Origin of the sequence: Acinetobacter terrae (genome assembly GCF_013004375.1) — a bacterium.
GTDB classification, from domain to species: Bacteria; Pseudomonadota; Gammaproteobacteria; order Pseudomonadales; family Moraxellaceae; genus Acinetobacter; species Acinetobacter terrae.
On the sequence record NZ_JABERI010000001.1, the window covers coordinates 173015 to 230685 of the forward strand.

Genomic DNA, 57671 nt, shown 5'->3' on the forward strand with positions numbered 1-57671 from the left:
CATCTCGTTAATCTACAACTTTCGCAATGCGATACAAAATTGAGCTAAAAATTAAGATGACCGCATATAACAAATTAAAGATTGCCATTTTAGCCATTATTACTTCACAGAATATTCATGCGATTACTATTGATCCTATTCAAATTCAATCTGCACCGGGTGAATTACTCTATGCTGAAATGAATTTCCGCCAAGCTGATCCTAATTCACAAATACAAGCCAGCTTGGCAAGTGCAGAAGACATCACTACTTTAGGCGTTGCCCATCAGCCACCTGGACATCTTAATTTTTTTACCCGTCGTGATGGCTCTGGTAATGGCGTGATTACCATTACCTCTTCACGTCCACTGACTGAAGCTGAACTGAATATTATTATTAAAATTCAGGAAGGCAATGCAACACGCTTACAGCATATTAAAACACCGCTACAACGTGGCAGCACCAATACTCAGGCAAGTATTGCAAACAATGAAAAACATTTAGCTCCCATTACCATTGTCAGTGAAAAAGATATTGCCTTGCACTTGCCTGAAAGCACTCAATATCAGCTTGCAAAAACACAACCAGCGGCTTATAAATCATTTGAAGCCCCATTAATGGTACAAAAAGCAGCGCCCCCGAGTTTAAATGCCATGACTCCCGCGCCTGTGGTCATCTCATCAATGAGTATGCCGTCAGCACAAACGAATGAAACTGGTGCTGAAATAAAAACATCAGCACCAGAAAAAATCACGACAAAAGATCAGATCAACGACAATCCTCTTGCGTCGAACAAAATAACGTCCAATACAAGTTTTTCTGCAGACCCATTAGTGAAAAAATATGCAGAATCACCGACTCAAAAAGTAGCAGAAAATAAAATAGCCGAAAAACCAGCTGAACAAGCTGCTGCAAAAACCAAGCCAGAGACGCCTACGCCTACTCATAAGCAACCAAAACAACAAACTGAGCGTGTGGTGGCTACAGCACAGACCACAAAGCATGTGGTGCAATCCAATGAGTCTCTTTGGGCGATCGCTTCACGTGTGGCAACTGAGCAAAATCGACCGATCGGTGAGGTCATGAAACAGATCAAGGCGAATAATGAACATGCCTTTATTCAGGGTGATGTGAATCGCTTACGTCGTGGTGCGGCATTGAATTTAAACACCAGCAATAGCCAAAAAGAAGACAAAAAAGTAAGTGTTTCGAATGTAGCAAAAACACCGTCTAACCAATCAGGTAAAGCCAAATACCGTCTAAATCAAGCGGAGATGAGCCTGGTTGCAGAGAAAGAACAAGATTCAGCCAGCGGTTCTGCTAAAAAGAACACAGAAAAAAATCAAACATCGAACGAGTTATCATTAAAAGTTATGACATCGCGTAAAAAAACCGTTAAATTACAGAGAAACGTAACACAGTTAGAATTGGCATTGCGTCACAAGGATCACAGAATTCAATTATTAAATACTCGTCTTGCTCAATTGCAACAACAATTGAAAGCACAACAAGTAGAGAAAAAGCCAACACACTAAGGTGTTATACAATTTGATTTTTTGGGATGAGTTTTATTGCTAACAACTCAATCCTGTAAGGGGTAACAACATGCTGCTTTATGTGATTCCGTTTATATTATTATTAGTGATCGCAATTGTATTAAAAAAGCGTGACACAAATAAACAAGCAGAGCAAACGTCCACATCCAAGACGAAAGCTAAAAAAGCAAGCTCAACAAAAAAGACCCCGCAAAAAACTCAAATTGCGGAAAATCCTGCTGTTGAGAAGAAAAAAACCACCCCTTTATCTGCTGATATTCGCAATAAAATTGAAGCGCTCATCCGTGAGCGTAACTTTTTCTCTGCTGAAGCACAGATTAATCAGGCATTAAATAAAGACAATTCTCAGCATGAACTGTATTTACTGTTGCTCGAAATTCATATCTTGCAAAAAGATGAATTCGCAACAAAGCAGCTGATTAACCATCTTCGTTCATTAGAGCTTGATGATATTTTAGAACAAGCGCTTGCTAAAAAAGCAGCATATCAACAAGAAGACAGCAAAGTTGAAAGCCCCAAAGATACTAATACTGTAAATTTCCAACCTGAATCTTCAGTTACCCCCCCGACTAAACAAAAAAACATCGCTGATTTTGATGCATTAATGAATACTGCTGCACCCTCTGCGACAGTACCTCATCAATCTTTCGATCAATTACAGCAAGAATCGCTTTCAACCAAAACCGATGCGGTTGAAGAAATTAAACCCTTAGACTTCAATACCATTTCTTTTGATCAATCTCCAGTTGAAACACCTAAAGTAAAAGTAGAAGTACCCACCTCTACTGTTGAAGAAATCAAACCTTTAGACTTCAGCACATTCTCTTTAGAGTCGAGTCCTGTAGCAGTCGCTCCTAAGCAAGAAGTGACTCCAGTAACAGAAGAAATCAAACCTTTAGATTTCTCTTTTAGTTTAGATATTCCTGCAGCAGAGCAAACAACGACGATAGCTGATGCAGCTATAACTGCTGAACCTGTTCTTGATGAGAAACCTGAATTTAATTTTGATTTTTCAGCTACAGAAACTGTTGCACCGACTGAAGCAAAAATTGCAGTTGAAGAAACTAAGCCAAGTTTAGATTTAGACTTTAATTTAGAGCCTGTAACGACAACTGAGCAACAGCCTGTAGAACCCGCTCCAGCGAAAGCTGCAGGTGTGAGTTTTGATATTAGCAATATCAGCTCATCTGCATCTAAAGCAGATCAAAATGATCCGTTAGTTCAATCTTTCCCTGAACTGATTGAAGTCAATGAAATCAGCCTGAATTTAGATCTTGCACAGCAATATATTCAACTCGGTGCTTTTGAATCGGCACTTGAATTATTGGCAGAGCAAGAAACTGAATATACTGCTGAACAACGCCAACAAGCCGATCAGTTACGCAATCAGATAGCTTCTTAAGTTATTTCGCTCTACTATGAAGCAGTCATCATTGACTGCTTTTTTATTATGAAAAAAATAGCTTTAATTTATATGGGTGGAACGTTTGGTTGCATTGGCGAGCCACTGAGTCCCATGCCTGCTGAAAATTTTATCCCCCAGTTACAACGCGTTCTTCCTTTGCATCTTAATATCGAATGTTTTGTTGCACCCAGTATAAAAGACAGCAGTGCCAGTACTGCAACTGACTGGCTTCAACTCATTCAGTTGATTCAGAATTTACAACTAAAAAATTATCAACATTTTGTCGTGATTCACGGCACTGATACTCTCAGCTATGCCAGTGCAACACTTGCACGGTTTCTGGGACAATCCGCACATGTGGTACTGACCGGTAGCCAATATCCACTACTAAATATAAGCGGGACCAATACCCGTGAATTTACCGATGCTATCGATAATCTTAATTTTGCCCTCGATGCAGTAGCAACAAGCGCTGTCGGTGTATATTTAGCTTTTCATCATCAGCTTATTCACGCCCAAACAGCATTGAAACGACATACGACTGAATTAGATGCATTCGCTGGATTAAATGCTAAAGAGAACCTCATCACACATCAGCAAAGCTATCTAGTCCATGAATATGATATTGAGAAGGCACAATCATTTAACTGCCTAAGTTTAATGGCACAGCCCATAGCCATAGAACAACAGATTAAAAACTTAAAAAATTTACAACAGCATCCACCTCACGTTCTGATTTTACAGGGCTTTGGCACAGGTAATTTGGTGGTCAATGAGGAATTGATTGCTACGCTTCATGATATACAAGCTCAAGGCTGTGCCATTATTCTCACCACCCAAGTACCTTTTGGCACGATTGATCAACGCTATGCAGTAAGCGAATGGACTCAGCATGCCAATATCATCATCAGTGATTGCTTGGGACATGCAGATCTTTATGCAAAAGCACTGAAAATGTATTTACAATACGATAGCGTAGACCAGTGGCATGCTCACTGGCATGATTCAGTGTAAATAGAGGTAAATATGCAACGTTTTGCGGTCGGTATTGAGTTTTCTGGGGTTGAGTATCGAGGATGGCAAACTCAGCAAACTGGCGTGCGTAGCGTACAGGAAACCATTGAAAAAGTACTGTCCAAAGTCGCAAATGAACCGATCATGTTACATGGCGCAGGTCGTACCGATGCTGGCGTGCATGCCACCAATATGGTGGCGCATTTTGATACTCATGCCATCCGCAGTATTGATGGCTGGCTGATGGGCTCAAACAGCCAACTCCCTAAAGACATTTCAATACAATGGATTAAAGAAATGGATATGGCATTCCATGCCCGTTTCAAAGCACAAGCACGACGTTATCGTTACGTAGTGTATAACAATCCGGTGCGTCCCGCGTTACTCTATAAACAAGTCACCCACGTATATTATCCGCTTGATGCAGACAAGATGATTGAGGCTGCGAAAAAATTTGAAGGCACACATAACTTCGAAAGTTTTCGTGCATCCTCTTGTCAATCGAATCAACCGGTCCGTCATGTCAGCCATTGCCGTTTAATTCGTCACGGTTGTTATTTGGTTCTCGATATTCAGGCAGATGGTTTTTTACATCATATGGTGCGCAACATCATGGGCTGCTTACTTGAAATCGGTCAGAGTATGTATGAAATTGACCATATTGACAAAATTTTTGCTGCGGAAGACCGTAAAGCAGCGGGGATCACAGCCCCACCTGATGGTTTATATTTCATTCAAGCACATTATCCAGAACAGTTTGATTTACCCAAAACACCTTTAGGTCCACATTGGTTAAATATGCCGGAATAATTTACTTTTATAATCCTCCCCTCTTGCGAAGCTGTGCTTCTCACCTTTTTCAAAGGAGGGGGATTTTACTATCACGTAAAATGGATGAGAAAAAACCCCTCCTTTCAGGAGGGATTTAGGGAGGTGCTTTTATAAAACTTAACGCTGCTTACGCTTTCTATATTCCACAGGTGTTTCATTGGTCCAGCGTTTAAAAGCACGATAGAAAGTACTTGGCTCGGAAAATCCGGTTAAATACACAATTCGTTCCACACTTTCAGCAGTATTGGCCAACAATTTTTTTGCCAAACGACAGCGATAATCGGAAAGAATTTGCTGAAAACTGGTATTGGCTTCACTCAGCTGTGTACGTAAACGGCGCGGTGTAATATTTAAATGCGTCGCAACTGTTTCTAAAGTCGTTTCACCACTTTCTAAAGTTGAACCGATCGCACGGCGAACCTCTCCCACCAAATCATAGCGTGCAAGTTCTTGCAGCTTTTCAAGCGCCAGTTGCTCATGTAACTGCAATAACTCGGGTTCTGCTTGCCATAATTGATAATCCAGAATGGCAGGATCAAAATACAAACGTGTTTCCTTTTGACCTAAACTGACCGGACATTCGTAAACCCGAAAATATTCCTCGTCAAAAGCGCCCTGGCTAAAATTAAAGTCGATATAAATGGGCTGAAAACGACCTTCGGTAATAAATTTAAAGAAGCGTAATACCCCTGACATCGCACATTCAGAAAAATGACGATTGACCAAATTGTCCGACCAAGCACCCTGCTCACCATTGGTGAGATAGCAACGATCATCTTCAATAATAAGTTTTGCATGAAATGCATCACTGATGAGACGTTGATAGGCCAAGGCCCGTTTTAGTCCTTCACCAAAATTTTCACTAGAAATAAACAGATGCTCAATCACCTGTCCGCGATATAAAGGCAGGTGTTCACCTAAATGCAAACCAATGTCAGGATCTTTACTCACCTCCTCTGCAGCCACCCAAAAAGCATATTGAGCACTGAGCGGAGTACGATCATTTGTTTCGACCTGATTTAAGGCCACACCGGCTTTCGTTAAAATTTCTTCAGTTGGCAAACCTGCACGACGAATGGCTTGGTAACCCAATCGCAAAACAACCGATGCATCAGTTAGCTGACCCACGCAATGACCTTCCTTATATGTTATTCATTTATACTTAAAAAGATTAATTTTAGATTAACTGTGATTGACCAAACTGACAACAGAACAATGCGCTTTTTTGTAGAAAAAATTTAAACTGATGGTTCGCTTATTTAACTGACAGATGATCGGGCAAAGCCGCATTGCGCCTTGTTTTATGCAAAAAAATTGACTATAATTTGCGCCTTTCCAATTTATTCATTCAGGTAGGCTATGGCCAATAAAGAGGAACTCATCGAGTTCGAAGGCGTTGTCACCGAGACGCTTCCTAATACTATGTTCCGTGTACGTTTAGAAAACGGTCATGAAGTGATTGCTCACATCTCTGGTAAAATGCGTAAACACTATATTCGTATTTTAACTGGCGACAGTGTTAAAGTAGAAATGACTCCTTATGATTTGACCAAGGGTCGTATTACTTATCGTGCACGCTAAGTTTTAGCGAAAGCAAAAGCCACTTTACAGTGGCTTTTTTATTATCTGTATAACCACATATTGACCGTGTATCGAACAACAACGTTCATTGCCAGTTTATCCATTTAAAATAAAGTTTTATTCAATGGAGAAAGCAATGTCATTTCTTCACTCCGTTGGTCTGTTTACCACGGTTTGCGTATTGTATGGCTGTGCCACTTCCCCAACGACCACCGCACAACAACGTGATGCCTATTTACAGCAATTCATTGGGCAGACCAGCCAAAGTATTCAAGCCAAGCTGGATTTGAGCAGTATCGGTTATCAGCAAGTCTTATCGCCTGCGGTAGATGCCCACACGCTCACTTATACAGTGATTCGTCCCATTACCATTCCGATGCCCATGACACAAAATCCTGCTGACATCGATTCTGGTGCAATCCCCATACAAATCACGCCTAGAGCGCAAAGCTATGACGTGAACTTGCAATGTAAAATTGTCTACCGTTTAGAAAATAACATTGCCAAGTCTGTTTATTACACTGGCCGAACTTGCTAAATCAGGTCTAAATATCCATAAAAAAACGCAGCACTTTGGCTGCGTTTTTTAAACCGGATGACTTAGTTCAAGGCTGTCACTACAGCTTGACCCATTTCAACAGTACCGACTTTGTTCATGCCTTCAGACATAATGTCTGCTGTACGCAAACCTTGGTCAAGAACGTTCCCTACTGCAGCTTCAATGGCTTGTGCTGCAGTTTCTTCACGGAAAGTGTAACGAAGCATCATCGCAACCGAAAGAATCGTTGCAAGTGGATTTGCCAAGTTTTGACCTGCGATATCTGGTGCTGAACCATGACAAGGTTCATACATGCCTTTACCATTTTCATCTAAAGATGCAGATGGCAACATACCGATTGAACCAGTCAACATTGCCGCTTCATCAGACAAGATATCACCGAACAAGTTAGAGGTTACAATCACATCAAACTGTTTAGGTGCACGTACCAACTGCATTGCTGCGTTATCAACATACATGTGTGACAAGTTGATATTTGGGTATTCTGCTTCTTTCATTGCAGTCACTGTTTGTTTCCACAGCTCGGTTACTTCAAGTACATTGGCTTTATCGACAGAACATACTTTGCCGCCACGAAGACCTGCAAGTTCAAACGCCACTTTCGCAATACGCTTGATTTCAGACTCTGAATAAACGTCAGTGTTAAAGCCTTGTTTCTCACCATTCTCTAACTCACGAATACCACGGGGTTGGCCGAAGTAGATACCGCCAGTCAATTCGCGCACGATCAGAATATCCAAACCAGATACGATTTCCGGTTTTAAGCTCGAAGCATCTGCCAATTGCGGATATAGAATCGCAGGACGCAAGTTAGCAAAAAGATTGAGTTCACTACGTAATTTTAATAGACCACGTTCCGGGCGAATTGAGCGCTCAATCGTGTCCCATTTAGGACCACCGACCGCACCGAGTAAAATCGCGTCTGCTTTTTTTGCCTGTTCAGATGTTTGTTCAGGATATGGTGCACCATGCGCATCAATCGCGGCACCACCCAATAAACCTTGTTCCCAAGTCAAACCTAAATTGAATTTTTTATTTACTCGTGTGAGTACTTGCTCTGCGGCTTTCACAATTTCAGGACCGATGCCGTCACCAGCTAAAATCAAAATATGTTTAGACATGAGGTTTTCCATTTTTCAATTCAGTCATTTGACTGATGGGGATATTAAATTTTTTTGTTCTACAAACTCACCTAAGCCATTCAGGACATTATATGGTTTGCAGAAACGCCGAATGGTTTTTTGTTCTTGTTGAAGCTCAACACAGAGTGGATCAGGTGCAGATGCATTCAACAAATTACCTTTATGATGGGTTCGGTCACGATACATCTTAAAGGTATAGTTTTTTTGCGAATTAAAATTGTGAAATACATGCAAAGTTTCAGCGCGATCTTTCGATATTGGATAGAAACGGATGACCAATTCATGCTGCCCTGTCGGTACAGACAAAAACAAAGGATTAGCGTCATTTAACGACTTGGCTTTTAAACGCACAATCCCTTGTTGAATGGCTTCACGACTTAAGCGATGACTTTGAGCATCGACAATGTTAATTTGATCCAAACGCTCAAATTCACATTGTTCTGTCCCCGCACAGAAAATCAACGCATTTGATTCTGTCGATTGTGTTTCCTTCACATGTTTAACACGTACTGTATCAATGCTTTGGCATGCACTTAAGGATGCGACCATAAGACCAAGTACAGCAAGCTGACCATAAACTTTTGCCACTGTTCGAGCCCCCCTCTCACCAATTAAAACCAACGAGATATTTTTATGGACTCGATATTAGCAAGAGTTAGCCGCCGATACTACTAGCGCTGAAAATTCAAATAATTAACCGCGAATTTCCTGAAATACCCAAGGGCGAGATTGCTTGGTTTTTTCTTCATAGGCACGAATATCATCTGCTGCTTGAAGGGTTAAACCAATATCATCCAAACCATTTAACAAGCAGTGCTTACGGAATGGATCGACCTCAAATTTAAATGCTTCACCACTTGGGGTACGTACTTCTTGAGCTTCCAAGTCGATAGTAAGTTGATAACCTTCAGTTGCAGCACATTCTTTGAAAAGCTGGTCAACGATTTCTTCAGGCAAAATCACTGGCAACATGCCGTTTTTAAAACTGTTATTAAAGAAGATGTCTGCGTAGCTTGGGGCTATCACGGTACGGAAGCCATACTCTTCCAATGCCCATGGCGCATGCTCACGGCTTGAACCACAACCAAAGTTGGCACGTGAAATCAACACAGTCGCACCTTGATAACGCGGTTGATTTAAGGCGAAATCAGGATTCTTTGGACGTTTAGAATTATCTAAACCTAAATAGCCTTCATCCAAATAACGCAATTCATCAAATAAGTTTTCACCAAAACCGGTACGTTTGATCGATTTTAAAAACTGTTTTGGAATAATTAAATCTGTATCGACATTGGCACGGTCTAATGGTGCAACGATACCTTGTTCAACGGTATAAGCTTTCATGTCTTTGCTCCTATTAGCCGAAATTAGAATGAACGTACATCAACAAAGTGACCGGCAATGGCTGCTGCGGCTGCCATGGCTGGACTCACCAAATGCGTACGACCGCCATTACCCTGACGACCTTCGAAGTTACGGTTAGAGGTTGATGCACAATGCTCACCCGGTTGTAATTTGTCAGCATTCATGGCCAAACACATTGAGCAACCTGGTTCACGCCATTCAAAGCCGGCTTCCAAAAAGACTTGATCCAAGCCTTCAGCTTCAGCCTGCTGTTTCACCAAACCGGAACCTGGAACCACCATCGCCTGTTTAATTGAAGCAGCCACTTTACGGCCTTTAATTACTTCAGCAGCAGCGCGAATATCTTCAATACGAGAGTTAGTGCATGAACCAATAAATACGCGGTCTAACTGAATATCTGCCAATGCCTGACCGGCATTTAAACCCATATATTGATAAGCACGTGTCCAGTCGTTGCGTTGCACGTCGTCTTTGGCTTGTTCCAAAGTCGGAACCGATTCAGAAACAGGAATCACCATTTCAGGAGATGTGCCCCAAGATACTTGCGGTTCGATCTCTTCACCTTGCAACACCACTACAGTGTCAAAGTGTGCGCCTTCATCAGAATGCAAGGTATTCCAGTACTCAACTGCTTTATCCCAGTCTTGCCCTTTTGGTGCGTAGTTACGACCTTTTACATATTCAATCGTTTTGTCATCGACCGCCACCATACCCACGCGCGCGCCGGCTTCAATCGCCATGTTGCACACGGTCATACGACCTTCAATCGACATATCACGGAACACTTGACCACCGAATTCAATCGCGTGACCTGTACCGCCAGCAGTACCAATTTTACCAATGATCGCTAATACGACATCTTTTGAAGTCACGCCTTGACCTAATTTCCCGTCAACACGCACCAACATGTTCTTCATTTTCTTTTGAACCAAGCATTGGGTTGCCAATACATGTTCAACTTCTGAAGTGCCAATTCCGTGTGCCAAGCAACCAAAGGCACCATGCGTCGCCGTATGTGAGTCACCACACACCACGGTCATACCCGGCAAAGTCAAACCTTGCTCAGGCCCCACCACGTGCGCAATACCTTGGCGAATATCATTGATTTTAAATTCAACGATATTGAAAGCTTCACAGTTGTCATCCAAAGTTTGTACCTGAATACGTGAAGTTTCATCTTCAATACCCGCAATACCTTGATCACGTTCAGCTTTTGATGTCGGCACGTTATGGTCTGGCGTTGCAACATTGGCACTTAAACGCCAAGGTTTACGACCTGCAAGCTGTAAACCCTCAAAAGCTTGTGGCGACGTTACTTCATGTAATAAATGACGATCGATATAAAGTAAGGCTGAACCATCATCTCGTTGTTTTACTAAATGGTCATCCCACAATTTGTCATACAAAGTCTTTGCTTTTTTGGTATTGCCTGCCATGTCGACGCGCTCCATAGAACTGGGTAATGCTTTCATTAACTTCGATTATAACCACGTATTCGCATAAATCTAATTTATCATTTTTATTAGTTTGAAAACTTTTTGGAATTAGTTTTTAGAATCTAAAACCCTTGATTGTTCCAAAATTTCATATCCAATTTTTCAAACCAACAGCCTATTTCCGCACAATTTTATTGAATAACTCAAGATCAATCATTGCGGTATGGGAAACTCAGCTTTCTATAAAACGAGTGAATCTATACCGCATACCCAACTTTAATTTAGATACACATTGAGTGATTTGCAAAGTTGTAGAGGTCTAATAAGCTTCTATTTAGAGGAATGCTCTTTAGTATCTACCAGTTGCTCAATAGCCTTAATTAATTCAGCCTTGGCCTGGCTACACTCAGCAGCAGCTCTGTTTTCATCGCCTTCATCATCTGCAACCTCGTAGACACCCATCCGTTTTTCGACCGCTTCCTCGAAAATATCAAGCAGATATTTAATATGTTTAATGTCCATTATTTACATCCTTTTAGTCAGGTATCAGTAGCTGATACTATTTGTTTTCTCTTGAAATTGATTAGTCATTAAATTCGAAAAACCGATTAAAAATAACCAAATATTCGTTTTTACAGATTGAATAAGATTAATTATCATTTAGCCATACTCCGCGAGAAAGATTGAGGAATACCCCATGGCTCATATTCAAAAGTTTGTTGATTACAACCAGAAAACCTTAAAAAAGACCTTCAGCTATTACATCATGCACATCACCATTGCCATGTTGGTGGGCTATTTCGTAACAGGAAATATCTGGATGGCATTAACCCTCAGCTTGCTTGAACCGACGATTCAAGCCATCGCCTTCTTCTTTCACGAAAAAATTTGGGAAAGAAAATCATCAACGGTACAAAATAGAAAGAACATTGCTACCTAAGATACTTAAGAGATCACGGGTTCCGGCTTTCCCCTTTTTCAACAGATCACTCTACTTATATAGGGTGATTTTTTATTTATACGACTCAAATTCACATCTTTATACATTTTTATGTATAGATTTTTATGATTAGATTCACTTTTAATATAAAAATATTTTATAATTACCTCAATATTGTATAACCAGACTATCACTATGAATCTTGCTGCCTTTGAAGCGTTTGTTAAAGTCATGGAAACCGGTTCTATTTCTATGGCTGCCGATCTGTTGTTTATTACCCAGCCGGCTGTTACCAAACGCATTCATAGTTTAGAAGAATATTTTGGTGTGAAACTTTTTGAATCTGCCGGTCGTGGCGTTCAAGCGACCCATGCCGCGCATTCCTTACTTCCCAAAGTTAAAAACTGGTTGAATGAACTGGGTGATATTCACCACACCCTCAGTCATGAACAAGGGCAAGTTCAGGGCAAACTCAAAATTGGCACCAGTCATCATATTGGTTTGCATCATTTACCCAGTCACCTGCGTCATTACGTGCAAGAATTTCCAAATGTAACCTTGGATGTGCATTTTGTCGATTCTGAACAGGCGCATGAAAAAGTGCTTGCCGGTGACTTGGAACTGGCATTTTTGACGCTTCCTCCTCAGGGCGATGCTCGTCTCAGTTATGTCACCATCTGGAATGATCCTCTGGTTTTTGTGGCAGCACCTTTTCACCCCTTAGCCAATGAAAAAGATTTGCAACTGCAAGATCTGATTCAATATCCGAGCCTGTTGCCGGCGGCACAAACCTATACCACGCAAATCACCCTGGCAGAGTTTGAAAAGCAAGGCGTTAAACCGAAAATCACCATGAGCAACAATCCGCTTGAATCGATTCGGATGCTGGTTTCAATTGGTCTGGGCTGGTCGGTATTACCTAAAACTTTGGTCAATCATGATTTAAAGCAACTGGATATTAACCTGCAGATGAACCGTCAATTGGGCATGGTCTGGCATCCTGGACGCACCCAGTCACGTGCAGTACAGGAACTGGTTACCATGATGCAAAACCCTCAGCTCAGCTAAAATTTGCTTTAGGGCTGCATCTGCCTGGATGCAGCATCTTGTTACCTAAATCCTCAGCACAATGACACAGCTTTCGAGTACTTTTAAATAAAACACATAAAACCTGATGTTTTAAATGTGAAAAGAATTCGACGGAGTATGAACACATGCTGAGGGATTCATCATCGTTAATATCTAAAAAAAATCCATCTACATCCCATTCTGATGCTCCCCATTTGTGGCAAGACGCTAAAATTTCTTTACTGCCCACCCCCAATCTAAACTTTGCTGATGAATCCACTGCACGGCATAGCTTGCGTGATTATTTTCTGAATACTTTTGACAGCTATGAACTGCTGTTTGACTGTCTAAAAAATCCGGAAGGCTATTACCTCAAACCCATCTCCTTACGTCATCCACTGATTTTTTATTTGGGTCATACTGCCACTTTTTTTATTAATAAATTGCTTCTGAGCAAACTGATTAGTGCACGTTTGAACCCGCAGCTTGAAAGTATTTTTGCTGTGGGAGTCGATGAAATGAGCTGGGATGACTTGAATGACCAGCATTATGAATGGCCGAGCGTCGCGGAAGTACGGGCTTATCGTCATCAGGTACGGGCACTGATCCTCAATCTGATTGAGCATGCACCACTCACTTTACCATTGAACTGGCACAATCCGTGGTGGTCCATCCTCATGGGGATTGAACATGAACGGATTCATCTTGAAACCTCATCGGTACTGATTCGCCAGCAGCAGCTGAGCTATGTACAAAATCATCCGCAGTGGCGTGCCCGGATCATGACCGGGATAGCACCTGAAAATAAGCTGATTGCTGTTCCTCAAGGCAAAGTCATACTGCATAAAACCTTCAATGCCGTTTTTTATGGCTGGGACAATGAGTTTGGTCAGCATCATGCTGATGTTCCCGCTTTTGAAGCGTCGCAATATTTAGTCTCCAATCAGGAGTTCTTAAATTTTGTTGAAGATAACGGTTATTCAACTGATTGTTATTGGACAGCAGAAGGACTGGACTGGCTGAAATTTTCTCAAGCAGCGCATCCCTGCTTTTGGCGAAAAACACATTCAGGCTGGTCACTGCGTCTAATGCTGGAAGAAATCCCCATGCCTTGGGACTGGCCGGTAGAAGTAAATTACCTTGAAGCCAAAGCTTTTTGTAACTGGAAAGCCCAGAAAACCGGTCAAAGTATTCGCTTGCCCACAGAAGACGAGTGGTATCGGCTCTATGATGTGGCAGGTTTAGATCCGGATCTGCCCAGTCCTGAACATGCTACCATCGAACTGAAATATGCAACAAGTCCCTGCCCGGTCAATCATTTTCAGCAAGGTGATTTTTTTGATATTCAGGGCAATGTCTGGCAATGGACTGAAACATCGATTTACCCTTTTGACGACTTTCAGGTGCATCCGATCTATGATGATTTCAGCACGCCCACTTTTGACGGCCAACATAATTTAATCAAAGGTGGTTCCTGGATTTCTTCCGGCAATGAGGCCTTGCATAGCTCACGTTATGCCTTCCGCCGGCATTTCTTCCAGCATGCCGGATTCCGCTATGTTGCGGCCTCACAAGCGCTGAAGCAGTTTCAATCCCAGTACGAAACTGACCAGATGATCTCTCAATATTTAGAATTTCAGTACGGCGCGGAATATTTTAATGTACCCAATTTTGCCCAAAGCCTGATTAACATTGCACAACCCTATTTTCAGGAGCTTGCTGCAGATAAGGCACTGGATCTCGGTTGTGCCACAGGTCGGGTCAGCTTTGAACTGGCGGCTTATTTTGATCAGGTCACGGGACTGGACTTTTCCGCGCGGTTTATTCAGCAAGCAGTACAATTAGCACAAGGCAAAACGCTACGTTATACCCTGCCCATCGAAGGTGAACTGGTCGAATATAAAGCCTGTAACTTAAAAGAACTGGGGTTGGATGCCCATACAGACCGAGTCGATTTTCTTCAGGCTGATGCCTGCAATTTAAAGCCTCATTTTACCGATTACAATTTTATTCTGGCGGCGAATTTAATTGACCGCCTGCATCATCCAAAAGATTTTTTAGCCGAAATTCACCGGCGATTAACCCTGGGTGGAATTTTAATGCTGGCCTCACCCTATACCTGGCTGGAGCAACATACTGCACGTACTGAATGGGTCGGTGGTTTTAAACAATCAGGGGAAAACTTTAGCACGCTAGATGGTATGACTGAACTGTTACAAGGGCATTTTGAAATGCTTGCAGAGCCGCAGGATGTGAGATTTGTCATTCGTGAAACAGCACGTAAATATCAGCATACGCTGTCGCAAGTCACGCTGTGGAAACGGATCAAATAAACCATTTGCCAAAAAAAGCCAATCTGTGGATTGGCTTTTTGACTTTGACCTTTATTGAATCAATGAATCTTCATGCAAGGATTCATTCAACTGATCGACAATAATGGCCCATGAGCCGTCGGACTTAATCTTTTCTGCTAAAAACTGACGTTGCGCTTCAGTCCAATAACTCGCTTCGGTAATTTTGGTATGGGCACTGAGTTGATGGGTGGCAATGAACTGTGCAATGGCCTCATCACTTGAGTCTAATCCGAGTTGCTCAAAAAGGTTGGTCATTCGTGGTCTTACGTTACTCATTATCGCCCCTCTACTGATCATTAATTATCTACATCAGCATAGCATCATTAAAAAACTTTGAAAGTATCCTGGACGATTTAAAAATGCATAACAGAGCAGTAGGTATCATAAAAAAAGCCTGACTTATCATTTAATCAGTCAGGCTATAAGTAATTATTTTAAAAAGATTTAAAGTCCTGTTAAATCGACCAATCCTGAATTTCCCAATCTTGTTCTTTGGCAAGTGCAGCTAAACGCTCATCAGGATTGACCGCAATCGCATGATCAGCATGTTCCAGCAAGAAACGGTCATTGATTGAATCCGAATACGCCCATGATTCTTCGACATTTCGTCCTGAAAGCCACTGTTCCAAACGAATCAATTTACCTTTTTGGTAACATGCGGTATTGATGACTTTACCGGTATATTTACCATCGATGACTTCTGCATTGGTGGCAATAATTTCGGTAATGCCAAACTCATGAAAAATCGGTGCAGTAATAAAATCAGAAGTTGCAGTAATGCCGACCAATTCATGTCCTGCATCGCGATGTTTTTGAATCGCGGCAAAACCTTCGGGACGCATTTGTGGACGAATCACTTTTTTCATGAATAATTCATGTAATTCAGCCAAATAATCATTGTCGTGCTGGGTTAAAAATTCAAATACAAATTCGTTATAAGCAATCGGGTCAAGTTGCCCTGCTTTATAGTCTTCATAAAACTTGTCATTCATTTGGCGATGTCGGATTGGATCGACTAAACCTTCGTTTACTAAAAACTCACCCCATGAATAATCCGAATCGGTATTTAATAAGGTATGGTCGAGGTCAAATAAAGCCAATTTCATGAAAATACTCGTAAAAACTGAAATTTAAGAAAAAAAATGTAAATCTATCTCCGCTAGTCGATAGAAATTCGTTAAGATCATAGCAATTTTTAACATTTAAGCTGTGCTTTTTTTCGAGATGGATATAGAAATAACAATCCCCGAATGAAAAGCCACACATTACACATGATTTAGGTAGCCAAATGATCGACTCAGAAGGTTTCCGACCGAATGTCGGGATCATTTTGGCAAACGACGTTGGACAAGTTTTATGGGCAAAACGCATTGGACACAATGCTTGGCAATTTCCACAAGGAGGTATCCAGTATGGAGAAACCCCTGAACAGGCACTTTATCGTGAGCTGAGAGAAGAAATTGGCTTATTGCCCGAACATGTTCAAATGGTAGCGCAAACAAAAGGTTGGCTACGTTATCGTTTGCCGCAAAGGTATATACGCTCGGATTCAGACCCGGTGTGTATTGGTCAAAAACAAAAGTGGTTTTTACTCAAACTGACAGCGCCAGTCAAAAATATTCAGCTGGATTTGTCGGACCCACCCGAGTTTGACCAGTGGCAATGGGTAAGTTACTGGTATCCATTAGGACAGGTCGTGAATTTTAAACGCGATGTATACCGAAAAGCGATGGTGGAACTGTGTAGTCAGTTACCGTCTATATAAGCATAAAAAAATCGTATGAAAATGCAGATTTTTTAGTAGCATATTGTTATAAATAAAAACGGATTTAAACTTTTTTTGGAGCAGATTTTATGTCGAATATGCAACTGGACACCTTAAGACGCATTGTACAAGAAATCAATGCGTCCACCAGTTTGCATGAATCACTCGACATTATGGTCAATCAGGTGGCAAATGCCATGCAGGTTGATGTCTGCTCCATTTACTTGCTTGACGAACGCAACCAGCGTTACTTGCTGATGGCCTCTAAAGGTTTAAAAGCAGAAGCTGTAGGGCACGTTTCACTGCATACAGGTGAAGGTCTGGTGGGTCTGGTTGGGCAACGTGAAGAAATCGTCAATTTAGACAATGCACCCAAGCACGAACGCTTCATGTATTTACCCGAAACAGGTGAAGAGATTTACAACTCTTTTCTAGGCGTTCCGGTGATGTACCGCCGTAAGGTGATGGGTGTACTGGTCGTTCAAAATAAAGAATCCCAAGACTTTAGTGAAGCAGCAGAATCTTTTCTGGTCACCTTATGTGCACAGCTTTCCGGGGTGATTGCCCACGCACATGCGGTCGGAAATATTGATGTTTTCCGTAAACCGAACAACCTGCCAGCGTATAAAACCTTCCAAGGCGTGTCTGGTTCTGGGGGGATTGCCTTAGGTCGTGCTGTCATTCTGTATCCACCTGCCGATTTGGCTTCTGTACCAGACCGTGAAGCAGATGACATCAGTGAAGAACTGGAACTGCTCGATCATGCCATCGATTCTGTTCGTGAAGAAATTAAATCTCTTGATGACAAAATGCAAGATGCTTTAATGGCTGATGAACGTGCTTTATTTAGTGTGTTCTTACGCATGCTGGATGAAAATGCTCTTCCTGCTGAAATTAAAGCTGAAATTCGCGATGGCAACTGGGCACAAGGTGCGGTTCGTATTGTGATCGACAAGCATATTGCCCTGTTTGCACAAATGGAAGATGGCTATTTACGCGAACGTGTTTCGGACCTGAAAGATCTCGGGCGCCGTATTTTAGCCTTCTTGCAAGAAGCTGATGCCAGTCATCGGGAACTGACTGATGAAAGCATTCTGATTGGTGAAGAAATTTCCACGGCGGCATTAGTGGAATTACCAGTGGATAAAATTGCTGCCATTGTCACCACTGAAGGTGCGATGAACTCGCATATGGTAATTGTGGCACGCGCACTCGGCATTCCAACCGTGGTCGGTGTCACTGAACTGCCCATCAATACCCTGGATGATGTCGAGATGATTGTCGATGCGCATCAGGGTCGGATTTTTATTAATCCACCGCGTCGCTTACGTAGCCGCTATAAAGAAATTCAAAAAGAAGAAGAACAACTGGCCAAAGATTTAAAACAGTATGAAACCAAAGATGCGATTACCCCGGATGGGGTTGCGGTTAAACTATTCGTTAATACCGGTTTAATGATTGATGTGGTTCGTGGCGTACAACGGGGTGCCAAAGGTGTCGGGCTGTACCGCTCTGAAATTCCATTTATGCTGCGTGACCGTTTCCCCGGCGAAGAAGAACAACGCGCCATTTACCGTCAGCAGCTGAGTCACTTTGCCAATAAACCGGTGGTGATGCGAACTTTAGATATTGGCGCAGATAAGGATCTGCCTTATTTCTCTATTGAAGAGGAAAACTCGGCACTCGGCTGGCGCGGTATCCGATTTACACTGGATCATCCTGAAATTTTCTCATCGCAAATTCGTGCCATGTTAAAAGCCAGTATCGGCTTAAATAACCTGCACATTTTGTTGCCAATGGTGACCAGTGTCAGCGAAGTTGAAGAAGCTTTGTACTTGCTGGAGCGCGATTGGACAGCAGTTCAGGAAGAAGAACAGGTTAAAATCACCAAACCGAAAATTGGTATTATGGTCGAAGTACCGAGTGTACTTTTACAAATTGAAGAGTTTTCCGAGTTAGTCGATTTCTTCTCGGTCGGCTCCAACGACTTGACCCAATATTTACTGGCGGTTGACCGTAACAATCCACGTGTTGCCAACGTCTATTCACACTTCCATCCGGCGGTATTACGTGCTTTAACACGCTTGGTTAAAGAATGTCATAAGTACGATAAACCAGTCAGCATTTGTGGTGAGATGGCCGGTGATCCATTAGCTGCAGTGTTATTGATGGCGATGGGCTTTAATACCCTGTCGATGAGTTCGAGTAATATTTTGCGGGTACGTAAAGCGATTTGTCATGTCCCGATGACCGAGGCACAGCAACAACTGGAACATGTCTTGAAAATGGATAACCCATTGATCGTGAAAAGCTGGATGGAGTATTACTTTAAGACCCATGGTCTGGCGGATATGGTGAAATCTGCAACACGCATTGTCGGTACTTAAATTCACATTCAAATAAAATTTAAGACATAGAAACTAAAAGGGCGATAATCATCAGAATATCGCCCTTGCTTATGCTTCGTATAACCACGTTTTACATTTTTCTTTCGATCTACAAACACCTGGCTTTTGTTGACCTCATGCATGTATTTTGCCACAAAGTTATTGATCACAACCTCTGGCTGCTTCTTTTGTTTCGCCATCTCATTTCACCTGTTTTTACATTTTCACATCGAGTCGATGTGAAGCATATATTGCGCTAATTTGTACAAATTTCAAGTCGTTTTAAGCGTGCAAAAAATTTAAACATCAAACCCAAATTTATAATTTTTAAACCCTCCCTCTTTTGCAGAATATATTTCTCATCCCCCAAGGGAGGGAGAGCTTTCATGGCCTAATTAATATTCTTTAGCCAATGCCCTCTCCAACAACCGCTCCACATCTACATCTTTAGGGTTCAGCATCCCCACCACTTGTCCGTGAAAATCACGATAACGAGATTGGATAAATCCATTTGCGACAAAATCAGGTGCATGGCGTTTCAATAAAACTGCTTGTGCCAAAATCACCAGACGGCTGACCAGGCTACGTCCCATAAATTGCAAGTCATCAGGTGATTGATGGAATAACTTAAACAGGCTTTGCAATTCATTTTGCAAGGTTACATCTTGCATGGTGGTAGGGGCCAAATCTTGAAACAACACTTCAATGGATTCAGGTTCGCGCTGAATGGCACGTAATACATCCAGGCACATCACATTGCCTGAACCTTCCCAAATGGTATTGACCGGTGCTTCTTTAAAAATACGTCCCATGATGCCGTTATCGACATAGCCATTGCCCCCGAAGATTTCCATCATCTCACCACTTAGTTCAACAGCTCGTTTGCAAATCCAGAACTTGGAGGCCGGTGTCATGATCCGTTTCCATGCTTGCGACAATGCATCATCAGATTCATAACAATTCGCCAGATGAAAACTTAAGTGCATTGCTGCTTCGGTTTCCAAAGCTAAATCTGCCAACACAGCACGCATCAAAGGCTGTTCGGCCAAGCGTTTGCCAAAAGCCTTACGCTGACGGGTATAAGCAATGCACTGTACCAATGCCTGACGTAACATGGCGGTACTACCAACGGAACAGGTCAGGCGGGTGTAATTTGCCATTTCAATAATGGTCGGAATGCCGCGCCCTGCTTCACCCATCATCATGCCCCACGCTTCCTGAAATTCCACTTCAGAACTGGAGTTGCTGCGGTTACCGACTTTTTCCTTCAGTCGCTGAATGTAAATCTTATTTTTGCTGCCATCATCTAACCAGCGCGGTACAAAGAAACAGGCCAAGCCATCCTGCTCGGTTTTGGCAACGACCAAATGTGCATCGCACATCGGAGCCGAAAAAAACCATTTATGTCCTGTCAGCAAATAGGCCTTGCCACGACCTGACTCGGCGACAGGGACGGCAATGGTTTCATTGGCACGTACGTCTGAGCCGCCCTGCTTTTCCGTCATACCCATACCCAGCCAGATCGATTTCTTCTGACTAATCGGCAGGTCACGTTCATCGTATTCGGTAGACAGAAGTTTTGCGCCAATTTTTGCCCACAATTCAGGTTCACGCTGAATTAGGGGAATACTGCCCAACGTCATCGACGTTGGACATAAACTGCCACATTCAACCTGTCCGCTTAAGTAAAAACGCGCTGCCCATTCCACCCATTTTGAAGATGATTCTGCATGATTAAATGGATGGGCATGACTGTCAAATTGGCGGTTTAATGCCATCCACTTGTGCCAGGCCGGATGAAATTCCACAACGTCTTTACGGCGACCTCTAGCATCAAAGGCATGCAAAATGGGCGTGTGTTTATTGGCTAAATCTGCATATTCATAGTATTCAGATGATCCCACGACTTTGCCCATCTGTGACAAGATTGCCTGATCCTGACTGCCATAATGAGTCAAGATTTCCTGCAAGACCTGATCGGTTTCAAATAGATTGTAATCTTGCAGTTCGTCAAACTGGTTGCTGATCTGATGGGTCATCCATGAATTCATCGTTTATCTTTCCTGCTTGTTGTTCTGGGCTTTTCACTCCAGTATAGAGAAAAAATAGCCGCAGGATGTTCGGCTTTCTTTGATAAAGAGTTTTATGAAAAATCCAGAGATTCAAGTACGGCGCAAGCCGCGTCAATCACGTGCCAAGCTGACTCAGGAAGCCTTGCAGGAAAGTTTTGTTCGGCTTTTGCATGAGCGTGCTGCACATGACCTTACCATTCGGGAAATCACCGAGTTGGCCGGTGTAGGCTTGGGCACGTTTTATGAATATTTTTCCAAAAAGGAAGATTTGATCGCGCTAACCATTCATAGACACGTAAAAAACAATGCCGAGGACTTAAAAACTTATGCACACAGTCTGATCAAGTTATCCCCCAATTTGGCTCTGGATGATTACTTACAGCAGGTGATTCACTTTCAGCTTGAGCAGATTCAGGCACATCAGTTTTTATGGGCGCAGACTTTTTTACTGGAACGGCAGATTTCAAATATTGAGAGCTATCGTAAAAGTTATAAAATGATGGTGCAGATGTGGCAAAGCATTCTTGCACCTTTTGTTCAGGATGCTGAACAGCTCAAACGGATGGGTCTAAATGTGCAACGGGTCTGCTATGGCTTTGTGTCACAAACTCTGTTGGTGGAACCAGAGTTTGGGGAATGGGATGAGTTCGAGAGGGATATTATTCAGACTTTGGTCAACTTAATTTTTAATAAAAATGTTCTTTTTTGAAGTTAAAAATCCATTTTTAATTGGCAAAACACATCAAAATCGCTCACAAAAAAAACCGACTTGTTTCCAAGCCGGGATTCTGCTGATCTTTCAACGTTTTTTTTATATTAAATTATTGATATTACAATATTATTTCAATTACATTTCGTATAAGCACCATTAGGTTAAATAGAAATTAAATTGAGCTAAGATTGTTTTTTTAAAACGTAGAAAAAATAATGTCTCAAATAAAAATTTACGCTTTAAAGGCTTTGTTGCGCAAAGCTTTTCCTATGAATCAGTCTCAGGAATAAATTTTGATAGGCATGAATTGCAAACTGAAAGAATTTTAAATAATGTAGCTACGTTCGGTTCTAGACCTCTTTTGAACAAAAATAATTACTAGGATATATTTATGAAAATATGGTTGGGCTGTGAGTTAAGTAAAGAGGTTATAACTGAAGAGCAACTTAACTTGGTATTTACAGCACGCAATTACATTGAGGATACCTTAAATCTGAGACTAAATGATAAATCCTATAATATTCCGTTAAATAGTTGGGATTGTATAATCATTATAATGGGTGAAGATAGTTTTGAAGAACGTATCTATTATTCTATTAAACGCCAAAATATGGATTTTCGATTAAGAGTTGATCCAACAAGTTTTAAGACAACAGATGACTTGGGCCGAAAAAAACTTATTTTTTCTATGCTTTTAAGGAGTTTAGATTTATTAAAAATTAAGTTTGAAAAAGTTCGTCCAAAACTTGATTCAAAAGTTTTTGAAGAGCTAAAAAAGCTCAAAGATGATGTATTAAATATTGGAAAAGAGGAAAACTGGATTTAGACAGTTAATCTGAATAAAAATATAATTTTTAATATTTAAAACCTTCCTGTTTGTATGTTTTTTTAAAATTAACATAATACACGTTATACGAAATATAATGAATAAGTTAAATAATTTCAATATTTTATAATCTATAAAAAAGCTAAGTGTGTAAGATTTAGCTTTTATATGAGATATCCTTGTTTCACATAAAAACCGCCTCTAAAGGCGGTTTTTTACATGTCAGTGAAATTATTTCTTCACATCAAAACGGTCTGCATTCATCACTTTTGTCCAAGCGGCAACAAAGTCTTTGACGAATTTTTCTTTGTTGTCATCTTGTGCATACACTTCTGCATATGAACGAAGCACTGAGTTTGAGCCGAAAACCAGGTCCGCACGTGTGGCAGTCCACTTCGGTGCACCCGTCGCACGGTCTACAATTTGATAACGGTTCTTGCCCACTGGCTTCCAGTTGTATTTCATGTCAGTCAGGTTCACGAAGAAGTCGTTAGTTAATACGCCTTCTCGGTCTGTGAATACGCCTTCTTTCGCACCCGCGTAGTTGGTACCAAGTACACGCATACCACCGATCAATACAGTCATTTCAGGTGCAGTTAAACCCAGTAACTGAGCACGGTCTAACAACATTTCTTCAGGCTGTACCACATAGTCGTCTTTCAACCAGTTACGGAAACCATCTGCTTTAGGTTCGAAATCTTCAAATGAATAGGCATCAGTTTGCTCTTGAGTTGCGTCGCCTCGTCCTGGAAGGAATGGAACTTTAATGTCTACACCCGCAGCTTGAGCCGCTTTTTCCACCGCAGCCGTACCACCGAGTACGATCAAGTCTGCAATGCTGACTTTCTTCTCAAGACCTGCCTGAATTTCTTCAAGTTTTGCCAATACTTTTGCCAGACGTTCAGGTTCGTTACCAACCCAGTCTTTTTGCGGCGCCAAGCGGATACGTGCACCGTTTGCACCACCGCGATAGTCTGAACCACGGAAAGTACGCGCACTGTCCCAAGCGGTATTAATGAGCTCAGCAGACGTTAAACCGCTGTTTAATAACTTGGCTTTGAGTTCATCAATTTCAGCTTCAGACAGAACGTAGTTCACCGATGGAATCGGATCCTGCCAGATTAAATCTTCGTTCGGCACATCAGCACCCAAGTAACGGGATTTTGGCCCCATATCACGGTGAGTCAGCTTGTACCATGCACGCGCAAACACTTCCGCGAAGTAAGCAGGATCATTATAGAAACGCTCAGAAATTTTACGGTACTCAGGATCCACTTTCAGTGCCATATCGGCATCTGTCATCATCGGGTTGCGTCGTACATTCGGGTTGTGCGCATCAACCGGTTTGTCTTCCTCTTTGATGTTGGTCGGTTCCCACTGGTTCGCGCCGGCAGGACTCTTGGTCAATGCCCAGTCGTAAGTGAACAAGAGATAGAAGTATTCGTTGTCCCATTTGGTTGGATGTGTGGTCCAGGCACCTTCCAGACCACTGACCATGGTATTTCCGGCATTGCCTGTACCTTCAGGGTTGTGCCAACCCAGACCTTGGAATTCTACATCTGCACTTTCAACATCAGCACCTAAAAGTTCTGCTTTACCGTTACCATGTGCTTTACCTATGGTATGACCACCAGCGGTTAATGCCACAGTTTCTTCGTCATTCATCCCCATACGGTCAAAAGTGACACGCATGTCTTGGGCGGTACGTAATGGATCAGGCTTGCCGTCTACACCTTCAGGGTTCACATAGATCAAGCCCATTTGCACTGCAGCAAGCGGATTTTCCAGCGATTTACGGTCTTGGTCATTTTCGTAACGGTTTTCAGTCGGTGCGAGCCATTCACGCTCTTCACCCCAGTAAATGTCTTTTTCAGGGTGCCAGATGTCTTGACGACCACCACCGAAACCGAAGGTTTTCAGACCCGCTTCTTCATAGGCCACTGTACCTGCGAGGATGATCAAATCGCCCCATGAAATTTTGTTGCCGTATTTTCTCTTCACTGGCCAAAGCAGGCGACGGCCTTTATCGGTGTTAACGTTATCTGGCCAGCTGTTCAATGGCGCAAAACGCTGGTTGCCGGTGTTCGCACCACCACGGCCATCTTGCTTGCGGTAAGAACCCGCCAAGTGCCATGCGGTACGTACGAACATGCCAATATAGCTGCCCCAGTCTGAAGGCCACCAGTCTTGGCTGCTGTTAATCAATTCACGGAGGTCTTGTTTTACTGCTTCTAAATCCAGTGAGTTGAATGCCTTGGCATAATCAAAGTCCGGATCCATCGGATTGGTTTTTTTGTCGTGTTGGGAAAGAATGTCGAGATTTAGAGCATTGGGCCACCAATTGGTATTTGAATCAGTCGCACTGCTATGTCCGCCCTGTTGATGGAATGGGCATTTCCCTGTAGCTTCTGTCATGTCTAAGCTCCAAATTTAATCATTAAGTGATTATTGTCATGAACCGTTAAATAAAAATTTACCTTTTCAACATAGTCTTTTTTTATGTCTAGCTAAAGCTGATTTTACAAATAGAAACCATCGTTTTTCTCTATCTAAGATACTAGGAAAAAAAGACTTTTTAAATTTAAAAAGTTACAATCGAATCTCTCAAGCTATATTTAAAGCCCATATAAAAAAAGAATTTTTTCATCGTTTGATAATAATTTTGATCAACCACAATACTGATCATTTCCCCAAAAATGACTTTAAATTTTGGATTTACAACCTGATGATCAAAGCATTAAGCTGTATACAATGTAGACCCATCCTAGTAATTTATAACTCAATAAAATAGGGCTTAAACCTATGCAAAATAAGATTGAGCACATCATCCAACAACATGACATTATTTTATTTGATGCAATTTGTGTCATATGCAATGGCTGGGCAAATTTTTTAATCAAGCATGATCGAAAATCTAAATTTAAATTAGTGTCTGCCCAATCCCCTTTAGGTGAAGAAATTCTCCAGCATTACGGCATGTCAACCACTCACTACACTACGATGGTGGTCATTCTTAATGCTCAGCTGTATACAGAATCAACTGCTCTGCTTAAAGTCATGCAGCATCTCGGCCTGCCATTTTCCCTGATGAATTTAGGGTATCTTGTTCCAAGTTTTATCCGGGATTTTCTCTACAGACGTGTAGCCTTAAATCGCTATCAGCTTTTTGGAACAACCGACAACTGCTTGCTTCCATCCGCTGAAAATAAAAGTCATTTTTTGGAGCACGCTATTCGTGACTCATAAGCTTCAATTAGAAAGACCACTTCAACTCATTCAAATCACGCTTGCTGTTCTTTGGATTTATCAGGGACTGGTACCTAAAATCCTATTTCAGTCCAGTGCTGAAATAGCTATTTGGCAAGCTATCGGGTTAGAACTGCATTTAGCGAAAATAGCTGTTGCCCTATCCGGCCTCATTGAAATAGGGTTTGGCTGTACTTTTCTTATTTGGCAAAAAGCAGTCTTTATCCATCAACTTAATATTTTGGGCCTGAGTGGATTATTACTGCTGATTACGTTTACAGATCCCTTACAGCTTACCGCTGCATTTAATCCGGTCATCATGAATATTGCCATGATCGTTATTTCAATGATTGCCATTCAACTTTTAAAGCTTCGCACGCAGCAAGCTTAGAAAAAATCAAACCACCAAACGTCGCCCTTCCCGCACACAGATAAATGGCGTCATCAATTTAGAAGTGTTTTTCATTGCAACTTTTAAATCCAGCTCAGGTTGTTCCCGACTTTCATCGGTCAGTTGAAAGGTTCGATAATGAATGGCTAGAGAACATTTGGAACGTAAATCCTGATGCGCCTGAAAAGCATCCTGCGGATTCATATGCATATAGCGCATCAGCTCACGCGGTTCATAAGCACCAATCGGTAACAATGAAATACGCGGTGCACCCAAACGACTCTGGATCTCTTTAAAATGCGGTGAATAACCGGTATCCCCGGCAAAGAAACAGTGATCTTTTCCAGCAAGCACTGAAAAACCACCCCAGAGTGCCCGATTCTGATCACGCAAGCCGCGACCCGAGAAATGCTGTGCCGGGGTATAAATAATTTTTAAGTCATGCAATAAGGACGATTGCCACCAGTCCATTTCCAGTACATTGTAACTTTTTGGCAAATACCATGAATTACCAAGTCCGGTATAAATCGGCATGGCAAATTTGTCATGCAACCACTGTAAAGTGGCCAAGTCCATATGGTCATAATGATTATGACTGAGCAACACCGCATGAATGGTCGGCAATTCTTCTAAAGCAATTCCTGCAGGAATAACCCGTTTTGGACCTTTGCCCTGTTTAGGACTGGCATGTTCACCCCACACCGGATCGGTGAGCAGGTTATATGGCCCGATCTGCAACAGTACGGTGGCATGCCCCACAAACCACACTTGCCAGTCGTCGATGCTGGCCTCTGGACGATCTTGCGGAATCGCCCGTTTCGCCGTAGCAGATTCAGCATGCTCATTATGATTTACATCCATCTTCCAGGTGGATGACTTACGGGTAAGCAGCCACTTGAAGAGTTCGGCACGTCTACGCCCTTCAGGACGCGGCACGGTATTTAAGAATCGTTCACCATTGTGGTGATTCGAATACATAAATTTGAATGAGGGTTGACGCCAGATATGTGACCAGCAGTCTTGGGTGGGGAGTTGAAAGTGTAATTGCTCAGTCTTTTGCTTCATGTACATTCAATTTCTTAGTGTGACCTAAATATTCAAAATCCGATATTTTGAATATTGCGCCATATATATCACGTTTTTATTCCAAACGTCCTTTCATACGTTCCAACCACACTTTTTTAGTTTGCGGTTTAATAAACAATGCCACAATTTCAGGATGAATCTGTTTAATTTTCGCTTCAATTCTGTTGACGCAGGCTTCAATGTCATCGGAACTTAAATTGTCTTCAAATTCCAGGCTTAAAGATGCCAGTACCTGATGTGCGCCCATCTGTTCAGTCAATACACCATTGGCAGAAAGTACAGCCACATCTTCCTGAGCAATCAGCAAGATATTATTACGTAACTCAGGAGCCGCCGACTCACCCAGTAATAAGCCCTTGGTTTCCCGTCCCAGTAAAATGGCCGAGACTGCCAAGACAATCCCAATCAGGATTGAAGCAACACCGTCTAATTCTGGAATATTTAAAGTGTGTGCCAAATAAATCCCGATCAAGGCAATAAACAGACCACATAAAGCTGCGGTATCTTCAAACAAAACCGTGAATGTCGTCGGATCTTTACTACGACGAAAAGCCTCGAAGTAACCTAGCTCACCTTTGGTCTTACGAAAAGCTTTTAAAGCCACAAACCAGGATACCCCTTCACATAAAATTGCGATGCCTAAAACAATGTAATTTAGGGTCGGATTAAGCATTTCTTCAGGATGACGTACATGCTGTATACCCTGATAAATAGACACCACTGCACCTAATGCAAAAACCATCAGTGCAACAATAAACGCCCAAAAATACAGTTCACGGCCATAACCAAAGGGATGTTTTACATCTCCCGGGCGTTGCGATTTTTTCATGCCGTACAGCAGTAAAATTTCATTCAGCGTATCGACAACCGAGTGAACAGCTTCACTCAGCATGGCGGAACTATTGGTGATATATGCGGCAATAAACTTCACCAAAGCTATGGCCAGATTACCAAGCAAAGCTGCGTAGACCACCACTTTATTCGAGTCAGACATTCAGGTTTGTCCTAAGCGTTATTGTTATCAAACAGATCTATTTGATTTTTCTCTATATCCAATTTTATATTAACCAAATTGCAGCAATAAATTCTTTACGTTTTGTTGTTGTATTCTTTAGAAGACCAAACCGATTTTAGAAATTTGCCAATGGCTTTGAAGTACATAGCTGCCCCCAAACTAATACTGAAGGCAAGTAAAGACCGAAAAAAGGAAGCTTAAGCTTCCTTTTATAATTCCTGAAATGAATTTAAAGCTTGGAAAAATACTGTTCGCGCCATTCTTTCCAGAAATACATCACGATCCCAAACATCACCACAGCAATGCCGATAAAAGCATTCGAACTGATATGCTCATGATTTAAAGTTGCACCCAGTACCAGAGCAATGATGGGCGTCATCACGTTACTCAGCGACACAGTCGATGCAGCTAAACGGCGAATCAGCCAGAAGTAACACAGCATCGCCACAATTGAAGACATGATCATGGTAAAGACAAAACCAATCATGGTTTGCATGCCTGGCATTTGAGTCGGCATGTGCTGCCAGATAAACGGCAATAAACACAACGAACCTAAGGCTGAAATAATCAAAGAACCCGTGGCTTGTGACATCGGACTAAGCGGTGCATTAATCTGTTTCACCCAAAAAATTGAGCTGATATAGGACACCATACTGATCAGCATCAGTACCACACCAATCGGATTGATCTTGCTGTCTGCTGAATCGGCAAAAACAAAGCTTAAACCTGAAACCGCAATCGCCATACCCAGCCATTGTAACCAGATCAGCTTTTGGGTTTTTAAAATGACGTGCCCAATCAAGCCTGCAATTAAAGGGGAAAAACCGAAGATCAGCGCCATCAAACCCGAGGTCAGATAATTGGCAGCAATATAGATAAACAGCTGTGCACCAATTAAATTTAAGCTCCCCGCCAGGTAACTTTTCATTGAAGTCTGATCAAATGGCAAGGGATCACGCATCAGTTTCAATAAAAACAGCGCAATGATGGATGCCCCGAAGTAACGGATAATCAGCACCCACATCGGATGGACTTCCTGTACGCTCCAGACAATCGCCAGTGGTGTGGTGGCCCAGATCAGAACCAGTAAGGCGTAGATACTTGCCGTGACCACCATAGGAGATGAGTTTGAATTCATAAATTGCTCAATTAAATTTTATTAGAAAGAATTGAACTAAATTCTTGTTCAAATCCACTATCAACAATACTAATGGTGGCAGGGATGCCGCCCGCTGATCTGGGGTATATGGACATCTCGCGAAGTACACTTCTCAAGATCAGCAAAAGATTTTTGTCACCTTGCGCCATGTATGGTTCATTTCTCAAAAGTAAGGCAGCACCGACGCAAAGCCTTTTAAAACCACAATATGATGTGTGGTGATGAAAAAGCCATCTAGCAAACATAAAAAAAACAGACCTGAGCAAAGCAGAGGTCTGTTCCTGATTGGGCGAACTAAAACTTAAGCAATTTTGCGTAAATCTTGTGCCAAATCTAGATGTTTTTCAGCTTCGAAAGCAGTATTTTTGCTGATCATTTTTTTCAAATGACGCATTTCTTTTGCAGCATTGACGGTAATGCCGGCAACGATTTGACCATCCGTCACACCGTACATCACGAATGAATTGTCTGCACCTTTGGCTGCATCCATTTCACCGCGAACCAGCCATTGAGCCGCTGCCATATCGCCGACAAACTGGAAATTGATATCCAGTTGATCCGTCCAGAACCAGGCTGGATTGGCTTTCGGATGCTCTACGCCCATTACATGACGCGCGAAAATACCGGCTTGAAGATTGGCATTTTCCCAAGTTTCCACACGACGGAATTCACCATCTGCGCGAAGTTGGGTTGCCACATCGCCTGCGGCATAAATATCAGCATTTGAAGTTTGACAGTTCTCATTGACTTTAATCGCCACGTCAACATCAAGACTGGCAGTCACTGCAAGCTGAGCATTTGGCACAATCCCAATACCGTAAACCACAGCATCAGCGCGAAGTTCTTCGCCACCTTCCAGAGTGACAACCACTTCTTCGCCATCCAGTCGGCAATCCGCAATCTGAGTTGAAAGACGAACATCCACACCTTTGGCACGGTGTTGTTCAAGCAAAAATTCGCTCAGAATTCGTGGTGAACAACGACCCATCACCATTGGACCCATTTCAATCACAGTCACTTGGCAATCTTTAAAACGCGCAGATGATGCAAGTTCAAGACCAATCACACCGCCACCAATCAGGATGAGACGACGACCGGCTTGAAGCACAGGAACAAGCGCTTGAGAGTCTTCAAGGTTACGCAAGGTATAAACATGTTTACCCAAAGCATCGAAGTTCGGTAAACGACGCGCTGCACCACCAGTGGCAAGAAGCAACTTGTCGTATGCAACTACATCGCCATTTTTCAGAACCACATTGTGATCTTCAGCATTGATTTTCACCACGCCATTGCCACGAATCACTTCAACATTCAAATCAGCCAGTTTTTGTTCTGACAGAATTTCGATCTTAGTGTCTTCAGGTTTTAAGATCACATCTTTAGATAAAGGCGGACGCTCATAAGGAAGATGCGTTTCATCACCCACCAAAATGATTTTGCCTTCATACTTGTTGGCACGAAGTTCTAAAATGGCGCTGGCACCGGCTTGACCTGCACCTACAATAACGATGGTTTCGATGTTACTCATGTGCTTTACCCTTTTAATTCTGCAGATACAATGCCGAAGCCTGCAATCCATTCACTGATTGCTTCATAGACTTGAGTGGTCATTTCGTATTCGCCCAATTCAGAGAGTGCTGCAAAAGCTGCAATCCATGAACGAACTTCCTGACCACCACGGCCACCTTCACGGCGAATTTCTGCTTCAGTCATCGCTTCAATCGCTGCGAAATCAGCATTCTTGAAGGTTTCAAGCAATGCGATATCCCATTCAGCATTTAAAGGCACGGCAACAGAGGTATCCCCTGCTGCCAGTTTTTGACCGACTGCAATCACTTTTGCTTGACGCGCTGTACGTGCTTCAGGACTAGGATTACGACCACAAATCAGGAATTCTTCCACTTCAGGCGGAACAGAACCCATTTGCGGTGTCGGTGGATCATGCGAAAGACCACCTGTTCCTAAAATAAGAACACGTTCATTTTCAAGATTTAACGATTTGATGAACTGACCAATCGCGCGACCTAAAGCCACAGTACGTTTCGTCGTTGGCATAGGTGCTGCGGCACCATTAATAAATACCGGAATCGTTGGATAACGATCGAGTTGACCATCGCATAGGAAATGCAAAGGTTGAGTCACACCATGGTCGGCCTGCATGCGGTAAGAATAGGCAACATCTACACCTTCATCCAATACGCGGCGCACCAGGGCAAGCGCAGTATCTTCAGGCACATTAATCTTGTTGTTCTCTGCACCATAATTCCAGTCCCCTGCGGCTGTGGCACGAATACCCACGCAGAAACTTGGCATTAAGTCATAAAAGAAACCGTTAAAATGGTCGGGTCCAAAAGTAATAATTAAAGTTGGATCAAAGGCTTTGACTTCAGCTGCCATTTTTTCAAACGCGGCACGAACATTGGTTTCCTGTTCTGCACGTTGTGGCGAAGCAAATTCCATTAATGGGCTGTGTGAGGCACAAATAAGTTTAACGGCCATGTTTGACTCCTAAACGGAAGGCAGCCAAAAGGCTGCCGAGTATAGTTCTTTGTATTTAAACGTTTTAACTCTTTAAAGATTTAGTCTTCAAAGAAGCCTGCACGCGGCTGACGTAAACCACGAATACCCAAACCACATTCAGCGTTAATTAAAACACCCGTCAGCGGACGGTTATTGGCACGAGACGCCAGCAATACATAAGAACCAGTCATATCTTCAGGTTCTGGTAAGAAATTCAACGGCATGCCACGGGCAATTTTCTCGGGATCACGTGCATCGAGCAGACCAAGATTTTCCTGACCTAGTGATGCCGCACCTTTGATATTCACGTTCATGCCTGATGGGGCAACTGCATTGACGCGCACTTTCGGTGCAAGTTCATAAGCAAGTTCTTTCATGATGCCTACGCCCGCATGTTTAGATGCAGTGTAGACTGGACCACCACCTGCTGAATACAATGCAGAATTAGACAATGTGAAGATGATTGAACCTTCAGATTTCACTAACTCATCTAGCGCAGCTTTGGCACCCAGAATTAACGATTTGGTGTTAATGCCCATGATTTCATCAAAGGCTTTTTCCAGCTGCTCGCCAGAGGTATTGACGATATCAGCGTAGTGATCCCAGATGCCGGCATTACCCACGAAACAGTCAAGCTTACCAAAACGCTCAACGGTTGCTTGAACAGCACGGACATTGTCTGCATAGCTGGCTACATCACCTTCAATCGCAAGAACTTTACCACCGAAGTGTTCGTTCAAGGCATCCACTTTTGCTTTTGAACGTTGAAGAACCGCAACTTGTGCGCCCTCTTCCAAGAAACGCTCAACCAAAGCCCAACCCAGACCTGAACCACCACCAGTAATCAGTGCAACTTCGCCTTGTAGCCAACCCATGATTACTCTCCTGCCATCTCTACGAACAATTGACCATCTTCAACAATCACCGGGAAAGTTTTGATTGGATCAGTTGCAGGTAGACATAAAGCTTCACCTGTTTTCAAGCAGAAACGTGCTGAATGCAGTGGGCATTCAACCGTACCATCATCTTCAAGATAACCTTCAGACATAGAAGCATTACCATGTGAACAACGGTCATTCATGGCGAAGAATTCTCCGCCATTGTTGAACACTGCAAGCGCTTCAATACCGTTCACGCCGCAATCTACTTTTAGCGCTTCGCCTTCGTCTAATTCGTCAACTTGGCAAACAAAAATCTTATTCATTAGAAGAATACACTCAGGTTATGTGAGTTATAGGTCACTTGATCTAACGTAATTTTACGGTTGAAAATCTGGAAGCCCAAATCACTTTCAACTTTACGGATCTTGTCGTGACGCTTACCACAGTAAATCGTTACGTCTTTCTCTTTTTGCGTACGGTATAACAAATACGTTACGTACACGTCGTATTCGCCTTCAACTTCAGTCGGCTCTACAATCACGTTGCTCACCATGTGAGTCGTACGTGATGGAGGCTCTTCAGCCCAAGCCATACCGGTTTCAAGACGCGCAACACGACGTTCGAGCAAGTCTTTGGTATCGTTAAACACCCAAGTCGTCGGTGGTTCAACTGAACGGCGACGGTCACGGGTTTGTGCATTTGGCGTGGTACGTAGCGTATAAGAAATGTCTTCCGCCAACATATCCAGCCAATCGCGGAATTTCCAGTCGTCTAGCGCTTTGCCTTCACGATATAGAAACTGACTAATTTGATGATGAAGTTCTAAACTGATCTGACTCATTTCATTAGCTCCTTCTCGTATTCGTCAGCTGCTTTCTCTACGTCTTCCCATTTTTCATGGATCAACAGGTCTGCCCAACGGCGGTATAAGCCACGTGCTGCAGTTTCAGAGAAAATGTAGTTGGTAATCCCTGGAATACCATCTTCACGTTTCTTCTCGTGACCCAAGCCCATTTCCATAATGAGTGGGTTATTACGTGCTTTATAACCACGTAAAACTTTTTGAATCTCAATCCAGTTCTCAGAGTCATCTTGCTCAAGGAAACCGGCAGGACCGAAGGCACGCGTCGCAGAACGTTCGAATGCTTCTTTCACTTCTTGCGACGCTTCAGCATCGGCAATACAGAATGCCCACACTTCAGTTTTGTTGGGACCACGTGGGTGCCATACGCGAAGTGTTGCAGTACCGTTCAACCAAGACATGGTTGGGAACATGTTGTTGTGACCCGCAAGACGCAATGCGCGCGTTTCACCCAAACGTTCTTTCACTTCTTCATACGTTTCACGGAAGTAGTTGGCAACTTCACCGTCTACCCACACGTTAGCGTCTGGTTTTTCAGTAAAGAAGAAACCTGAACCATGACCACGTGAACCGTACTGGATCGCGTCTTTAGCGGTTTCCCAAACTGGACGAGCGGTTTGAGCAGCACCTAATTTCTTAGAGGATTCGTCATCAGGTTTTGCACCCAACACCTGAATGGCAGATGCGTGAGAGAACAATGCGTGGTATTGGTCAGATGCAAACTGTTCAGCTGCAAATTTCCAGTTGCATTCGATTTCCCACTTATGCACACCACCGATGATTTCAGTACCACCTGGACGACGGTCTAATACGCCATCAAGATACCAAGCGATATCACCCATATATTCGATTAAATCTGGTGTGGTTTCATCCCAACAAGCAAAGATTAAGCCTTTGTAAGATTCAACACGGTTAACTTCAACCAGACCCCATTTTTCTTTGCATGCGCCTTGCGGGAATGCACGATCTTCTAACGGGATATCTTTAAGTGAACCATCAATACCGTAAGACCAGCCGTGGTATGGGCAAGTGAATGCACGCGTATTACCACAGTCTGCGAAGCTCACACGCATAGAGCGGTGACGGCACTGGTTTAAAAATGCTTTGATTGAGCCATCTTTTTGACGAGCTACAATAATCGGGTCTTCACCCATATAGGTATTGAAGAAATCGCCCGCTTTAGGAATTTGGCTTTCATGACACAGGAATAACCAAGTACGACCAAAAACGCGTTCAAGCTCTAATTCATATAAATCTGGATCTGTGTAGATATATGGCGAGATACGACCATTTTGTGCATCGACCAAAGCGTCGATTTCGCGCACATCAATTTTTCCACTCATGAGAAGCTCTCCTGTGACGTACTCTGTCACAAAGTAAATAGACTCAACTTTTAGTGGATAATGGTTTTATAGCGGCTTTTAGTGAAATATTTTTTTTGTTTCAATTAAGATATTTTAGAGATTATTAGCAGACATTTTTCTTATATTAAAACAGTCATGAAAAATGCAAGACCATTTATTTTCTAAATGGCAGAATCATCTTCACGTAATAGTTGTTTATAGATTATACTCTCCTCAAATTATAGTAAGACATTTTTTGGATTACTCATTGGATTGGTTATATGGAATTACGACATCTTCGATATTTTATCACCGTTGCAGAAGAACTAAACTTTAGTAAAGCGGCGTTAAAGCTCTATACCGCCCAACCCTCTTTAAGTCAGCAAATTAAAGACCTTGAAGAAGATGTAGGCGTACAACTGCTCTATCGTACCAAACGAAAAGTTGAACTCACGGAAGAAGGTGCAGTATTTCTAGAACAAGCCCGTTTGACGCTGGCACAGGCCGACAAAGCCATTGCCATGGCACGTCAAGTCTCGCAAGCCAAACAGCAAATGCTGCGTATTGGCTTCGTTCCAGTCGCGGAAATGAAAATTTTCCCTTATGTACTACCGAATTTACGTGTACAAAATCCGGATTTAAAAATTGATTTGCTCAGTTTAAATAACAGTGAGCAAATTAAACTATTGAAGAAAGGTGAACTGGATGTGACCTTTACACGCCAGAACCTCAATAGTGATGAAATTGAAAGTTTATTTGTTTTACGCGAACCGCTAATCTTTATTTTGCCAGAGAATCATCCCTTGGCCAAATATGAGCGCATCCCAGTTAAAGCATTGAATGGTATAGATTTTATTATTCCAGCAGCAGAACAGTCTTTAACGCTACACAATGCGATTCTGGATTTTGCCAAAGCCAATGGGATTGAATTCAACATTGTGCAAAAAGCAGACAACATCTTGTTTAACATCAACTCTGTAGGTATGGGACTGGGTTGTACCATTCTGCCGGGCTATGTTGCCCCATTAACCACAAGTAATTCTGTCATTCGCACGCTAGATGTTGAGCTTCCTTACCTCGACCTCTATGTGAGTTACCACAAAAACAGTAGTTCTGTCGCTGTACAGAAATTTATTGAATTACTGACCCGCGTGTTTTATCTGAATATCAATCGCGATTGATCAATTTTTTACACATTCACTTTTTTCAATTGAGCACACCATTATTTTTCTGATAAATAATGGTGTCTTTTTTTGCACCATTTTGATTATTTTTCTACCACATTAGACTGAAGTCTTATAAAAATTCACCACTTCAAAGCCCATCTTTATGGGAAATAACGTATAACTTTTCTTTCACTCATTTATAAAAATATCTCATAATCAGAAAATTACAACTTAAGTCTAATAAGCCCAGCACAACCTTTTTAAAATATTTGTAAAAAATAAAGACCAATATAGGGAAGATTATGCAAATAGACCCGCTGCATCGTATAAAAGTAGGTGTTCGATACCACCCTTATTTCTTTTTTACTTTTCCTGCAATCGCTGTTTTCTATTATTTTTTGCACTGGCTGACCCAATGGGGCTGGTCTACCTGTCTTTTAATCAGCTGGAATATAGCAATCTATGGCTATTTATTCTTAACTCTAAAGACATTATGGCGTACAGAACATGCCCATATTTTGCAGCCTGCACAACAACAAGATGCCAGCAAATGGCTGATTTTACTGCTGGTAATTCTGACTTTAATCATGTGTTTCATTGCCATCGTTATTGAAATTAATCATTTACCCCCAGATTCCGCCATTCGAACAGGTCACTTAATCTTATCCATCCTCACCCTTGTTTCTGCCTGGTTTTTTATGCATACCATCTTTGCCATTCATTATGCTCATGACTTTTATCTGGCATTAGAAAAACATAAAGATGGCGGACTGGATTTTCCAAAAACTCCTGAACCGACTTATCCTGACTTTTTGTATTTCAGTTATGTCGTAGGAACTTCAGCTCAAACGGCGGATGTTTCGATTACCACCCGATCGATGCGTGTATTAAATACTTTGCACTTGCTGTTGGCCTATGGATTTAATACCACCATTTTGGCCATTAGCATCAATGTGACGGCTAACCTTATTAGCACTTAATTGTGAGTAGTTAATTAAAGGCATAAAAAAAGGATGACTACTGTCATCCTTTTTCATTTTATTCATACAGCGTGATTAAACACCACGAGCTGTTAAATAATTTTTAATTACAGTATTAAATTCTTCAGATTTTTCAACTTGAGACCAGTGACCACATTGGCTGAAGATGTGTGCATCAGCATGTGGAACAATGTTCAAGATATCCCATGAACGAGACACAGGAATGACCACGTCTTGTACGCCATGAATCAAAAGTACAGGAACTTTGATTTCTTTCATTTTTTCGAAATCAAGCGGGAATTCGAAACGGTCACGATCACGTGCGCCAACAACGTCCATCAGACGGTCAGACGCGTAATCATTTTTCGCAGAATCAAAACGTACTTTAACCAGTTCATCAGTGATCAAGTCTTTGTTCACAACAAACATAGAAAGGGTTTTCTTGATGCCTTCTTCTGTAAGCACTGGATTAGCATGCGCTTTAAGTGCAGCAGTCTGTTTCGCACCGCCAGTACCCATAGACACGATACCCAAAACACGTTCAGGGTAATCAAGCACCATCTGGAATGCTAACCAGCCACCCAAAGAGTTACCCACTACCCAAGTTTTTTCGATACCTAAAGCATCTAAAGTACGGATTGCGTGATCAACCCAAGCACGGATACCGTAAGCAGTGTTTGGCGCAACCACACTTTGACCATAACCAATGGTGTCAATTGCGATACAACGCGCTTGCTCACCAATTTGTGGCAAGTTTAACCACCAGTTTGCAGCAGCAGATACGCCTGTACCTGAACCGTGTAAAAATAGAATAGGTGTACCTTCACCAATTTCGTGGTAATGCGTCAACTCGCCTTCAGCAGTTTCAATCCATTTGTCTTCTAAGCCAAAGAATGGATCTGTTTGATAGTCAGGGATTTGAACAGTGCTCATATTGATTCCTCTTACAGTCTTTAGCTTGCGTGTCCCTCTATTACAAGAATTCGACGTCAAGTTGACTCATTAAAATGACTTTTTACATCTTTATATTAACCGTTCAAGACCTGCAAACTGATACAAATTTACGATCAAACCCTATAAAAAAACGATTATTTATGTCTTTGTTTTTATACAATTAAAATAAAATCATACCCATAATTTGCTTAAGGTATTTCAAGCCAAAATATTGTGAGCTCAAAAAAAAGAGCGACTGATCAACAGTCGCTCTTTTTTGATTCAATGATTTAGAACTTATAGGTATAGGTTGTAGCTACACGATACTCTTTAAGGTCAGATTTATAATCGAAGTCAGCATCGATATACATCGCTTGGAAGCCTAAACCTTTCAACTTACCTTCAGGCACTGTGTAGTTCACGATTAGATTAAGCTCATCCGAATCCTGGTTTTTCTTGCCATTTGCTTCAGCATCAAAGCCCATCATGTATACCGCAGTAGCATTCAAACCTTTTGCACCCAGTTCAGAGAAGTCATAACCATAAGTTAAACCTACTGATTTCTCATCAATAGCAGTGAAAGTCGCAACACCCCAGTTTACAAGGTAAGGCTGTGGCACCCAGCCACCCAACGTTGGGAAAGCACTGTCACCAAACATTTGTTGATAGCCCAAACCTACTGTGTGTGCGCCATAATTAACTTTTGCCCCTGCAGATAATGCCTGGTTATCAATTTTACCGTACAGCTTGTTGCCTGAATCCGAGTTATCGAAATAACGGATATGGCTATCTAATTTTGCCTTTTCACCTAAGGTGGTTTTGTAATTCGCACCGACATAATGCTGCTGGTAGATGTCTTTTACATCTGCATACCAGTAGCTTGCACCAATCTCTTTATTGAATTGATGATCCACACCCGCAATCCACATACCATCAGATTCAGGACCTTGGTCAAAACTTCCTTTTGAAATGCCATCAGGTAAAGTTTTACCTGGAGCAAATAGAGTTAAATCTCGGAACTGGTTGTCATAGCGGTTATTGATCTTATCAATATAAGCCAAAGTCAGTTTGGTATCTTTAATGTCTTTAGATTCTAACCATGCACCGCTATAAGTCGTCAGCAACTGACGCGATGGATCGAATACCAATACTGGAGATACCGGTAATAACTCACCTACTTTCAATTCGGTTTGTGAAACTTTGGCTTTTAAGGTCGCACCCACTTTACCGAAGTTGTCTTTTGACTCTTTACCATCATGCGGCAACACGAAGTCGGCATTTTTATCGCGACCATTCAATTTAAATGCGTGCTGTACCAAAAGGTCTGCACCGACTTGAATGCCAGCACCGATATCCTGATAACCGGATTTTGCATCCAGGGTAATGCCTTGTGACCATGAACCCCAGTTTTTCTCTGGTGTTGCTGCAATCTGACGATCAAGATAGAAATTTTTGAATTTTAATTGGACTTGGCTATCGTCGATAAATTCTGCATTCGTTGCAGTTGTACCTAATGCTAGAGTCGCAGCACAGATGGCTTTCCATAAAGTTTGACGACGCATGGCTTATTCCCAGTGATCAAATTAAGCTATGACGCCATCATGCTAAACAATGCAGTTAAAAAAAATCAGACCAGAGTATTAAGATTAAAGGCATTCATCCGGCTTTTTTATTGTTTAAGATTCACCATCAACTCTTGTTAAGAACTTTAAACAATAAGATATTTTGCCCTAAATTTATTTCATTATTCTTAAAGCCTTGTTGCAGTGCTTATTTTTAAGAAAATTTCACCTTTTTGGATTTAAATTTTTTTTATTAATCGTTTTTAGGTTTAAGCAGCTTTTAAAGCATCTTAAATAATTGATTATTTTAATATATTTTACATATCGCATGATATTTTTTATCTATAAATACAAATGTTTAGCCATAAAAAAAGCACCCTCAATGGGGTGCTTTCTAACACTTACTTTAAAAGAAAATTTTTAAAATTAAGCTTGTAGCTCACGTGCTTTAGACATGGTTAATGCCAAGTCTTCAATCATGTCTTCCTGACCGCCAACCGTACCACGACGACCAAGTTCCATCAGAATTTCACGAGCAGAAACACCATATTTCGCTTCAGCACGTTTAGCAAACAACAGGAATGATGAGTAAACACCTGCATAACCTAAAGTTGCTGCATCACGGTCTGCACGAATTGGTTGTTGCATCATTGGAACAATCAGTTCTTCAGCAATATCCTGAACTTTGAACAAGTCCACACCTGTTTCCATTTGCATACGGTTAGCAACCGCAACAAACAATTCAAGTGGCGTATTACCTGCGCCTGCGCCTAAACCGGCAGAAGCCAAATCGACACGCGTTGCACCCGCTTGAACCGCTGAAACAGAGTTCGCAACGCCCATACCCAAGTTATGGTGACCATGGAAACCGATTTCGATGTCTGAAGCCAAGTTGGCACGCAAAATACCCACGCGGTCAGTTACGTCTTGAGGAAGCATATAACCCGCAGAGTCAGTGACATAGATACAGTTTGCACCGTATGACACCATTTTGTTGGCTTCTTCCAAAAGTTTTTCTGGAGTCGCCATGTGAGCCATCATCAAGAAGCCCACAGTGTCCATGCCAAGTTTGCGCGCAGCAGTAATGTGCTGTTCAGAAACGTCTGCTTCTGTAGAGTGTGTTGCAACACGAATCGTTGCTACACCTACATCGTGCGCCATTTTTAAATGGTCAACCGTACCAATACCCGGAATTAAAAGTGCAGATACTTTGGCTTGTTTAAGCTTTGGAATAACCGCTGTTAAATATTCTTCATCCGTTGCAGCTGCAAAACCGTAGTTCACAGAGTTACCGCCTAAGCCGTCACCATGTGTTACTTCGATTAAAGGTACACCAGCATCATCAAGTGCAGTTGCAATCGCAACCATTTGCTCTGGTGTAGTTTGATGGCGCATTGGGTGCATACCATCACGTAACGTCATATCATTAATAATAATTTTTGACATGGTCTGCTCCTTAAGCTTCTGCTTCAGCTTGCGCTGCTTGGTTAGCAATGAGACGTTCTGCAAACATTTCTGCAGTACGTGCAGCAGCTGCAGTCATGATGTCCAGGTTACCGGCATATTTAGGCAAGTAATCACCCAAACCTTCGACTTCCAAGAACATAGAAACACGGTTGCCATCAAATACTGGACCATTTACAAGTTTGTAACCTGGTACATATTTTTGAACTTCTTTAATCATGGCATGCACAGATTCTGTGATTGCAGCCTGATCCGGTGTACCTTCAACTAAGCAGTGCACAGTGTCACGCATCATCAATGGTGGCTCAGCAGGGTTGATAATGATGATGGCTTTACCTTGTTTCGCGCCACCCACTTGCTCAATTGCACCCGCAGTGGTACGTGTAAATTCATCAATGTTTTTACGTGTACCCGGACCAACCGATTTCGTTGATACCGTTGCGATGATTTCACCGTAGTTTACAGGTTGAACACGTGAAATAGCTGCCACCATAGGAATGGTTGCCTGACCGCCACATGTCACCATGTTTACGTTCGGCAAGTCACCTTGTTCAAGCAAAGCTTCAAGATTTACCGGTGGTACGCAAAATGGACCAATCGCTGCAGGCGTCAAGTCAATCATTTGTACGCCAAGCTCATTCAACTTGCGGCTGTTTTCAGCATGTACATATGCAGAAGTTGCATCGAAAGCAATTTGAATATTGTCTGCTAAAACATGCGGCAATAAACCGTCTACACCGTCAGCAGTGGTTTTGATCCCCATTTTCGCTGCACGCGCCAAACCTTCAGAAGTTGGGTCAATCCCCACCATCCATACAGGTTCCAAAACTTCACTACGTTGAAGTTTGTAAAGCAAATCTGTACCGATATTACCCGGACCGATCAATGCACATTTAATCTTTTTCATTAACGTACTCTCTTAAAATACAGACTTATTCAGCAGCAAATGCAGCAACAACAGAACCAAAGCCTTCAATTTCAACCTTGAATTCATCACCCGGGTGTGCAACAACCATAGGACCCAATGCACCGGTCAATACGATGTCACCCGCCAACAGTGGACGACCACGGCGAACCATTTCATCCGCCAACCAAACAGCAGCGTTGAGTGGATTTGCAAGGCAGGCTTTACCTACACCTTGAGATACCACTTCATCACCACGGGTCATGGTCATTTTGCAGTTCACTAAATCCAGGTTTTCAAGTTTCACAGGACGTGAACCCAAAACAAAAGCCGCTGAAGATGCGTTATCGGCAACAGTATCAATCAGTGAGATTTTCCAGTTTTCGATACGGCTATCCACCACTTCTACCGCTGGCAAGGCATATTCAGTCGCACTGATAATGTCTGCATAGGTATGATGTTCTTTGGTAAGATCTTTATTAATGATTAACGCGATTTCTGCTTCAACTTTAGGCTGAATCAATAAACCTGCCGGGATTGCTTCGCCATCACCATAAGACATGTCTGCAAACAACATACCGAAGTCAGGCTGATCTACACCCAGTTGGGCTTGTACCACTTTTGAAGTCAAACCGATTTTGCGGCCGACTAAACGACGTCCTTCGCTTAGGGCACGTTGGGTATTTAATTCTTGAACTGCGTAGGCAATATCTACATCAGCACTTTCACCACCCAGTTGCGGGCGAATCGGTGCAATCGCAGTTTGTGACAACTCAGCTTCTCTAAGCGCCAAGGCGACTGATTCAACAACAGCAGAATTCGACATCAATGTTTCCTTAAACTGCAAAAAATTGGAGTTATACCGTTATCGATGGAAATGGAATGAACAATGTGAAAATGCTATGCAAATGATCAAACCCATCAGCAAATGGGTGCTGCCCATCTTGGGAAAACGTGTATATGTATAAACTGATTTAGAATCTGAAAAATGCGGTTTTTATGCCAATACTTATTTTATTTTTTACAATAGCTATTACCTATAAATGGCATTCTATTTTTTTCAGTGAAACAAAGCACTTAGCGTAGATAATTCATGATATCCGAGTAAGCAGCTCTGCAATGCAGGTGATTCATTTTAACAATCAATCACCACTACGACTAAAAGATGAGACTATCGCTCTATTTTGAGTAAAAACGACATATTCATTGCTCAATCAACATGATATTTTTAAACAATTAAAAACAATGACTTAGAATATTGGCAATGAAAATCAAAACACTGTTATTAACGGCTTCACTCACCACCTTATGTAGTACAGCCTTTGCACAAAATTATCAAAACCAGCTTAAAAACAAATATTTAATTGTAAGTCGCGCAAGCTGTGCGGGATTAAAATTTAATCCTCAAGCGACCGCTGCTGCATGGCAAAATGAAATGGAATGTAGTCGTGGCTACTCCAATAGCGATGCGTGGCGTATTACCTGGATTACACCGGACATTTTTATGATGACTGAAGTCATTCGCCCTAATGAAATTTCACCGCCGCGTAATGATGTTTATAAAATCATGAGTATTCAAAATAAAACCGTCACTGTCGTTAATTACTGGACCGATTGGGGTAACCACAAACCTGATCTGCAAAAATTTAGAATTCAATAAGTATAAAAAAGGGCGATTTTAAATCACCCTTTTAGCATCCGATATCTCTTAAACCGCTTGTTTTAAATTCACCTGATTCAAGAGGACCTGATGCAGACTTGCCACATCTTCTGCAATAGCAAGCGGATTATATTGTGCCAGCGTCTCAGGTGTATGCACCCCATAACTCACCCCAATACGTGGCATGGCAATATTCTGCGCCATTTCCAAATCATACGATGTATCACCGACCATAATCGCATTTTCAGCATTGACACCGGTAATGTGCAAAATTTCTGCGAGCATCAGTGGGTCAGGTTTAGATTTGGTTTCACTTGCCGCACGGGTCACAATAAAAAGCTCATGACTCTGGGTTTGACTTAACACACGGTCTAACCCTTTACGGCTTTTTCCTGTGGCAACCGCAAGCTTTACACCCTGCTGCGTGAGATCATTCAACAATTCCGCCACACCCTCAAACCATGCATCACCTTTCGAATTTTCGACATAGTGAGTCGCATAACATTGCAAAATATCATGGTGCAATTCAGGCACATCGGGAAATAACACTTGCGCGACTTCCGGCAACCCCAAACCAATAATGCTTTTTGCAGCTTCATGCGTTAAGGGTTGTTCATATTCTTTGGCAGCAAATTTTAAGCTTTCAACAATCTGACCGACTGAATCAAATAAAGTGCCATCCCAATCGAAAATGACAAGTTCTACCGCTTTTTTCATGAATTAATCCAATATTTGATTCAGGGTGAATAACAACTTGAAATTGACCTCTCCCTTGCGAACTCAGAATATATTCTGAGGATTCTCATCTCCTAAGAGGAAAGAATTTCTATTATTTTTCAAGCGCAAGGAACGAACTAAATATCGTGAGATAAGTTTAGCAAAATTTAATTCATTCCTCTTATTCGCTATCGTGACACTCCCTCTCCTTTCAGGAGATGAGCAGTACTACTGCGCAAGAGAGAGGTCAAAGTTATTCATCCACATTCTTGAGTAACGGGACTATTCATCCAATACTCCCGCTGCTTGAGAGCAGAAAATTCAATCTTCTTCATCACGATCAGTTAAAACCGGTTCTTTATCTTTCTTCTGTGCACGTAACTGTGCCACCAGACTCTGCATATCTTCAGGCAATGGCGCTTCAATGGTTTCATAACCCGGAATTTCCAGACGCAGTGCATGCAAACATAAACGACGTGCTTTCGGACCTTTGTATACAGTTTCATGACCATATTTTTCATCGCCAATTAAAGGATGACCAATACTTAAACCATGCACACGAATCTGATGGGTACGACCTGAAAGCGGTGATGCATATACAAGCGTTGCATGCATAAAGCGCTCAGCCACATTCCACTGCGTTTTCGACTCTTTACCTTCTTTAGAGACGCATACACGACGCTCGCCATTGGCAAGCTCATAACGGTGTAAAGGTGCATCAATCAGTTGACGATCGATCACGACGTTGCCTTTCACAATCGCAGCATAGGTTTTTTTGATTTTATGTTCACGCAGTAAATCTTGCAGGGTTTTTAAAGTGCTGCGTTTTTTACTGATCATCACTAGGCCGGAAGTATCACGGTCAATACGATGAATCAGTTCCAGATATTTCTTACCGGTTGCTGCACGCAAGCCTTCAATCAGACCATACGCCACACCACTACCACCGTGCACGGCAATACCTGAAGGTTTATTGACCACCATCAGGCCTTCATCTTCATAAATCACGCGGCTGAGCAGGCTTTGAGCCACTTTGTCCGATACCGGTACTGGCGTTTCATCTTTAGGCTCATAACGAATTGGCGCAACGCGAATTTGGTCACCAATTGCCAGTTTCGTTTCCGCTTTGATACGCTTTTTATTGACCCGAACTTGTCCTTCACGCATCAAACGATAAATACGACTTTTAGGCACACCTTTAAGTCGAGAAAATAAAAAATTATCGATGCGTTGGCCTGATTGATGCTCGTCCACTTCAAACCAAGTGACACTTTGCCATTCTTGCGTAGAATTCATACAGTTACTATGACCCAAAAAAATACTAAAATTGATTAAAAACTGATCACTTAGGCTATGCTTTACACAAGAAACATAAGCTTAACCCATAGGCAGATGATGCAAGGTTTGATATAGTCAGCGCACGGATACCACCGTTAGTGTGAAAAAATTTAATCACTTCAATATTTTTGAAGTTAAATATTAAATTTGACAATTCACATTAAATACGGAAAGGTCCCTAAAGAATATGCCGACGCCGAAGGCTTATTATATCGGCAAAAAAGCAAACTGTTGCGTTTAATTGTACTTATGTACATAAATCAGTCTGCCCTAAAAAATATGTCGCCAACTTAAAGTTGGTTTTTAAACGTAAACTGATACACATCAGATTAGTCGCACCCTGAAGTCGCATTCAGGCTACAACGTTGATGCATTGGATCTGCACATAAAGCAAAGATACGATGATAATTCCGTATCAAGACGCTCTATCTTAATGGAAGGGATGATCTTCAAGCTGCGTGACAGTGAAAGTTACTCACATCTAATGCACCGTTTGTCCGCCAGTGAAGCGTTCAGGTGACTTTAATCGTTTAAAGATTGAAGCCGTATTGCCATCATCAATACGTGAATCAAAAACCGAAGCCCAAAAAAAGGCCGGTAAAAAAGCTCAGACCACAAGAGTTTATTTGAGATCTGGGTATTGATCCGTAATGTATGATGTTCGCTACGTGAATAGCGATGTTTTGTTGTGTATCACTATTAGGTGTTACACCCATGAAACGTATGTTGATTAATGCAACACATGCCGAAGAGATTCGCGTTGCACTTGTCACTGGTCAGCGTCTTTACGATTTTGATTTAGAAAATCGTACCCGTGAACAAAAGAAATCCAATATCTATAAAGGTCACGTGACTCGCGTTGAACCTTCTTTAGAAGCTGTTTTTGTTGAGTATGGTGCAGGTCGTCAAGGCTTCCTGTCTATGCGTGAAATCGCAAATTCATACTACAAGGCAGACCCTCGCCAAACTTCAAATATCCGCGAATTGATCACTGAAGGCACAGAACTTCTTGTTCAAGTGGAAAAAGAAGAACGTGGCAATAAAGGGGCTGCCCTTTCTACCTTTATCTCGCTTGCCGGTCGTTATTTGGTGCTTATGCCAAACAACCCTAAAGGTGGTGGTATCAGTCGTCAAATTTCAGGTTCAGTTCGTGAAGAATTGAAAGAAATGTTGTCGTCACTGAATATTCCTCGTGGCATGAGCGTGATTGTTCGTACTGCGGGTATTGGTCGTTCACAAGAAGAATTGCAACTTGACTTGCAACACCTGATGGACCTTTGGGCACAAATCCAAACCACAGCAAGTTCTGGTCCGTCACCAATGTTGGTACATCAGGAAGCTGGCGTAGTTACTCGTGCGATTCGTGACTATTTACGTGACGATGTTGCAGAAATTTTAATTGACTCTGAACAAGCCTATACCGAAGCCTATAACTTCGTTAAAGCCGTGATGCCGCGCCAGTTAGAAAAACTTAAAACCTATACTTTAAATGAGCCTTTATTTGCTCATTTTGCGATTGAAAGCCAAATTCAAACTGCCTATGAACGTGAAGTAAAACTTCCTTCTGGCGGTTCAATCGTGATCGACCAAACTGAAGCTTTAGTGTCAATTGACATTAACTCGGCGAAATCAACACGTGGTAGCGACGTTGAAGACACCGCTTTAAATACCAACCTGGAAGCGGCTGAAGAAATTGCGCGTCAACTGCGTTTACGTGATATCGGTGGTTTGGTGGTGATCGATTTCATCGACATGACCAAAGACCGCAACCAGCGCATGGTTGAAGCAAAACTTCGTGAAGCAACTCAAAGCGATCGTGCCCGTATCCAGTTCGGTCAATTGTCTCGTTTTGGCTTAATGGAAATGAGCCGTCAACGCTTACGTCCATCGCTTGAAGAAGCGACCGGTTATGTTTGCCCGCGCTGCCATGGTACTGGCATGGTGCGTGACTTACGCTCTCTTTCGCTGTCGATCATGCGTAAAGTGGAAGAAATTGCTCTGCGTGAACGTCATGGTGAAGTTCAGGTTGAAGTTCCAGTTGAAATTGCAGCATTCTTGTTGAATGAAAAGCGTCATACGCTGGTGTATTTAGAACAAACTTCAAATGTACGTGTAACCGTGTTGCCACATCCGCACTTGGAAACACCGCATTACGAAATCACTTATAACGCTGAAGGTTTTGCGCCAACCAGCTATGAACGTACCGAAGCAACACGTTCAAGTGAAAAAGAGTTGGGTTATGAATCTTCTGAATGGCATTTGGAAGGTGAGCAACAAGCTCAAGCTGCTGCACAAGCACCTGCTCAGCAACAAGCTCAAAACCAAAACAACAAGCCACAACGCCGTCCACAACAAGCAGCTCAAGAAGTACAGCAACAACAGCCAGCTCAAGTTGCACCTGCTGCTCAAGCTTCAGCAAGCCCATGTGCATGGTTAGAAAACCTGTTTGTGCAAAAGCAAGCAAAAACAGTTGATCAGGCACGTACTGCAAACAATGCTGCTGCTGCCATTGAACAAATGGTCAATGAGGGTGCTGTGAGCCGTGGCCAATTCGGTCAAGTTGCGACATCTGCTCCTGCTCCAAGCGCACCGGTTGCAACTGCAAACAACAATGTTTACTTAACGCCAAATGCACCTGTAACACCAAAACAGGAACAGCGTGAAGTTGCGGACAAGTATTCTGACAGAGAAGAAAAAGCGCAACGTCACAATAAAAAGCGTAACAAGCCGAAAGAGCAACGCGAACAAGTTCAGCACGACAATCAACAAAATCAAGTGCATGAAGAAATTGTTCAAGTTCCTCGTCATGAGCAGCGCCAAGAAGTACGTCAAGAACAGCGCCCGGAACCACGTCAAGATCAGCGCCATGAACAGCGCCAAGACCAACGTGACAACAAGCGCCCGACTCGACGTCAACACGTTGAACAACAAGCATCTGAAACTCAACCAGAGCAAAATGCTGTTCCACGTCGTGACCGCAATAGCCCGCAACGTCCAAACCGCCCAAATCGTCACCGCGATCAAAGCGTATTGAACGAACAAGCTGCTCCACAGCAAGCCATTGCTGCTCCTGTAGTTAATGAACAACAACCTAAAGTCGAAGTGATTGATACGCCTCGTCAGGATGTTATTCCAACTGCATTGGTGGTGAATGTCGATCAGGCGAAAAGTGAAATTGTCGCGTTAAATGCAACAGCAGCTATTGTTGAAGCACCAATCGCTCAAACTGCACCTGTCGCTGTTGCAGAAATCAAAGCAGCTGTAGTTGAGAAACCGGTAGTCGCGAAGGCAGAAAAACCTGCTGCAACCACTGAAACTCGCGAGCCACAGCAACCGCGTCCTGCTGACAAACGTGCAAGCAACGATCCGCGTATGCATCGTCGTCAAAAACGTGAAGCTTATGCAAAACAGGCTCAAGCTCCAAAATTGAACCCATCTCAGGTTCCAACTTTGGGTCAATATACGGTTGGCAGCTTAATTCGCCATGTTTATGGTGAAGATTGTTCAGTGCTGATTGAACAATTTGGTTTAATCCCAACCTTCAACCGTGCCTTGGTGAAATTCACTGAGCAATATGCGGCGACTATGGTGTCTCAGGCAACTGAAGCGGAAGCACCAGCACAGCCGGTTACACGTGATGTTGCTGTAGTAACCAAAGCTGCACCTGAGGCTGAACCGGCGCCTGTGTTGGACTTGACACCACCTCGTGCTGTTTCGGACAACCGTGTTGCCAACGATCCTCGTGAACGTCGTCGTTTGGCAAAACTTGCTGCGGAACAAGCTTTAGAGCAAGCCAAGCAAGCACATAGCGAACCTAAAGCTGCAAAGGAAGTTGCTGAAACAACGACTTCTGAAGTTGCTCCGGTGACAGAACCAGAAGCTGTGATCGAAGAAGCACCGGTGACGAAAACTCCTGAAGTTATAGCCGAAGAAGCACCAGTGACGGAAGCTCCAGAAGTTGTAGTCGCTCCAGAAGTGGTTGCAGAGCCGATCGAGGAAGCTGTTCAAGCAGCCCCTGTTGAAAAGGCAGTAAAGCCAAAACCGGTAAAAGCTGAATTGCCGGCAGAGGTTGCTCAAGACCTACAAGCACTGGCTGAGCCAAAAGCTGATGTAGATAACCCCGATGCTGATGATGACGCTGACAAACCTGTCCGCCCCCGTCGTCCTCGCGGTCGTCCACCGAAGAAAGTAACTCCTGCAAATGAGTCATAATTAGCTCTAATGCAGTGAATAAAAAAAACCTAGTCATTTCGGTGACTAGGTTTTTTTTGATACTTTTGTCAAATTAGGTTGATTGCACTAGGATTAAACGATTAAAAAGACACCTGTACAGATGACCGCAAACAAATAGACATATTGGATTATGAAAAATAAATAGGATTCTTATGAACCACAGCACACAGAGCGATCTTATTGGTATTGCTGATGTCGCAGCAAAATTACCCAAATTTATGAGCAAAGTCCCTCATCTATTGAGTGGTCTGAAGCAAGCCTATTTACGCACACCTAACACCCCTGCAGGATTAGGCATTGCCTTTGAAAAAGCAGTCAAACGCAATCCTCACGGCATCGCGTTATTATTTGAAGATCAAAAATTCAGTTATCAAGAATTGAATGAATGGGCCAACCAAATCGGGCATTTTTATCTGTCCCTTGGCGCCTGTAAAGGCGATGTCATTGCCGTGATGGTGGAAAACCGTCCGGAACTTGTAGCGACAGTCGTTGCTTTAGCGAAAATTGGCGTGACCTCAGCTCTGGTCAATACATCGCAAACCGGTAAGGCACTGACGCATAGCATTAATCTGGTAAAACCCATTGCAGTCATTGTCGGTGAAGAATGCCGTCACGCTGTGGAAGAAGTCCGTCCAGACTTAGCGCTTGCAGCAGACCGTTTTCACTGGTTTGCAGATCAAGCCACTCAAATTGATGCAGGTACAGCACCGAAAAACTGGGTGAATCTCGCGGATAAAATTGATCAATTCCCCAAATTCAACACACCAACCACGCATAGTGTTCAAGGTAAAGACGGCTTATTTTACATCTACACTTCGGGTACGACCGGTTTACCCAAAGCGGTCATTTTCACGCATAGCCGCTGGACTTTGGCCTATGGCACCTATGGGCATATATTAAACCTGAATAAAGACGACGTCATGTACGTGACCTTGCCGCTCTATCATGCGACGGGGATCGTGGTGTGTTGGTGTGGCGTGATTGCTGGCAGTGCCACACTGGCATTACGACGCAAATATTCCACCTCTGCTTTCTGGAAAGATGTACAAAAATTTGATGCCTCTGCGATTGGTTATGTCGGTGAATTGTGCCGTTACCTCATGGATGCGCCTGTATCTGAACTCGAACACTGTCATCGTGTGAAAAAAATGATCGGTAATGGCATGCGCCCAAATATCTGGGACAAATTCAAGCAACGTTTTGGTATTGAAGAAATTCTTGAACTTTATGCTTCAAGCGAAGGTAATGTCGGTTTCAGTAACGTGTTTAACTTTGACAACACGGTAGGCTTCTCCCCTACACCTTATGCGATTGTCGAGTTTGATAAAGAAAGCAATGCGCCGGTGAAAGATGCCAAAGGCTGGTTCAAGAAGGTCAAAAAAGGTGAAGTCGGTTTATTGATTGGTAAAATTACCCGCCGCTCACCCTTTGATGGCTATACCGACCCTGAAAAGAATAAATCCGTCATCATGAAAGATGTATTCAAGCATGGCGATGCATTCTTTAACACAGGCGATCTGGTACGTGATATTGGCTTCCGTCATGCTCAATTTGTGGACCGTTTAGGTGACACTTTCCGCTGGAAAGGTGAAAATGTATCTACCACTGAAGTTGAAAATGTCCTCAGCGAATATGAAAAAATTGCTGAAGCTGTGGTTTATGGCGTAGAAATTCCCAATACCAACGGTCGTGCAGGCATGGCGGCAATTACGCTGAATGATGGTGCAGAATTAACAGCGCAAGATTTAAAGCAAATGGCAACCGAGTTTAAAAAATGCCTGCCTGCTTATGCTGTTCCTGTGTTCTTACGTGTTCAAGTACAGGTGGAAACCACCGGTACTTTTAAATACCAAAAGAACAAGTTAAAAGAACAGGCTTTTGATCCCAATAAAACCGATGAACGCTTGTTGGTTTTATTGCCGAATACCACGGAATATTGTGATTTAACGGCAGAAATATTCCACAATATCCAAGCTTATCAATACCGTTTCTAATTCAAAACGTATGTTTTTTGACTAGATAAAGCAAATTTGTTGCATTTATAATCAAACATCAACAAGTTTGCTAATTTTTACTTGCGCTCGTTTAATAACTTGCTACAATACGCCCATCAAAACGAAGTGGTGTTTAGAAAACCTTATATTTTCTTACACTGTGCATCCAGGCAATGCTTGAATGTTGGTTTCGGGCCGTTAGCTCAGTTGGTAGAGCAGTGGACTTTTAATCCATTGGTCCCGCGTTCGAGTCGCGGACGGCCCACCACTTATTTTGATTATCTTGGGCCGTTAGCTCAGTTGGTAGAGCAGTGGACTTTTAATCCATTGGTCCCGCGTTCGAGTCGCGGACGGCCCACCAAGATTCTAAAGAGCTTCTCTACAGAGAAGCTTTTTTACTTCTCAGATATTTTCTCTGAAAATATGGGCCGTTAGCTCAGTTGGTAGAGCAGTGGACTTTTAATCCATTGGTCCCGCGTTCGAGTCGCGGACGGCCCACCATATCTTTCTTAAGGCTTCTTTCTGTACTAAAATACCCGTACTCAAATAGAAACGAAACCTGCAAATATTCCGACCAAGACAAACCATACCGCTTCGGTAGATTCGCCATTCTCGAAATTTTGCTTCATCTTGCAATTCGTTTAAAATATTGTTTTTAAATGCGTTCAGGGTTGTTAGCTCAGTTGGTAGAGCAGTAGACTCTTAATCTATTGGTCGAGGGTTCGAGCCCCTCACAACCCACCAAATTTAATCCTCATTATTCCAATAAATTTTAATTTTATTCAAAAAAATACTCCATTTTGGGAGTATTTTTTTTGCTTAAATTTTAGGATTCACTGGTTTTCACTTTCGTACTTGCTTTGACTAAACGATATGCTTGTTGGGGAAATGGATGACCTTCAGCAAAATATTGTTTATTTTGTTCTGAAGCATGGGCAATTTTATCTAAATCCATTTGCAAGCTCTGATCTTGATCGACATTATAGAAAAACTCTACTCCATTTGATCGATGCAAAATCACTTGATGATGCTCTTCATCATAAGACCAAGAATCTTTATGATAATAAGAGTCCGAATCAAATGTAATTTTGCCTAAATGGATAATACTGCTGTGTGCGGTACCATCTGCTAATAAATTGAGAATAAAATCTCCAGTCCCCTCTTTGCATTTCATCAAAGGATCAGCACAGCTAATCGCACTCCGATAACGCCCCACATAGGATTCAGCATTTTCTGGAATTTTTTTCTGGGTAACGCTTGTAGTATCCGCGGGCATGGCGGCCTTTCCGGCGACCTCAGTCAGTTTTTTGCCTTGAGTATTAGCAGTAGCGGAATTGGCCAGCTGATTTTCAGATTCCATTTGTTTGGCAACAGAATCTTCTAGTGGCTGATTACAGCCCCCAAGACCCAATAAGACAGTCACAAGGATACATCTACGGTAATCTGCTTTTAGAAACACTGATTTACCCCTCAATTCTAGATTTTCTTCAGCTGCGTATTGGTACATTCAATTATTTATTGGATAAGTTGTCTGGATATTCATGCTATTGAACTATAATACAGTTCACATATTTTTTTGATTTTCATTGATATAAATTAACCTTTTTAAAATAAATATATTTGATGTCGCAGTACAGAGATCAGGCATAGCCAGTTACATAACTTAACTATTTTTTATGCTGCATCACTTTAAAAAGTTTTTTGCATCACCATTTCTAAATTATGAGTGAGTTGTTTTAACTTCATACATTTTCTAATTTTAAGGAGATCTAGATGGCCAATGTTGGTCTATATCGCTCTAACCGACAGAATATGATTGCAGGTGTAATGGGTGGTATTGCTGAACGATTTGGTTGGAATGCAAATTTACTCCGCATTATATTTGTACTTGTTTCTGTTATGAGCGCAGCATTTCCAGGGATTTTAGTCTATTTGGTTTTATGGCTCATTATGCCTAAAAAACAGTTTCAAATAGATTCTGGATCAGGCTATCAGAATCCGGTTCGTACGGTAAATCAGGACTCTAATCCATACCGTTAATATTTTAACTTTTGAGCTTTTACCGTTTTATGCTACGGCTCTTACCCCAATGAGTCGTAGCTTTTTTTTGCCTATTTTTAGATGTTAGCCGCAAGATTCAACTGTTGATTTAATGCTGCAATCATATCGGCACGGCTGATAATCCCGACCATTCTTTGGTTTTCTACTACAGCAATATAATTAAATGAACGTTCCACAAAATACGGCACCAAATCCTGAATCGGTTGCTGGGGTTTCACAGTGACGACTTGACGCACCATAATATCCTTAACCTGACGCTGCCATGTAGTTCTTAAGTCGGTCGCACGCTTAAACCATTCTACTACTTCATATAAAGCCAGTGTTCCCACCAATTGCTGCTGAGCATCTATCACAGGCAAGCTCATTAAATTCATCTGTTTGAATTTATCCAAAGCCGAATGGATATCATCATTTTCATTTAAGCTAATGACATCTTTAGTCATGATGTCCTGACACTTGAACTGGCTCACTCCCCTCGCATTGGCTTTTTCTTGCGCCGCTAAAATAATTTTTTGTAAGTCATATTCACTGATATCTAACAGCTCGGTTTGTTGATCCAAAGTGTCTTGAATATCTTGAGGTTGAATCGTGACTTTTTGAGTGGGTGTTGGGTCTTTAGAACGCTGGTTGATTTGTGCGACTTGCGGATATTGTTTGCCTAGCATGCGATTAAACACAATCGCAATCATCATTAATAAAAGTGAATTCAATAAAACTGGATAAAAGATAAAGTTGTATCCAAGCTGGTGTACCGCTTCCCCACCCAAAACGGCAGTAATGGCCACTGCACCACTGGGTGGATGCAAGGAATCTGTCGTCATCATTAAGACAATCGAGAGGCCCACCGCAACACTAAAGGCTTCCGTCAAGTTAGGAATATACATCGCGCAAGTCACGCCAATAATGCCTGCAATACTATTTCCGACCACCATATTCCACGGTTGAGCCAATGGACTGGCAGGTACGGCAAACAATAGTACCGACGAGGCACCCATGGGCGCGATATACCATGCGTTGATATCGCCCAACACCCACCAGCTGATCAGCGATGAAAGTGCAAGTCCCATCAATGCGCCTATACCACACAGCAGGCGGTCTTTTAGCGGAAGGACTTTAAAATTGGGTTTTAAGGTATTGAGCCATTCAAGTTGTGGATGAAACACAGCACACCTTTTGTGGTTTTTAAGTTGAAGATATGAATTATAGAATGATGCTGCATGAAGGTGTATTTATTTTATATCTTTCCATAATCCATTTATTGATAGATTTTTAAAATAAAAAACGTCCATCTTGTTTGTAACGACCCTGAGGATTTTGCAAAATTTATCACCCATTATTCACGGCGATTTAAACAAGATTACGATATACAGTCAGCGTACTACACTTCTTTAAAATCAGTGTACTGAGCAGCAATTTTAGTCCATTTAAATAGCGGCTAGTCATCTGACTTCTGCGTAATAATCGGCTCAATTTTTATCAGCTCAATCTCGCCATAGAAGGTCGAAAATGCCACATCTCCGGCATCTATTCCAGTGCCAATTCGAATTAAATTTTCTACAGGTGCCAATCGGGTCGGATCAAATAATACCCAACCACCTTCTAAATAGGCTTCAAAAATCGCGTGAAAATCCGGTAAAAATTCTTCAATTTCCACATAACCGACCACCATGCGTGCAGGAATGCCTAATGCACGACACAAGGCAATGCCTAAATGAGCAAAGTCACGACAGACTCCAGCCCGATGGATGAGTACATCTGTCGCCGTTGTAAATTGGTCAGAACTGCCTGAAACATAGAAAATGTTGTTGTAAATCCACTGCTCAATGGCTTTGATGCGACTATAGCCTTGATCCATCCATCCAAAGGATCGGTTTGCCATTTCTACGAATAAATCTGAATTACAATAACGACTGGCCAGCAAATAAGGTAACACCTCATCGGGTAAATCTGGAATTGCCACTTCATTGAGGTTTTGCTGAAGATCTGCATTCTTTACAGGATGACGTTCAACTATCGCACTGTAGTTCACTTCAAAATTATCACAAGCGTCGACATGCAACCTGATATAACGGTTTTGCTGGCTCGGATCGTGAAATTCGCGCCATGCGATTGGTGGATTAAAGCTGAGTTGTTCTTCAATAATGGTTTGATCAGGATGATGTGCAGCTTGAATCAGAAAAACGAATTCTGTGGCGTGGACAATCTTGTATTTTAAGTGACACTGAATTTTACAAGTTGTCATGAACTTCCTTATTTTTTAAGCATTATTTTACTGTGTGCAGATTAAACCAATTTCATGCAAATAAGCGGATGAGAGCTGTTTATCTTTATCACAATTTCATTTAAATAATGCTATACATCTGATTTATTCTTGGTTTTTAGCTCAGCGTAAATCGGTCATCAAACATGACATGACAGGATGCAAATAGATAACTGTTATCTTTCAAGGGCGTTTTGATTTTTTTCAAAAAAGTGTCGGCGCATTAACCCTTTGCCACTCCTCTGGAAAATCCTTATAATTGAACACAATTTTTCTCTAATTTTAAGTGGATGACCATGAGTCGCGCCATATCGCATATTGATACCTTCCAAGGCTTAATTCTTGCCTTACAAACTTACTGGGCTGAACAAGGTTGTGTAATTTTACAGCCTTACGATATGGAAATGGGCGCAGGCACATTCCACACTGCAACCTTCCTTCGTGCTTTAGGGCCTGAAACCTGGAACGCTGCATACGTTCAGCCTTCACGTCGTCCGAAAGATGGTCGTTATGGCGAAAACCCGAACCGTTTGCAACATTACTACCAATTCCAGGTGGTGTTGAAGCCAAACCCAGACAACATCCAACAGCTTTACCTTGATTCGCTTAAAGCGATCGGTATTGACCCGCTTGTACACGACATTCGTTTCGTTGAAGACAACTGGGAATCTCCAACATTAGGCGCTTGGGGCTTAGGTTGGGAAGTTTGGCTGAACGGTATGGAAGTGACTCAGTTCACTTACTTCCAGCAAGTCGGTGGTGTTGAATGTTACCCGGTAACTGGCGAAATCACTTACGGTCTTGAACGTCTTGCGATGTACTTGCAAGGTGTAGATTCAGTTTACGATTTGGTTTGGACCAAAGGTCAGTTCGGTACGGTGACTTATGGCGATGTATTCCATCA

The 57671-nt window shown here is 42.3% G+C and carries 53 protein-coding genes and 4 tRNA genes (1 of these 57 cut by a window edge); 26 read left to right on the forward strand and 31 right to left on the reverse strand.

The features are described from left to right. Nucleotides 1-56: 56 nt before the first annotated feature. From HLH14_RS00790 to truA, 4 genes are all read left to right on the forward strand, one after another. On the forward strand, nt 57-1514 hold the full coding sequence (locus HLH14_RS00790; RefSeq protein ID WP_086192969.1) for a type IV pilus assembly protein FimV: 1458 nt from the start codon (nt 57-59) through the stop codon (nt 1512-1514). 70 nt (nt 1515-1584) lie between these two features. Then, complete coding sequence (locus HLH14_RS00795; RefSeq protein WP_067722108.1) at nt 1585-2937, forward strand: hypothetical protein; 1353 nt, start codon at nt 1585-1587, stop codon at nt 2935-2937. A gap of 48 nt (nt 2938-2985) precedes the next feature. Further along, complete coding sequence (locus HLH14_RS00800) at nt 2986-3954, forward strand: asparaginase (RefSeq protein ID WP_067722110.1); 969 nt, start codon at nt 2986-2988, stop codon at nt 3952-3954. 12 nt (nt 3955-3966) lie between these two features. After that, nucleotides 3967-4764 carry a tRNA pseudouridine(38-40) synthase TruA gene (gene truA, locus HLH14_RS00805; protein WP_086192970.1) on the forward strand — a complete coding sequence of 266 codons (798 nt, stop codon included), beginning with the start codon at nt 3967-3969 and terminating at the stop codon, nt 4762-4764. Nucleotides 4765-4902: 138 nt separating this feature from the next. On the opposite strand, the gene HLH14_RS00810 is transcribed toward truA, so the two are convergent. Then, entirely contained in the window at nt 4903-5913 is a 1011-nt protein-coding gene (locus HLH14_RS00810) for an AraC family transcriptional regulator (protein ID WP_067722114.1), read from the reverse strand. Nucleotides 5914-6144: 231 nt separating this feature from the next. Between HLH14_RS00810 and infA the strand changes: the two genes are divergently transcribed. Further along, nucleotides 6145-6366: a translation initiation factor IF-1 gene (gene infA / locus HLH14_RS00815; RefSeq protein ID WP_001284370.1), complete on the forward strand. Its 222-nt coding sequence runs from the start codon at nt 6145-6147 to the stop codon at nt 6364-6366. Between the two features lie 136 nt (nt 6367-6502). Then, complete coding sequence (locus HLH14_RS00820; RefSeq protein WP_086192971.1) at nt 6503-6904, forward strand: hypothetical protein; 402 nt, start codon at nt 6503-6505, stop codon at nt 6902-6904. 62 nt (nt 6905-6966) lie between these two features. On the opposite strand, the gene leuB is transcribed toward HLH14_RS00820, so the two are convergent. The 5 genes from leuB to HLH14_RS00845 form a co-directional block, all read right to left on the reverse strand. After that, on the reverse strand, nt 6967-8046 hold the full coding sequence (gene leuB, locus HLH14_RS00825) for a 3-isopropylmalate dehydrogenase (protein ID WP_086192972.1): 1080 nt from the start codon (nt 8044-8046) through the stop codon (nt 6967-6969). A gap of 24 nt (nt 8047-8070) precedes the next feature. After that, nucleotides 8071-8655, reverse strand: coding sequence for a hypothetical protein (locus HLH14_RS00830; RefSeq protein WP_086192973.1), 585 nt, complete (start codon nt 8653-8655; stop codon nt 8071-8073). 105 nt (nt 8656-8760) lie between these two features. Further along, nucleotides 8761-9411 (reverse strand): 3-isopropylmalate dehydratase small subunit, encoded by a 651-nt coding sequence (gene leuD / locus HLH14_RS00835; protein WP_086192974.1) that lies wholly within the window; start codon nt 9409-9411, stop codon nt 8761-8763. Nucleotides 9412-9434: 23 nt separating this feature from the next. After that, on the reverse strand, nt 9435-10868 hold the full coding sequence (leuC, locus tag HLH14_RS00840) for a 3-isopropylmalate dehydratase large subunit (RefSeq protein ID WP_086192975.1): 1434 nt from the start codon (nt 10866-10868) through the stop codon (nt 9435-9437). Between the two features lie 330 nt (nt 10869-11198). Further along, a complete protein-coding gene (locus tag HLH14_RS00845; RefSeq protein ID WP_086192976.1) occupies nt 11199-11390 on the reverse strand; it encodes a hypothetical protein in 192 nt (63 codons plus the stop codon). A gap of 175 nt (nt 11391-11565) precedes the next feature. On the opposite strand from HLH14_RS00845, the gene HLH14_RS00850 reads away from it, so the two are divergent. From HLH14_RS00850 to ovoA, 3 genes are all read left to right on the forward strand, one after another. Continuing rightward, nucleotides 11566-11808, forward strand: a complete 243-nt coding sequence (locus HLH14_RS00850) for a DUF2061 domain-containing protein (RefSeq protein ID WP_086192977.1) — start codon at nt 11566-11568, stop codon at nt 11806-11808. A 195-nt stretch (nt 11809-12003) separates the two neighbouring features. Further along, nucleotides 12004-12876, forward strand: a complete 873-nt coding sequence (locus tag HLH14_RS00855; RefSeq protein ID WP_086192978.1) for a LysR family transcriptional regulator — start codon at nt 12004-12006, stop codon at nt 12874-12876. 170 nt (nt 12877-13046) lie between these two features. Beyond that, nucleotides 13047-15209: a 5-histidylcysteine sulfoxide synthase gene (gene ovoA / locus HLH14_RS00860; RefSeq protein WP_378320491.1), complete on the forward strand. Its 2163-nt coding sequence runs from the start codon at nt 13047-13049 to the stop codon at nt 15207-15209. 51 nt (nt 15210-15260) lie between these two features. Here ovoA and HLH14_RS00865 read toward each other — a convergent pair whose 3' ends face one another. Then, complete coding sequence (locus tag HLH14_RS00865) at nt 15261-15506, reverse strand: DUF2789 domain-containing protein (protein ID WP_067722134.1); 246 nt, start codon at nt 15504-15506, stop codon at nt 15261-15263. Between the two features lie 179 nt (nt 15507-15685). Beyond that, nucleotides 15686-16336 carry an HAD family hydrolase gene (locus tag HLH14_RS00870; protein ID WP_086192980.1) on the reverse strand — a complete coding sequence of 217 codons (651 nt, stop codon included), beginning with the start codon at nt 16334-16336 and terminating at the stop codon, nt 15686-15688. A 182-nt stretch (nt 16337-16518) separates the two neighbouring features. Between HLH14_RS00870 and HLH14_RS00875 the strand changes: the two genes are divergently transcribed. Continuing rightward, on the forward strand, nt 16519-16995 hold the full coding sequence (locus HLH14_RS00875; protein ID WP_086192981.1) for an RNA pyrophosphohydrolase: 477 nt from the start codon (nt 16519-16521) through the stop codon (nt 16993-16995). An 89-nt stretch (nt 16996-17084) separates the two neighbouring features. After that, nucleotides 17085-19382 (forward strand): phosphoenolpyruvate--protein phosphotransferase, encoded by a 2298-nt coding sequence (ptsP, locus tag HLH14_RS00880; protein WP_086192982.1) that lies wholly within the window; start codon nt 17085-17087, stop codon nt 19380-19382. Between the two features lie 8 nt (nt 19383-19390). Here ptsP and HLH14_RS00885 read toward each other — a convergent pair whose 3' ends face one another. Both HLH14_RS00885 and HLH14_RS00890 read right to left on the reverse strand, forming a co-directional pair. After that, nucleotides 19391-19582 carry a DUF7230 family protein gene (locus tag HLH14_RS00885; RefSeq protein ID WP_086192983.1) on the reverse strand — a complete coding sequence of 64 codons (192 nt, stop codon included), beginning with the start codon at nt 19580-19582 and terminating at the stop codon, nt 19391-19393. A 195-nt stretch (nt 19583-19777) separates the two neighbouring features. Next, nucleotides 19778-21433 (reverse strand): acyl-CoA dehydrogenase family protein, encoded by a 1656-nt coding sequence (locus tag HLH14_RS00890; RefSeq protein ID WP_086192984.1) that lies wholly within the window; start codon nt 21431-21433, stop codon nt 19778-19780. Nucleotides 21434-21527: 94 nt separating this feature from the next. Here HLH14_RS00890 and HLH14_RS00895 point away from each other — a divergent pair, with 94 nt between their 5' ends. After that, entirely contained in the window at nt 21528-22163 is a 636-nt protein-coding gene (locus tag HLH14_RS00895; protein WP_086192985.1) for a TetR/AcrR family transcriptional regulator, read from the forward strand. 394 nt (nt 22164-22557) lie between these two features. Further along, nucleotides 22558-22992 (forward strand): Imm44 family immunity protein, encoded by a 435-nt coding sequence (locus tag HLH14_RS00900; protein ID WP_086192986.1) that lies wholly within the window; start codon nt 22558-22560, stop codon nt 22990-22992. 231 nt (nt 22993-23223) lie between these two features. On the opposite strand, the gene katG is transcribed toward HLH14_RS00900, so the two are convergent. Continuing rightward, nucleotides 23224-25407 carry a catalase/peroxidase HPI gene (gene katG / locus HLH14_RS00905; protein WP_171532465.1) on the reverse strand — a complete coding sequence of 728 codons (2184 nt, stop codon included), beginning with the start codon at nt 25405-25407 and terminating at the stop codon, nt 23224-23226. 387 nt (nt 25408-25794) lie between these two features. Between katG and HLH14_RS00910 the strand changes: the two genes are divergently transcribed. Both HLH14_RS00910 and HLH14_RS00915 read left to right on the forward strand, forming a co-directional pair. Beyond that, entirely contained in the window at nt 25795-26238 is a 444-nt protein-coding gene (locus HLH14_RS00910; RefSeq protein ID WP_086192988.1) for a thiol-disulfide oxidoreductase DCC family protein, read from the forward strand. Then, entirely contained in the window at nt 26228-26629 is a 402-nt protein-coding gene (locus tag HLH14_RS00915) for a DoxX-like family protein (protein ID WP_086192989.1), read from the forward strand. Before HLH14_RS00910 ends, HLH14_RS00915 begins: the two co-directional genes overlap by 11 nt. 6 nt (nt 26630-26635) lie before the next feature. Here HLH14_RS00915 and HLH14_RS00920 read toward each other — a convergent pair whose 3' ends face one another. The 10 genes from HLH14_RS00920 to hcaE form a co-directional block, all read right to left on the reverse strand. Then, nucleotides 26636-27694 carry an MBL fold metallo-hydrolase gene (locus tag HLH14_RS00920; protein ID WP_086192990.1) on the reverse strand — a complete coding sequence of 353 codons (1059 nt, stop codon included), beginning with the start codon at nt 27692-27694 and terminating at the stop codon, nt 26636-26638. Nucleotides 27695-27770: 76 nt separating this feature from the next. Further along, on the reverse strand, nt 27771-28709 hold the full coding sequence (locus tag HLH14_RS00925) for a cation diffusion facilitator family transporter (protein WP_086192991.1): 939 nt from the start codon (nt 28707-28709) through the stop codon (nt 27771-27773). Between the two features lie 250 nt (nt 28710-28959). Next, the gene (locus tag HLH14_RS00930; RefSeq protein ID WP_086192992.1) at nt 28960-29868 is read right to left on the reverse strand and encodes a DMT family transporter; all 909 of its coding nucleotides are present in this window, start codon (nt 29866-29868) and stop codon (nt 28960-28962) included. Nucleotides 29869-29879: 11 nt separating this feature from the next. After that, nucleotides 29880-30038, reverse strand: a complete 159-nt coding sequence (locus HLH14_RS00935) for a hypothetical protein (RefSeq protein ID WP_171263041.1) — start codon at nt 30036-30038, stop codon at nt 29880-29882. A gap of 152 nt (nt 30039-30190) precedes the next feature. Next, complete coding sequence (hcaD, locus tag HLH14_RS00940) at nt 30191-31417, reverse strand: 3-phenylpropionate/cinnamic acid dioxygenase ferredoxin--NAD(+) reductase subunit (protein WP_086192994.1); 1227 nt, start codon at nt 31415-31417, stop codon at nt 30191-30193. Nucleotides 31418-31422: 5 nt separating this feature from the next. Then, complete coding sequence (locus HLH14_RS00945) at nt 31423-32388, reverse strand: 3-carboxyethylcatechol 2,3-dioxygenase (protein WP_086192995.1); 966 nt, start codon at nt 32386-32388, stop codon at nt 31423-31425. Nucleotides 32389-32468: 80 nt separating this feature from the next. After that, nucleotides 32469-33284: a 3-phenylpropionate-dihydrodiol/cinnamic acid-dihydrodiol dehydrogenase gene (gene hcaB, locus HLH14_RS00950; protein ID WP_067722169.1), complete on the reverse strand. Its 816-nt coding sequence runs from the start codon at nt 33282-33284 to the stop codon at nt 32469-32471. A gap of 2 nt (nt 33285-33286) precedes the next feature. Further along, the gene (hcaC, locus tag HLH14_RS00955; protein ID WP_067722172.1) at nt 33287-33613 is read right to left on the reverse strand and encodes a 3-phenylpropionate/cinnamic acid dioxygenase ferredoxin subunit; all 327 of its coding nucleotides are present in this window, start codon (nt 33611-33613) and stop codon (nt 33287-33289) included. Next, complete coding sequence (hcaF, locus tag HLH14_RS00960) at nt 33613-34131, reverse strand: 3-phenylpropionate/cinnamic acid dioxygenase subunit beta (RefSeq protein ID WP_067722174.1); 519 nt, start codon at nt 34129-34131, stop codon at nt 33613-33615. The genes hcaC and hcaF overlap by 1 nt, the downstream gene beginning before the upstream one ends. Beyond that, on the reverse strand, nt 34128-35495 hold the full coding sequence (gene hcaE / locus HLH14_RS00965; RefSeq protein ID WP_086192996.1) for a 3-phenylpropionate/cinnamic acid dioxygenase subunit alpha: 1368 nt from the start codon (nt 35493-35495) through the stop codon (nt 34128-34130). Before hcaE ends, hcaF begins: the two co-directional genes overlap by 4 nt. 281 nt (nt 35496-35776) lie before the next feature. Here hcaE and hcaR point away from each other — a divergent pair, with 281 nt between their 5' ends. Next, nucleotides 35777-36676: a DNA-binding transcriptional regulator HcaR gene (gene hcaR / locus HLH14_RS00970; RefSeq protein ID WP_067722178.1), complete on the forward strand. Its 900-nt coding sequence runs from the start codon at nt 35777-35779 to the stop codon at nt 36674-36676. 287 nt (nt 36677-36963) lie between these two features. Next, the gene (locus tag HLH14_RS00975) at nt 36964-37641 is read left to right on the forward strand and encodes a DUF1345 domain-containing protein (RefSeq protein ID WP_086192997.1); all 678 of its coding nucleotides are present in this window, start codon (nt 36964-36966) and stop codon (nt 37639-37641) included. Between the two features lie 75 nt (nt 37642-37716). Here HLH14_RS00975 and HLH14_RS00980 read toward each other — a convergent pair whose 3' ends face one another. The 5 genes from HLH14_RS00980 to mhpD all read right to left on the reverse strand — a co-directional run bounded on the left by HLH14_RS00980 (nt 37717) and on the right by mhpD (nt 43330). Next, a complete protein-coding gene (locus tag HLH14_RS00980; RefSeq protein ID WP_086192998.1) occupies nt 37717-38574 on the reverse strand; it encodes an alpha/beta fold hydrolase in 858 nt (285 codons plus the stop codon). Between the two features lie 290 nt (nt 38575-38864). Next, complete coding sequence (locus HLH14_RS00985) at nt 38865-40136, reverse strand: OprD family outer membrane porin (protein WP_086192999.1); 1272 nt, start codon at nt 40134-40136, stop codon at nt 38865-38867. A gap of 426 nt (nt 40137-40562) precedes the next feature. Next, on the reverse strand, nt 40563-41582 hold the full coding sequence (dmpG, locus tag HLH14_RS00990; protein ID WP_067722187.1) for a 4-hydroxy-2-oxovalerate aldolase: 1020 nt from the start codon (nt 41580-41582) through the stop codon (nt 40563-40565). A 10-nt stretch (nt 41583-41592) separates the two neighbouring features. Next, nucleotides 41593-42507 (reverse strand): acetaldehyde dehydrogenase (acetylating), encoded by a 915-nt coding sequence (locus HLH14_RS00995; protein ID WP_086193000.1) that lies wholly within the window; start codon nt 42505-42507, stop codon nt 41593-41595. A 25-nt stretch (nt 42508-42532) separates the two neighbouring features. Further along, nucleotides 42533-43330, reverse strand: a complete 798-nt coding sequence (mhpD, locus tag HLH14_RS01000; RefSeq protein ID WP_086193001.1) for a 2-keto-4-pentenoate hydratase — start codon at nt 43328-43330, stop codon at nt 42533-42535. A 438-nt stretch (nt 43331-43768) separates the two neighbouring features. Here mhpD and HLH14_RS01005 point away from each other — a divergent pair, with 438 nt between their 5' ends. Next, complete coding sequence (locus HLH14_RS01005; RefSeq protein ID WP_086193002.1) at nt 43769-44164, forward strand: hypothetical protein; 396 nt, start codon at nt 43769-43771, stop codon at nt 44162-44164. Nucleotides 44165-44212: 48 nt separating this feature from the next. On the opposite strand, the gene HLH14_RS01010 is transcribed toward HLH14_RS01005, so the two are convergent. Further along, nucleotides 44213-44881 carry an HAD-IA family hydrolase gene (locus HLH14_RS01010; RefSeq protein WP_086193003.1) on the reverse strand — a complete coding sequence of 223 codons (669 nt, stop codon included), beginning with the start codon at nt 44879-44881 and terminating at the stop codon, nt 44213-44215. Nucleotides 44882-45202: 321 nt separating this feature from the next. Continuing rightward, entirely contained in the window at nt 45203-46177 is a 975-nt protein-coding gene (locus HLH14_RS01020; RefSeq protein WP_086193004.1) for an RluA family pseudouridine synthase, read from the reverse strand. A gap of 756 nt (nt 46178-46933) precedes the next feature. Between HLH14_RS01020 and HLH14_RS01025 the strand changes: the two genes are divergently transcribed. The 6 genes from HLH14_RS01025 (at nt 46934) to HLH14_RS01050 (ending at nt 53190) form a co-directional block, all read left to right on the forward strand. Further along, nucleotides 46934-50431, forward strand: coding sequence for an Rne/Rng family ribonuclease (locus tag HLH14_RS01025; RefSeq protein ID WP_171532466.1), 3498 nt, complete (start codon nt 46934-46936; stop codon nt 50429-50431). Nucleotides 50432-50604: 173 nt separating this feature from the next. Then, the gene (locus HLH14_RS01030; protein ID WP_086193006.1) at nt 50605-52446 is read left to right on the forward strand and encodes a long-chain-acyl-CoA synthetase; all 1842 of its coding nucleotides are present in this window, start codon (nt 50605-50607) and stop codon (nt 52444-52446) included. 192 nt (nt 52447-52638) lie between these two features. Then, nucleotides 52639-52714 (forward strand) — tRNA-Lys (locus tag HLH14_RS01035). A 17-nt stretch (nt 52715-52731) separates the two neighbouring features. Then, nucleotides 52732-52807 (forward strand) — tRNA-Lys (locus HLH14_RS01040). 64 nt (nt 52808-52871) lie between these two features. Then, a tRNA-Lys gene (locus HLH14_RS01045) sits at nt 52872-52947 on the forward strand. Nucleotides 52948-53114: 167 nt separating this feature from the next. Further along, nucleotides 53115-53190 (forward strand) — tRNA-Lys (locus tag HLH14_RS01050). Between the two features lie 82 nt (nt 53191-53272). On the opposite strand, the gene HLH14_RS01055 is transcribed toward HLH14_RS01050, so the two are convergent. Continuing rightward, complete coding sequence (locus HLH14_RS01055) at nt 53273-53905, reverse strand: hypothetical protein (protein ID WP_171532467.1); 633 nt, start codon at nt 53903-53905, stop codon at nt 53273-53275. Nucleotides 53906-54219: 314 nt separating this feature from the next. On the opposite strand from HLH14_RS01055, the gene HLH14_RS01060 reads away from it, so the two are divergent. Then, nucleotides 54220-54486, forward strand: a complete 267-nt coding sequence (locus HLH14_RS01060; RefSeq protein WP_086193008.1) for a PspC domain-containing protein — start codon at nt 54220-54222, stop codon at nt 54484-54486. A gap of 77 nt (nt 54487-54563) precedes the next feature. Here the strand turns inward: HLH14_RS01060 and HLH14_RS01065 are convergent, their stop codons facing one another. After that, entirely contained in the window at nt 54564-55670 is a 1107-nt protein-coding gene (locus tag HLH14_RS01065; RefSeq protein WP_171532468.1) for an HPP family protein, read from the reverse strand. Between the two features lie 272 nt (nt 55671-55942). Then, the gene (locus HLH14_RS01070; RefSeq protein WP_171532469.1) at nt 55943-56749 is read right to left on the reverse strand and encodes a transglutaminase-like domain-containing protein; all 807 of its coding nucleotides are present in this window, start codon (nt 56747-56749) and stop codon (nt 55943-55945) included. Between the two features lie 314 nt (nt 56750-57063). Between HLH14_RS01070 and glyQ the strand changes: the two genes are divergently transcribed. Continuing rightward, nucleotides 57064-57671 carry the 5' portion of a glycine--tRNA ligase subunit alpha gene (gene glyQ, locus HLH14_RS01075; RefSeq protein ID WP_086193011.1) on the forward strand. 382 nt of this gene lie beyond the right edge of the window, so 608 of the gene's 990 nt are visible here — the first part of the coding sequence; it begins with the start codon at nt 57064-57066; the stop codon falls past the right edge of the window.

What these genes read in the sequence shown, in the direction of transcription:
- HLH14_RS00865 (WP_067722134.1), bottom strand. Translation starts at nt 15,506, where the DNA reads ATGAGTAACGTAAGACCACGAATGACCAACCTTTTTGAGCAACTCGGA.
- leuC (WP_086192975.1), bottom strand. Translation starts at nt 10,868, where the DNA reads ATGGCAGGCAATACCAAAAAAGCAAAGACTTTGTATGACAAATTGTGG.
- HLH14_RS00980 (WP_086192998.1), bottom strand. Translation starts at nt 38,574, where the DNA reads ATGAGCACTGTTCAAATCCCTGACTATCAAACAGATCCATTCTTTGGC.
- HLH14_RS00930 (WP_086192992.1), bottom strand. Translation starts at nt 29,868, where the DNA reads ATGAATTCAAACTCATCTCCTATGGTGGTCACGGCAAGTATCTACGCC.
- HLH14_RS00945 (WP_086192995.1), bottom strand. Translation starts at nt 32,388, where the DNA reads ATGGCCGTTAAACTTATTTGTGCCTCACACAGCCCATTAATGGAATTT.
- HLH14_RS00850 (WP_086192977.1), top strand. Translation starts at nt 11,566, where the DNA reads ATGGCTCATATTCAAAAGTTTGTTGATTACAACCAGAAAACCTTAAAA.
- ptsP (WP_086192982.1), top strand. Translation starts at nt 17,085, where the DNA reads ATGTCGAATATGCAACTGGACACCTTAAGACGCATTGTACAAGAAATC.
- HLH14_RS00925 (WP_086192991.1), bottom strand. Translation starts at nt 28,709, where the DNA reads ATGTCTGACTCGAATAAAGTGGTGGTCTACGCAGCTTTGCTTGGTAAT.
- HLH14_RS00790 (WP_086192969.1), top strand. Translation starts at nt 57, where the DNA reads ATGACCGCATATAACAAATTAAAGATTGCCATTTTAGCCATTATTACT.
- leuD (WP_086192974.1), bottom strand. Translation starts at nt 9,411, where the DNA reads ATGAAAGCTTATACCGTTGAACAAGGTATCGTTGCACCATTAGACCGT.
- leuB (WP_086192972.1), bottom strand. Translation starts at nt 8,046, where the DNA reads ATGTCTAAACATATTTTGATTTTAGCTGGTGACGGCATCGGTCCTGAA.
- HLH14_RS01060 (WP_086193008.1), top strand. Translation starts at nt 54,220, where the DNA reads ATGGCCAATGTTGGTCTATATCGCTCTAACCGACAGAATATGATTGCA.
- HLH14_RS01070 (WP_171532469.1), bottom strand. Translation starts at nt 56,749, where the DNA reads ATGACAACTTGTAAAATTCAGTGTCACTTAAAATACAAGATTGTCCAC.
- hcaE (WP_086192996.1), bottom strand. Translation starts at nt 35,495, where the DNA reads ATGAGTGGAAAAATTGATGTGCGCGAAATCGACGCTTTGGTCGATGCA.
- HLH14_RS00895 (WP_086192985.1), top strand. Translation starts at nt 21,528, where the DNA reads ATGAAAAATCCAGAGATTCAAGTACGGCGCAAGCCGCGTCAATCACGT.
- HLH14_RS00820 (WP_086192971.1), top strand. Translation starts at nt 6,503, where the DNA reads ATGTCATTTCTTCACTCCGTTGGTCTGTTTACCACGGTTTGCGTATTG.
- hcaD (WP_086192994.1), bottom strand. Translation starts at nt 31,417, where the DNA reads ATGAGTAACATCGAAACCATCGTTATTGTAGGTGCAGGTCAAGCCGGT.
- HLH14_RS00920 (WP_086192990.1), bottom strand. Translation starts at nt 27,694, where the DNA reads ATGAAGCAAAAGACTGAGCAATTACACTTTCAACTCCCCACCCAAGAC.
- HLH14_RS00845 (WP_086192976.1), bottom strand. Translation starts at nt 11,390, where the DNA reads ATGGACATTAAACATATTAAATATCTGCTTGATATTTTCGAGGAAGCG.
- katG (WP_171532465.1), bottom strand. Translation starts at nt 25,407, where the DNA reads ATGACAGAAGCTACAGGGAAATGCCCATTCCATCAACAGGGCGGACAT.
- hcaC (WP_067722172.1), bottom strand. Translation starts at nt 33,613, where the DNA reads ATGAATAAGATTTTTGTTTGCCAAGTTGACGAATTAGACGAAGGCGAA.
- HLH14_RS01020 (WP_086193004.1), bottom strand. Translation starts at nt 46,177, where the DNA reads ATGAATTCTACGCAAGAATGGCAAAGTGTCACTTGGTTTGAAGTGGAC.
- HLH14_RS00870 (WP_086192980.1), bottom strand. Translation starts at nt 16,336, where the DNA reads ATGAAATTGGCTTTATTTGACCTCGACCATACCTTATTAAATACCGAT.
- HLH14_RS00885 (WP_086192983.1), bottom strand. Translation starts at nt 19,582, where the DNA reads ATGGCGAAACAAAAGAAGCAGCCAGAGGTTGTGATCAATAACTTTGTG.
- HLH14_RS01025 (WP_171532466.1), top strand. Translation starts at nt 46,934, where the DNA reads ATGAAACGTATGTTGATTAATGCAACACATGCCGAAGAGATTCGCGTT.
- HLH14_RS00875 (WP_086192981.1), top strand. Translation starts at nt 16,519, where the DNA reads ATGATCGACTCAGAAGGTTTCCGACCGAATGTCGGGATCATTTTGGCA.
- HLH14_RS00900 (WP_086192986.1), top strand. Translation starts at nt 22,558, where the DNA reads ATGAAAATATGGTTGGGCTGTGAGTTAAGTAAAGAGGTTATAACTGAA.
- dmpG (WP_067722187.1), bottom strand. Translation starts at nt 41,582, where the DNA reads ATGTCAAAAATTATTATTAATGATATGACGTTACGTGATGGTATGCAC.
- HLH14_RS00800 (WP_067722110.1), top strand. Translation starts at nt 2,986, where the DNA reads ATGAAAAAAATAGCTTTAATTTATATGGGTGGAACGTTTGGTTGCATT.
- HLH14_RS00910 (WP_086192988.1), top strand. Translation starts at nt 25,795, where the DNA reads ATGCAAAATAAGATTGAGCACATCATCCAACAACATGACATTATTTTA.
- HLH14_RS00975 (WP_086192997.1), top strand. Translation starts at nt 36,964, where the DNA reads ATGCAAATAGACCCGCTGCATCGTATAAAAGTAGGTGTTCGATACCAC.
- HLH14_RS01030 (WP_086193006.1), top strand. Translation starts at nt 50,605, where the DNA reads ATGAACCACAGCACACAGAGCGATCTTATTGGTATTGCTGATGTCGCA.
- HLH14_RS00795 (WP_067722108.1), top strand. Translation starts at nt 1,585, where the DNA reads ATGCTGCTTTATGTGATTCCGTTTATATTATTATTAGTGATCGCAATT.
- HLH14_RS00855 (WP_086192978.1), top strand. Translation starts at nt 12,004, where the DNA reads ATGAATCTTGCTGCCTTTGAAGCGTTTGTTAAAGTCATGGAAACCGGT.
- hcaB (WP_067722169.1), bottom strand. Translation starts at nt 33,284, where the DNA reads ATGGGTTGGCTACAAGGCGAAGTTGCACTGATTACTGGTGGTGGTTCA.
- HLH14_RS00985 (WP_086192999.1), bottom strand. Translation starts at nt 40,136, where the DNA reads ATGCGTCGTCAAACTTTATGGAAAGCCATCTGTGCTGCGACTCTAGCA.
- mhpD (WP_086193001.1), bottom strand. Translation starts at nt 43,330, where the DNA reads ATGTCGAATTCTGCTGTTGTTGAATCAGTCGCCTTGGCGCTTAGAGAA.
- truA (WP_086192970.1), top strand. Translation starts at nt 3,967, where the DNA reads ATGCAACGTTTTGCGGTCGGTATTGAGTTTTCTGGGGTTGAGTATCGA.
- HLH14_RS01005 (WP_086193002.1), top strand. Translation starts at nt 43,769, where the DNA reads ATGAAAATCAAAACACTGTTATTAACGGCTTCACTCACCACCTTATGT.
- hcaR (WP_067722178.1), top strand. Translation starts at nt 35,777, where the DNA reads ATGGAATTACGACATCTTCGATATTTTATCACCGTTGCAGAAGAACTA.
- HLH14_RS00995 (WP_086193000.1), bottom strand. Translation starts at nt 42,507, where the DNA reads ATGAAAAAGATTAAATGTGCATTGATCGGTCCGGGTAATATCGGTACA.
- HLH14_RS01010 (WP_086193003.1), bottom strand. Translation starts at nt 44,881, where the DNA reads ATGAAAAAAGCGGTAGAACTTGTCATTTTCGATTGGGATGGCACTTTA.
- infA (WP_001284370.1), top strand. Translation starts at nt 6,145, where the DNA reads ATGGCCAATAAAGAGGAACTCATCGAGTTCGAAGGCGTTGTCACCGAG.
- HLH14_RS00935 (WP_171263041.1), bottom strand. Translation starts at nt 30,038, where the DNA reads ATGGCGCAAGGTGACAAAAATCTTTTGCTGATCTTGAGAAGTGTACTT.
- hcaF (WP_067722174.1), bottom strand. Translation starts at nt 34,131, where the DNA reads ATGAGTCAGATCAGTTTAGAACTTCATCATCAAATTAGTCAGTTTCTA.
- HLH14_RS00890 (WP_086192984.1), bottom strand. Translation starts at nt 21,433, where the DNA reads ATGAATTCATGGATGACCCATCAGATCAGCAACCAGTTTGACGAACTG.